Consider the following 54,687-nt stretch of genomic DNA (forward strand, 5'->3'; position numbering starts at 1 on the left):
AAACATGGCGGGGCGGGCGGGCGGCGCGCGGCCCGGCCCTGGGCCCCCGCGGGGGGCCCCCGCCCCGGGGGGGTTTTTTCTACCCCCCCGCGCCGGCGGGGGGCCCCCGCCGCGCGACGGCCGCCCCGCGGTCACCGGACGGGTCACTTCACGCCGAGCAGCTGCTCCAGTGGATCGATCGCGAAGTACACCACGAAGAGCGCCGACACCGCCCACAGCAGCCAGTGCACCTGCCTGGCCTTGCCCAGCACGGTCTTCAGCACGACGTACGCGATGAAGCCGGCACCGATGCCATTGGTGATCGAGTACGTGAACGGCATCACGGCGATCGTCAGGAAGGCGGGGAGGGCGACCTCGAAGTTGTCCCACCCGATGTTCTTGACCTGCGTCATCATCAGGAAGCCGACCGCCACCAGCGCGGGCGCCGCCGCCTGGAGCGGCACGATGGTCAGCAGCGGGCTGAGGAAGAGTGCCACCGCGAACAGCCCGCCGGTGACGAGGTTGGCGAAGCCCGTGCGCGCGCCTTCGCCGACACCGGCCGCCGACTCGATGTAGGCGGTGTTGGAGGACGCGGAGGCCGCGCCGCCCGCGACCGCCGCGGCGCCGTCGATCAGCAGCACCCGGCCCAGGTTGGGGACCCTGCCCTCCTCGTCCAGCAGGCCGGCCTCGGCGGTGATGCCGACGACCGTGCCCATGGTGTCGAAGAAGTCCGACAGGATGAGGGTGAAGACCAGCAGCACGGCCGTGATCACGCTGATCTCGCCGAAGGCCCCGAAGAGACTGAAATGCCCGAGCAGCCCGAAGTCCGGCGCCGCGAAGACGTCGTCCGGCACCTTGGGTGTGGTCAGGCCCCAGCTCTTGATGTCGGCCACCGCGTCGACGACGATCGCGACCACCGTCATCGTCACGATGCTGATGAGGATGGCGCCCTTCACCTTGCGCGCCAGCAGTGCGACCGTCAGCAGCACACCGAGGCAGAAGACCAGCACAGGCCAGCCCGACAGCGCGCCGCTGCCGCCCAGTTGGACCGGGACGGTGGTGTTGGCGGCGTCCGGGATGCGGCTGACGAAACCGGCGTCGACGAAGCCGATGAAGGCGATGAACAGGCCGATGCCGACGCTGATCGCCTGTTTCAGCGGCTGGGGTATCGCGTGCATCACCGCCTCCCGCAGCCCGGTGACCACCAGGACGCAGATCAGCAGGCCCTCCAGGACGACCAGGCCCATCGCGTCGTCCCAGCTCATCAGGGGTGCGATCTGGAAGGCGACCACCGCGTTGAGGCCGAGGCCGGCCGCGATCGCCAGCGGGAGGTTGCCGCCGACACCCATGATCACGGTCATGACGGCGGCCACCAGCGCGGTGGCGGTGACCAGTTGACCCGTTGACAGGACGTGCCCGAACTTGTCCTTCGCGCTTCCCAGGATGATCGGGTTGAGCACGAGGATGTAGGCCATCGTGAAGAAGGTGGCGAAGCCACCGCGGATCTCCCTGCCGAAGGTCGACCCGCGCTCCCCGATGCGGAAGTAGCGGTCAAGTGGGTTGCCTGGCGCGGGCGGTGAGCCCTTCGCCACGTCGGTGGCCTGCGCGGACATGCTGCTCCTCGGGGTGCGGCGATCGGTCGGCCTGCTGGTTGGGGGGATTGTGTACGCCCGGCGGACGGTTCGGGTTTTGGAAGTGTTTCCTTGCGCTAACGAATGTGTACCGCTCAACCGGCACGGCGACGAGGGGCGTTGAGGGCGGCCGCTCGCACGGTTCCCCCCCGCCGTGCCGGTCTGCCGGGTGCCCGGAAGAATGGGAGGCGTGGGAGACGACACCGCCGCCGCAGCGGTCTTCGAGGAGCACCGTCCCGTCCTGACGGGCGTGGCCTACCGCATGCTCGGCCGCTTCGCCGACGCCGAGGACGTCGTGCAGGAGGCGTGGCTGCGCTGGGCCGCCGCCGACCGGGACGCGGTGCGCGAACCGCGCGGCTACCTGGTGACCGTCACCACGCGGCTCGCCATCGACCGCCTGCGGCAGGCGCAGTCGCGGCGTGAGGCGTACGTCGGCCCGTGGCTGCCCGAGCCCGTCGCCACCGACTTCGCGCACACCGTGCCCGACACCGCCGACCGCGTCGTCCTCGCGGAGTCCGTCTCCCTCGCGGTCCTCGTTCTGCTGGAGTCGCTGTCGCCGCTGGAGCGCGCCGTTTTTGTGCTGCGCGAGGCCTTCGACTACCCGTACGCCCGGATCGCAGCCGTCCTCGACCGCGCCGAGCCCGCCGTGCGGCAACTGGCCGGACGGGCCCGCCGCCACGTCGAGGAGAAGCGCGCCCGCTACGACGCCGACCCGGCCGCGACCGCCGAGATCACCGAGCGGTTCCTCGCCGCCGCCCTCGGCGGCGACATGGACGGCCTGCTCGCGCTGCTCGCCCCGGACGTGCGGCTGGTCGGCGACGGCGGCGGCGTGCAGAAGGCCCCGCGGCGTGTCATCGAGACCGCGGCCAAGGTCGCCCGCTTCCTCCACGCGATCGCGCCCACCCCGGTGCCCGACCCCGCGTTCACCCTCCGCGAGGTCAACGGCGTCCCCTCCCTCGTCCTCACCTCCCGGGGCCTGCCCCACACCGTCGTCTCCCTCGAACTCACCGACGGCCTGGTCACGACCGTCTACGTGCTCACCAACCCCGGCAAGCTGACCGGCCTCGCGTCATCGGCTCCCGCCCTGTGACAGGTGGGGCGGAAGCGCTCGGTTAGGGTGCCGGAGTCGGCGCAGGGGTGAGGTGGGGAGCTGCCATGGCTGATCGGTCCGAAGAGCGTGGGGACGCCGGGCGGCTGGAGGCCGAGGGGGAGGTCGCGACCGCCCGGATCGCCTTGGCGGACGGCGATCTGACCCACGCGGCACGCCACTTGGAGGACGCGCTCGCCCGGGATCCCGGTCTGCCGGAGACACACGAGGCACTGGCCGAGTTCGCCGCCCGCGCCGGAGGCGCCGAGAAGGCCCTGGACTGGTTCGAGCCGGAGAAGCGGGCGTACATCGGGACGGTCGCCGCACGCGGGCACCTGTGCGCGGTCGCCGGGCGGTGGGACGAGGCACTGGGCCTGCTCGCCCAGTGCGCGGGCCACGAGCCGGACCGGCCGTGGCTGGACGTCGCCTGGCTGCGCCGCCCGGACATCGCGGAGCTCGTCGACCCGGACACCGTCGCCGGCGCCGCCGCCGGCGTGGCCCCCCGCCTGCCCGACCCGGTGGAAGAGGAGCACCGCGCGCCCCTGGTACCGCTGCTCGACCTGCTCCGCGCGAGCGTCGCCCGCCATCCCGACCACACCATGCTCCTGTGGTGCGGCTCCACGCTCGCCCGCCGCATGGGCCGCGCCGAGGACGCCGTCGCCTGGGCCGGGCGCTCGTACGCCCTGGAGCCCTGCCACCCCGCCGCCGTGATGCTCGGCTACGCGCTGCGCAGCGCGGGCCGCCCCGAGGAGGCACTCGACGTGTGGCGCCGCGAGGCGCTGCGCGACCCCTCCGACCTCGATCTGTGCATCGACATCGCCGAGTTGCTCCAAGCCCTCGGCCGTCCGGCCGAGGGCCTGGAATGGGCGGAACGCGCCGCCGCGGCCGACCCCGCCCACCCCAAGGCGGCCCCGGCCGCGCACGCCCTGCGCCACGCGCTCGACGGCGGCACGCGGCACCTCGTCGCGCTCGCCGACCACCTGCGCGACGCCCCGGACCACGCGTACGCCGGCGAACTCCTCACCCGCCTCGGCCGCGGCCGCCCCTGGCTGAACTGGATTCCCGGCGGCAACGAGGCGATCGTCAGCCTGCTCCACCAGGCCCTGGAGCAGGGGGTCGCCGCCGACGCCGAACTGGGGCTCACCGTCTCCGCCCTGGAGCCCCCGAGCGCGCTGCTCGCCCTGCGCACGGCCTTCCCGCGTGCCGCCCTCGCCGTCCAGGACGTGCCCGAGCCGGACTTGCGGGTGCCGCCCCGCCCGGTGGCCACACCGCTGTGGGCGTACGAGGGCACCACCGCGCACCCCGCCGTGCAGCCCCCGTCGCCCGAGGCCGCCGAGGCGGTGCGCCGCGTCGCGTGGCACGGCTGGCCGCATCTGCCCGCCGCCTACGACGACGCGGTGGTGCTGTCGGCCCTCGACCCGGAGGACCTGCTGGGCGTCCTGGTCCACCCGCCCGCCCCGCGCGACGACGAACTCGGCCGGGCGCTCGCGGCGCAGGCCCCCGACCTGTGGATCCGCGCCGTGCAGGTCTGGGCGTGCCTGGGGCTCGCCCACCACCGCACCGACGAGCCGTGGGCGGGGTCCCGGCGCCGTGCGCTCCTGGCCGACGTGCTGGGCAACGCCGAGGACTGGGTGTGCGAGGCGGCCGCACTCGCGATCGTCGCCACCGCCTGGGTCGATCCCGCGGCCCGCGAGGACGCCGCCCAGTTGGTCTCCTACCGTCTCATGGACGCCCTGGAGGCCCGCGAGACCCGTGTGGTGACGCTCACTTGGTCGCTGTGCCACCTCGCGCTCGCCGCCCCGGGTGTCATCCCGGCGGTCGCGGCGCTGGCGGAGGACGTGGTCCGCGCGATCGAGAGCGAGGATCCCGCGCGCGCCGACGACGACGAGGCACCGGCGGGCGCGTGACCCCTGCGGCTACAGCCCGCCCGAGACCCGCAGCACCGCGCCGGTGGTGTACGACGCCTCCGGCGACATCAGCCACGCCACCGCGCCGGCCACCTCCTCCGGCTCCCCGGGCCGCCGCATGGGCACCCGGTCCCGGTTCCGCCACGGCCGCTCCGCGTCGCCCATGGCCGCGTGGATGCCGGTCACGATCATGCCGGGCTGCACCGAGTTGACCCGCACGCCGTCCGGGGCGAGCTCCTTGGCGAGGCCGAGCGTGAGGGCGTCCACGGCGGCCTTGCTGGCCGCGTAGTGCACGTACTCCCCGGGGCTGCCCAGAGTCGCGGCGCCCGACGAGATGTTGACGATGGCGCCGCCTCCGCCCCCGTGCCGCGTGGACATCTCCAGCGCGGCCCGGCGCGCGCACAGGATCGCGCCCATCACGTTGACGTCGACGACCCGGCGCATCTCCTCGACCGGCGTCTCGGTGAAGCGGCCGAGCGGCCCGGTCACGCCCGCGTTGTTGACCAGCCCGGTGATCGCGCCCAGCCGCTCCCGCACGGTGTCGAAGAGCCGCTCCACCTGCTCCCCGTCACTGGTGTCGCCCTGCACCGCGACGCACTCGGCGCCCGCCTCGCGCACCTTCCGGGCGACCTCCTCGGCCTCCTCGCGCGCGTGCTGGTAGCCGATGCCCACGGCGTGCCCGTCGCGCGCGAGCCGCAGCGCCACCGCCGCCCCGATGCCGCGCCCGCCTCCGGTGACCACCGTGACCGCCGCCATGACCGTGCTCCCTCGCCGTCGGTGTATCCGCCACGTGCCGGTGGCGGCGGCGAACGCTACCAGGGTGCGAACGGCCTGTGACGGGCGCGAACACCATGTGAACGCTGCACGGCGGGCGCGGCCGGATCCGCCCGGGGCGGCGAGCATTGGTCTTGACCAAGCCGCAGGGCGGCCCTATCGTCCCCTAGTAGTGCAAGAACCTTTAATAAAGAGCCGTTCGGAAACAAGGCTGAACAAACCCCCGGTGGGGCCAGGCCGATTGCGGAGGATCAGGGTGGGGACCACGCAGCTCGAGAATGTGCCGGAGCCCAAGTACTGGCACCTCAAGACCGTGCTCGTCGACGCCCTCGACTCGGAGTTCGCGGTGGGGGAGATCCTGCCGAACGAGCGCGACCTCGCCGCCCGGTTCGGCGTCGCCAGGGCCACGCTGCGCCAGGCACTGGAGCAGTTGGAGCTGGAAGGACGCCTGCAGCGCCGCCGCGGCGTCGGCACCACCGTCGCCCCGCCCCGCGTCGGCGTCTCCGTCGGTCCCTCCCAGGGCACCTGGCCGGGCGCCGCGGGTGACGCGTGGCGCACCGTGGGCTGCGCCGAGGCCGCCGCTCCCGCCGCGGTCGCCGCCGCTCTGGGCACCGGCGCCGAGGAGCCGGTGCACACCGTCCGCCGGGTGCGCGCGATGGGCGGCCAGCCCGTCGCCACCGAGCTGCTCTACGTGCCGCGGTCCTCGGTTCCCGGCCTCGGCGACGACCTGACGCCCGCCGGCCACGCCCCGGCAGTGCTGCGCGCACTGCACGCCCTCGAACTCGACGGCGACGACCGCGCGGTGGAGCTGGGCTCGGCCCGCGCCGAGGACGCCAAGCAGCTCGACCGGCTGCCCGGCGCCCCCGTCCTCGTCGTCACCACCCGCTACTTCAGCGGCGGCCGTGCCGCCGCCGTGGCCGTCGCCACCTACCGGGCCGACACCTGCCGGCTCACCTTCGGCGACAGCGGTGCCATGGAGATCACCCACCACGACGGCGATCGGCACGCGGCGGCCTCCTGAGGCACCCGCCGGGGCGCGCCCCCGGGCCGCCGGGTCAGTAGTAGCGGCCCGTGTTGGCGTCCTTCGCGCCCTGCGCGCCCGACGGCACGGGCACCGGGTGCCCGGCGCAGCGCACGTCCCCGTCGCCGACGCTGCCCGAGGTCAGGTAGCGGTCGACACGTGAGACCAGGCACTGGTTCCAGATGCTGACCAGGCCGTGCGAACCGCGCCCCACCTCGGTGATGAGCCGGGAGCCCGGCAGCCTGCGGTGCAGTTCCAGCGCGCCCTCGTACGGTGTGGCGGCGTCCCGTTCGGACTGCGTCAGGAGCACCGGCGGCAGCTCGGCGGCCAGGGCGCCGACGTCGACCGCTTCCCCGGCCGGTGCGGGCCAGGTGGCGCACGGCAGGTTCATCCAGGCGTTGGGCCAGGTCTCGAAGGGGTGCCGGAGCGCGAGGCGCGAGTTGTCGCGGTCCCAGGTGGCCCAGTCGCGCGGCCAGGCGGCGTCCGAGCACTGCACGGCCAGGTACACCGCGTCGCCGTTCTCCGCGTCCTTCGCCCCGGACCGGTCGGGGGTGGCCGCGGCCACCAGGGGCTTGTCGTCGCCGTGCAGATAGCGCGAGAGCTGGTACGCGAAGACCACCCAGCGCTGGTCGTAGTAGGCGGCGTTCTCGGCGGTCGCGTGCAGCTCGCCGGGACCGACGGAGCCGCCGGCGGGCTTCTTGGCCAGCTTGCGCATCGCGAGGTCGAAGGAGGCCTGCACGCGGCTCGGCGTGGAGCCGAGCTTGTAGACGGAGTCGTAACGGGCCACCCAGGCGCGCCAGTCGGCCCAGCGGCCCTCGAACGCCACGTCCTGGCTGAGGTTGGTGCCGTACCAGACGCCTTGCGGGTCCGGGTCGACGACGCTGTCCAGCACCATGCGGCGCACATGGCGGGGGAAGAGCGTGGCGTACACCGCGCCCAGGTAGGTGCCGTACGAGACGCCGTAGTAGTTCATGCGGCTCTCGTGCAGGGCGGCGCGGATGACATCCATGTCGCGTGCCATGTCGGCGCTCGTCATGTGGGCGAGCAGGGCCCCCGAGCGGCGGCCGCAGCCGTCCGCGCGGGTCCTGGCCTCGGCGCGCTCCCGGTTCTTGACGGCCGTGGTGGCGGTCCGCGGGTCGGGTGAGGGCGTGTGGAAGTAGTTCTCGGGGCGTACGCAGGAGATGGGTGCCGAGTGGCCGACCCCGCGCGCGTCGAAGCCGATCAGGTCGTACGTCCTGGCGGCCGTCGCCCACACCTTGCGGGTCACCGGGCCGGCGCTCTTCAGGCCGACGGCGGGGAACCACAGCCCGGGGGCGCCCGGGCCGCCCGGGTTGAACAGCAGCGCGCCCTGCCGGCCCGAGGCCGGACCGGTGGCGCGCAGACGGCTCACCAGCAGTTCGATCCGCCGGCCGTTCGGCTGGGCGTAGTCCACCGGCACCGCGACCTTGCCGCACTGCACCGGCGCGGCCATGCCGCTGTCCTTGGGGCAGGGGCCGAAGGCGATGCCCGCGCCCGCGGCCGCGTCGGCGGCCAGCGCGACACCAGCCGCCCGCAAGGGGTCGTCCACAGGATCGGGCATGAAGGCCGAGGCGGGTGCCGCGGTGAGCGCCCCCGCCGCCAGGACCACGGACACACCCAGGATCACAGCTCGCCGCACGCGGGACGCCCTTCCACCGGCCGCGCCACCGCGGCGCGGCGTCAACTGCCGATGACAGGGATCGTCGGCTGGTCGGACAAACCGGCAAAACAGGCAGGCCGATGAGTCGTGAGATTTCCCCCGAATTGCTCTCGAAACGCCCCGGCTCCGGAGGTCGCTCAGCGGTTGAGCAGGGACGTGCGCGCCACCGCGAAGAGCTGCTCCTCAACGTGGTCCAGGGCCAGCCGGAGCGCGCCGGTGGCCACCGCCTCCTGCCCCAGCGCCGACAGCGTCACCTCCGGCGGCCGCAGGCAGTAACGGGCCAACTCGGCGCGCAGCGGCTCCAGGACACCGTCCAGTCCGGCCGCCCAGCCCCCGATCACCACGAGTTCGGGGTCGATGGCCAGCACGAGCGCCGCCACATCGTGCACCAGGCGGTGCAGGAAGCGCTCGACGGCCTCACGGGCCTGCGCGTCGCCCGCCCTCGCCAGCGCGAAGACCTCGGCCACCGCGGGCTCGTCCAGCGGGTGCAGCGGTGTGCCGGTCGTCGACAGCAGGCGTTCCGGGGTCGCCTCGCGGCCGAGCAGGTGCAGGGCGCCGATCTCGCCCGCCGCCCCGCCGAACCCCCGGTGCAGCCGGCCGCCGATCAGCGAGCCCGCGCCCGGGCTGAGCCCGGCCAGCACGAAGACGACGTCGTCGGTGCCGACGGCCGCGCCCTTCCAGTGCTCCGCCACGGCCGCCGCGTTCGCGTCGTTCTCCACCAGTACCGGGCAGCGGAACGACCGGCGCAGCCGTTCGCCCAGCGGCAGGCCCGTCCACCCCGGAAGGGCCGTGCTCAGCCGCACCGCGCCGTCCGTCTCCACGATCCCCGGGCTGCCGACGCCGACCGCCCACAAGGTGCTGCGCGCCACTCCCGCCTTGCGCAGCAGCTCGGCGACGGTGCCCCGCACCCGTTCGAGCCGTTCCTCCGCGGGAGTCGCGTCGGCCACGTCGTGCGCCAGCGAACCGAGGACCCGGCCGCTCAGGTCCGACAGCAGCGCCCGCACCTGGCGGGCCCCGATCTCGATGCCCAGCAGATGCCCCGCCTCGGCATGGAAGCGGAACCGGCGCGCCGGCCGCCCCTGTTTGCGCGCGTCCCCCGGCTCCTGCGGCGCCTCGACCACCAGGCCCGACTCCATCAGGCCCTCGATCACGCCCTCGACGGTCGGCCGCGACAGCCCGGTGCTGTGCACCAGTTCGGTCAGGCTCGGCCCGGGGGCACCACGCAGCGCGTGCAGCACCACAGCGGAATTGATCCGCCGGAGCAGGGACGGATCCCCGCCGGTGAGCCCCGCCAAAGTACGTCCTCCCAGCGTGCGCGCGTGTTGGCCGGATCGTACCCGTCCGGGCCGCCCGCGGCGAGTGGCCCGGCGGTCCCTTCCGTGACGGGACGTCAAGTGTCGGACCCGGGAGGTTTACTGTTCCCATGGATCTCGTACGTCACCTCGCCGCCGTGGAGGCGCTGCGCGCCCGCCTCGACGCGGCCGGCGGCGACCCCGGATTCCACCTCGCGGACCTCGCCGCCGGGGACGGCTGCCGCGATGCCGACGAAGGGCTGCTCCCGCAGTGGGAGGACGACGTGGGGGCCGCCTGCGAGTCCCTCGTGTCGGCCCTGACCGGCCGCTACGGCGGACCGGCCACGATGGTCGACCTCCGGCCGTACCTGGAGCGTTCGGCGCTGGGCGAGGCCGTGCCGGCGCCGCTGGCGGTCCTGAGCGGCCACGCCGACGAGGCCTTCACCTGGCGCGTCGGCCGGCACTGGATAGCGATAGCCGACGCCGCACCCCATCTGCTCGCCGCCGTCGCCGACACGGACCTCATCCCTTAGGGCGGCTTCCCGCCCGTAGTGCTCGACGGTGGCGCGACCGGGCGCCTACGCTGCGTACGGAACAGCTTGACGCGACATCATGCGCGGCGGCACGAGCCCGGACAGGCCCCGAAGTCCGCCCGGCGGACCGAACGCCCCGGCGGACGGACGGCCGGACGCCCACCGGATCCGCGCCGCGTCGCGCCATCCAGGGGGAACCGCCCATGCCGCACCCGCGCCGTACCGTTCACCAACCGCCCCTCCGCGCCTTCCGGCGTCGCCTGCGGCGCCTGCCGGCCGCCGTGTTCTCGGCCGTCCTGGCCGTCGTCAGCGCCCTGGTGCTCGCACCGGCCGCCGCCGCCGAACCCGCCACGAGCACCGGCTATCCGGCCGGGGCCACCGCGACCCGCTACTCCGGGCTCGCCTTCGACGCCTGCACCGCCCCGCCGCTGACCACCATCCAGGCGTGGAACGCCTCGCCGTACCGCGCGCTCGGCGTGTACATCAGCGGCGTCAACCGCACCTGCGCCCAGCCCGAACTGACGGCCGCCTGGGTCACCTCCGTCTCCCGGCTGAAGTGGCGCCTGCTGCCGATCCACAAAGGCCTCCAGCCGCCGTGCGGCGGCCGCCCCACCGACGCGAAGATCAGCCGCACCGCGGCGACCGCCCGCACCCAGGGCACCACCGCGGCCCGGGACGCCATCGCCGCGGCCAAGGCGCTCGGCATGCGGCCCGGCAGCGCCTTCTACAACGACATCGAGAACTACACGCAGTCCGACACCGGCTGCCGCACCGCCGTGCTCAGCTATCTGTCCGCCTGGACCAAGGAGTTGCACCGCCTCGGCTACGTCTCGGGCGTCTACATGAACCTCAACCTCGGGGCCGGGCAGCTCGCCGACGTCTTCACCTCGGCGTCCTACGCCCGCCCCGACGCCCTGTGGATCGCGCGCTACGACGGCGCCGACACCCTCAAGGGCTGGACGGGCGTGCCGGACGCCAAGTGGGCCGTCCACCAGCGGGCCAAGCAGTACCGCGGCAGCCACGACGAGACCTACGGGGGCGTCACGGTCAACATCGACAACGACCGCCTCGACGCCCCCGTCGCCACCGTCGCGTACGCCTACACGGTGACGAGTCCCGGCGTCCTCAACGCCCGCTCCGGGCCGTCCGACAGCTACCCCGTCGTGCGGACCCACGCGTCCCGCTCCACACTCCAGGTCCTCTGCCAGACACCCGGCCCGAAGGTCGGCACCACGGCCGTCTGGGACAAGCTGAGCGACGGCACCTACGTCACCGACCACTACGTCAGCACGCCCTCGACCACCGGCTACAGCTCACCCGTCCCGCGCTGCGTCTACCCGTACCAGATCACCGCGAGCGGCGGACTGACCCAGCGGAGCGGCCCCGGCACCTCGTACGCCGCCCAGGGCAAGGCACCGAACGGCGGGCTGGCGTGGGTGGTGTGCCAGCGGAGCGGTACCAAGGTGGGCACCACCAAGATCTGGGACCGGCTCGACAGCGGCCGCTACGTCTCGGACCACTACGTGGCCTCGCCGAGCGGCACCACGTACAGCAAGCCGGTGCCGCGCTGCTGAGGCCGGGACTCAGTCACCGGCCGCGGCCCGCAGCCGCCCGAACTCCTCCACCATCGCCGCCGTCGTCCATCCGGCGTTGAGGCCGCTGGGGTTGGGCAGTGCCCAGACCCGCGTGTCGCCGATCGTCCGCTCCTGCGGACCGATCGCGGCACGCGGATCGGCGAACGCCACCCGGTAGGCGGTGACACCCACGACCGCCAGCCAGCGCGGCCGGTGCCGGAGCACCCGCTCCGTCAACAGCGCGCCGCCCGCGACGAGTTCGGCCCTGCTGAGCTCGTCCGCGCGGGCGGAGGCGCGCGCCGCCACATTGGTGATCCCGAGCCCGTACGACAGCAACTCCTGCTGCTCGGACGGGTCCAGCCGCCGCGGCGTGAACCCGGAGCCGTGCAGCACCGGCCAGAACCTGTTGCCGGGACGGGCGAAGTGGTGGCCGGTGGCGGCGGACATCAGACCGGGGTTGATGCCGCAGAAGAGCACGCGCAGACCGTCCGCGATCACATCGGGGACGGTGCGCTCGCGGGCGGCCTCCAGCTCGTCCTGCGTGGGCCTGCCGGTCGTCAGAGGATGGCCCCGGGCCGGTACGAGGCCGCCAGCGGATGCCGCGACGTGACCTCCTCGACGCGCCGGACGACCTCCGCGACCTGCGCGGACGCCGCGCCGGTGAAGGAGAGCCGGTCCGCCATGAGGGCGTCGAGCTGCGCGCGGTCCAGCGGGATGCGCTCGTCCTCGGCGAGCCGGTCCAGCAGCTCGTTGCGGTCGGCGCCCTTCTCGCGCATCGAGAGCGCGGAGGCCACCGCGTGCTCCTTGATGACCTCGTGCGCGACCTCGCGGCCGACCCCGGCGCGAACGGAGGCCATGAGCACCTTCGTGGTCGCCAGGAACGGCAGGTAGCGGTCGAGTTCGCGGGCGATGACGGCCGGGAAGGCACCGAACTCGTCGAGCACCGTCAGGAAGGTCTCCATCAGGCCGTCCAGCGCGAAGAACGCGTCCGGCAGCGCCACACGCCGCACCACCGAGCAGGAGACGTCGCCCTCGTTCCACTGGTCGCCCGCCAGCTCGCCGACCATCGAGGCGTAGCCCCGCAGGACGACGGCCAGGCCGTTGACGCGCTCGCAGGAGCGGGTGTTCATCTTGTGCGGCATGGCCGAGGAGCCGACCTGGCCGGGCTGGAAGCCCTCGGTGACCAGTTCGTTGCCGGCCATCAGCCGGATCGTCTTGGCCAGCGACGAGGGCGCGGCGGCCAGCTGCACCAGCGCGGTGACGGCGTCGTAGTCCAGCGAGCGCGGGTAGACCTGGCCCACCGAGGTGAACTCGCGCGAGAAGCCCAGGTGCTGTGCGACCCGCCGCTCCAGCTCCGCGAGCCTGGCCTCGCCCTCGGCCCCGCCGCCCAGCAGGTCCAGCATGTCCTGCGCGGTGCCGACCGGGCCCTTGATGCCGCGCAGCGGATAGCGGCCGAGGAGGTCCTCGACGCGGGCGAAGGCGACCAGCAGCTCGTCGGCGGCGGTCGCGAACCGCTTGCCGAGCGTGGTGGCCTGGGCGGCGACGTTGTGGGAGCGCCCGGCCATGACCAGCTCGCCGTACTCGGCGGCCAGCCGGCCCAGGCGGGCGAGCACGGCCACGCTGCGGTCGCGCACGAGCTCCAGCGACAGCCGGATCTGCAGCTGCTCGACGTTCTCCGTGAGGTCGCGCGAGGTCATGCCCTTGTGGACCTGCTCGTGGCCCGCGAGCGCGTTGAACTCCTCGATACGGGCCTTGACGTCGTGCCGCGTGACCTTCTCGCGCTCCGCGATGGACGCGAGGTCCACCTGCTCCAGCACCCGCTCGTAGTCCGCGATCGCCTCGTCCGGCACCTCGATCCCGAGGTCCTTCTGCGCCCGCAGCACCGCCAGCCACAGACGGCGCTCCAGCACCACCTTCTGCTCGGGGGACCACAGGGTGGCGAGCTCCACGGATGCGTAGCGGCCGGCCAGGACGTCGGGGATGCGGGGCTTGGAAGTCACGTAGCGAGAGTTTACCCGGCGTCCATGGTTGCCGCCCACGCCCATGGGGGAGTGGAAAGGCCAGGTCAGAAACGCTCAGCCGTCGACTTGGTGGTGCGTCCGCGCGAGGTCGGTGCGGTGTTCCGAGACGGGTCGGCTTCGCACATCAGGCGGCGGACGTCGCTGTGGTGTCAGAGGGGGCTGCGATCGTCGGCCCATGGACGAGTGGGTCGAACAGGTCGATGAACGCGATCTCGTGGTGGCTGTGGTGCGCCGCGCCGAGGCTGTCCGCCGGGGTTGGCTGCACCGGATCGCCGTGACGATGTGTCGCGATCGAGAGGGACGGTTCCTCGTCCACCGGCGTTCCGGGCAGGTGTCCCGCTTCCCGGGGCACTACGAGGTCGCGGTCGGCGGTGCCGTCGCCGTGGGCGAGTCGTACAAAGCTGCGGCAGCCCGCGAGCTGGGGGAGGAGCTGGGGGTCCAGGTGCCGGTTCGCCTCGTGGTCAAGTTCCTGAGCCTTGGCGGCCTGAGCCCTCACTGGCTCGCGATCCACGAGGCCGTTGTCCTCGGCCGGGTCAGGCCCGACGGGGACGAGGTCGTTTGGCACGACTGGATGACCAGGAGCGAACTGTCGGGCTTCATGCGACGGCAGGTCTTCACTCCGGACAGCCAAGAGGTACTGAGCCGGTACGTCGCCGCGGACCGGCCGGTGCCCCCGGAGGAGTGGTGAGGGCCCCGCCCCGGGCCGCCGCTCAGGCCTCGGCGGACGGGAGGGGGAGCAGTTCCGCGCGCTTGGGGGCCAGGCCGTCGCCGGAGGAGCGGCCGGTGAGGCGGCGGCCGATCCACGGCACCAGGTGCTGCCGGGTGAAGCGCAGGTCGGCCGTCCGGCGGGCCGTCCAGGGAGGCTTGATCCCGACGGGCAGGGCCTCGGTCCAGTCGAAGCGCGGGGTGTGGCCGAGGGTCTGCCAGACCGCCTCGGCGACCCGGCGGTGGCCCTCCTCGTCCAGGTGCAGCCGGTCGTCCGCCCACAGGCGGGGGTCGCCCAGCACGTCCGCGCCGTACAGGTCGACGACGAGGGCGCCGTGCCGGGCGGCCAGCTGGTCGATGAAGGCGAACAGCTCCTCCATACGCGGCTGGAAACGCGCCGCGACCGGGCCACGGCGGGCGGGGCTGCGCATCAGGACGAGCTGCCCGCAGCTCGGCGCCAGCCGCTCGACGGCCTCCTCCAGCAGCGCGCACACCCGCGGGACGTCGCACTTGGGCCGCAGCACGTCGTTCAGACCGCCGACCAGCGTCACCAGGTCCGCGCCCATCGAGGCCGCGGTCTCGACCTGCTCGTCGACGATCTGCTGGATGAGCTTGCCCCGCACGGCCAGATTGGCGTAGCGGAAGTCGGGGCTGTGGGCGGCGAGCCGGCCCGCGAGCAGGTCGGCCCAGCCGCGGTAGGTGCCGTTCGGCAGGGCGTCCGACATGCCTTCGGTGAAGGAGTCGCCGAGCGCGACGAAGCTGGTGTGGGTGGCGGTCATCTCCATGGCGGCCGTGATCCTACCGGGCCGCTCCGAGGCTGCTTCAGGGGGCCGGTGCGTGCCCCATCAGCTGCTTGAGCACGTCCTCCATCGTCACCAGGCCCATGCCCCGCCCCTGGTCGTCGACCACCGCCGCCAGGTGCGCGCCGCTGGCCCGCATCGCGGCCAGGACGTCGTCCAGCGGCGTCGCCGCGCCCACGCGGGTGATGCGCCGGATCGCGGCGCGCGGGAACGGCAGGTCGCGGCGGGCCGGACCGCAGGCGAGGGCGTCCTTGACATGCAGGTAGCCCAGGACGCGGCCGGACTCCTCGGTGACCGGGAAGCGGGAGAACCCCGAGCGCGCACTCAGCCGCTCCAGCCCCTCCGGGCTGATGTCCGAGCGCGCCACCACCACCCGGTCGGCAGGCACCACGACCTCGCCCACCGGCCGGCGGCCCAGTTCGAGGGCGTCCTGCAGCCGGATCGCGGCCCGCTCGTCCAGCAGTCCCGCGGCCCCGGCATCGGTGACCATCCGGGCCAGCTCGTCGTCGGAGAACACGGCCGCGACCTCGTCCTTCGGCTCCACCCGCAACAGCTTCAGCAGCCCGTTGGCGAACGCGTTGATCGTGAAGATCACCGGGCGCAGCGCCCGTGCCAGCGTCACCAGCGGCGGCCCGAGCGCCAGCGCGGTGCGCTCGGGCTCGGCGAGCGCGATGTTCTTCGGCACCATCTCGCCCAGCAGCATGTGCGCGTACGTGGCGAGCGTCAGCGCGATCGCGAACGACGCGACATGGACCGCGTTCTCCGGCACGTGCAGCGCCTGGAACAGCGGGGACAGCAGGTGTTCGATGGCGGGCTCGGCCACGATGCCCAGCACCAGGGTGCACAGCGTGATGCCCAGCTGCGCGGCGGCCAGCAGCGGCGACAGGTGCTGGAGTCCCCACAGGACGTGTCGCGCGCCGCGTTCCCCGGCCTCCGCGCGGGGCTCGATCTGGCTGCGCCGCACGGAGATCATGGCGAACTCGGCGCCGACGAAGAACGCGTTCACCACCAGCGTCAGCAGGCCGACGAGGATCTGCAGGAAGGTCATCGCACCCCCGCCGCGCCGTCGCCGGTCCCGTCCCCCGGCGCCGCCGCATCCCCGCCGGCAGGTGCGCCCTCGCCCGGCGGCGGGGAGATCAGCCGCACCTGGGCGGCCCGGCGCCCGGTGTCGTCGGTGACCTCCAGCACCCACCCGGCGGCCTCGGCGACGTCCCCGGTGACGGGGATCCGGCCGAGCCGCTCCGCGATCAGCCCGGCCAGCGTCTCGTACGGACCCTCGGGCGCCCGCAGGCCGATCCGGGCCAGCTGGTCGGTGCGCGTGGCGCCGTCGGCGTCGTAGACCCGGCGGCCGGTGCGGTCCCGGTGGACGAAGGCGAGGTCGGGCGTCTCCTGCGGGTCGTGCTCGTCCCGCACCTCGCCGACGACCTCCTCGACGATGTCCTCCAGGGTGACGACCCCGGCCGTGCCCCCGTACTCGTCGATGACCACCGCCATGCCCGTGTCCCCGGCGAGCCGGTCCAGCAGCCGGTCCACGGTCAGCGACTCGGGCACCAGCAGCGGCTCGCGCAGCAGCGGCGTCAGCGGATGGCCCGGCCGGCGCTCGGCCGGCACGGCCAGCACGTCCTTGATGTGGACGATGCCGATGACGTCGTCCAAGCCGCCCCGGTGCACGGGGAAGCGGGACAGGCCGGTCGCCCGGGTCGCGTCGGCGACGTCCTGGCAGCTCGCGCGCTCGTCCAGGGAGGCGACCTGGACGCGGGGGGTCATGACGTTCTCGGCGGTCAGCTCCGCCAGGCCCAGGGTGCGGACGAACAGTTCGGCGGTGTCGGCCTCCAGGGCCCCGGCCCGCGCCGAGTGCCGGGCCAGCGCGACCAGCTCCTCCGGGCTGCGGGCCGACGCGAGCTCCTCCGCGGGCTCCATGCCCAGGCGCCGCAGGATGCGGTTGGCCGAGTTGTTGAGGTGCCGGATGAGCGGGCCGAAGGCGGTGGTGAACGCCCGCTGCGCGGGGGCGACGGCCCTGGCGACCGGCAACGGGCGGGAGATCGCCCAGTTCTTCGGGACCAGTTCGCCGACCACCATCAGCACGACCGTCGAGACCGCCGTGCCCAGGACCAGCGCCAGCGACGACGCCGCCGACCGCGGCATCCCGAGCGCACGCAGGGGCCCGGCCAGCAGCTTCGCGATGGAGCCCTCGGCCAGCATGCCGATCACCAGGCCCGTGACGGTGATGCCGAGCTGGGCCCCGGACAACTGCAGCGTCAGGGTGCGCACGGCACGCAGCGCCGCGGACGCGCCCCGCTCACCGGCCCGCGCAGCGCGCTCCAGATCGGCGCGCTCGACGGTGGTCAGCGAGAACTCCGCGGCGACGAAGACCGCACACGCCAGGGTGAGCAGCAGCGCGACGGCCAGCAGGAGCACTTCGGTCATCGGGACACCTCGACCCCATGATCGGTCAGCGGACGGTGGCGCGCGCGATTTTGCTGCCGTCGGGGGAGGCGGCGCGAGCCCGCGCGGTCCGGGCGCGCTACCCGGCGGCAGGCGGGCCGGGCGGGCGCACGCCGACCAGCGGCTTGGTCCAGCGCCGCCACTCCTCGTTCGGCAGGTAGCCCGCCGACCGCCAGGCATGGTGGGCCCGCTCGTTGCGCACCAGCACCATCGCGTCCCCGCGGCGGCCGCCGAACGCGGTGAAACGTGCCTCGGCCGCGGCCAGCAGCGCGGTCGCGACGCCCTGCCGGCGCCGTTGCGGGTGCACGGCCAGGCGGTACAGGTGGCAGCGCCAGCCGTCGAAGCCGGCGATCACGGTGCCGACGAGTTCCCCGTCGCGTTCGGCGAGGAGCAGTGCCTCGGGGTCGCGCGCGATGAGCCCGCGCACCCCGGCCAGGTCGTCGCTGACGGTGGTGCCCTCCGCGGCGTCCTTCCAGAAGGCCAGCACCCTTTCGGCGTCGGCAGGTGCCGCGCCGCGTATCCGCAGATCGTTCACGCCCCCACCCAAGCAGGCCGTCCCGGCGCCGGTCGAGGGTTTTACGTGCCGTTCCGGCGCGGTTCCGCGATCACGCGGGCGAAGTCCTCGGCCGTGGGCTCCCGGAAGCCCCGGCGCGGCGCTGCTCCTTGCGGATCGGTCAGCCGCACGGCGATCTGCCGGTCGGGGGCCTCGAACGTGCGCCGCGGCGACCCGTTCGTCCCTCGCGGGGGCGGGCAGCAGGTGCGGAGCGCCGTCGTCCGCGCCGGGAGCGGGCTGCGCCTCGGTGAACGCGACGACACCCGCGGATGCCGAACTCCTCGCGTACGCAGCCCGCGCCAAGGCCCGGTTCCGGCCGTTCGTCCAGAAGGGCGGGCGGCGTTGAGCGCGAAGGTGCCGAGCCTGCCCTGCTGGGCGGTGTCCGACGCCCCGCCCCGGACACCGCACGGCGCACGCCGTCACTCGTGCGCGATGGCCGCCAGCACGTTCATCCGCGAGGCGCGCAGCGCCGGGAGCAGGGCGGCCACCAGGCCGACGAGCACCGAGCCGGCCATGACCGCGCCGACGGTCGTCCAGGGGACCGTGAGCGCCCGGATGCCCTTCAGGGCCAGCACCTCGTGGGTCACCACTCCCCACACCAGGCCGAGCCCGAGGCCCAGGACCGCGCCGAACACGGCGATCACCACCGACTCCAGGCGGATCATGCGCCGGAGCTGGAGGCGGGACAGGCCGATGGCCCGCAGCAGCCCGATCTCGCGCGTGCGCTCGACCACGGACAGGGCGAGGGTGTTGACGACGCCGAGGACCGCGATGAGGATCGCCAGCCCCAGCAGCGCGTAGACGAGGGTGAGCAGCACGGAGATCTGGGTGCGGACGAGCTTCTTGTAGTCCGCCTGGTCGCGGACCTCGACCTGCGGATAGGGCGTCAGCGCCTTCTCCAGTTGGGCCCGGAGCGCCGGTTTCGACGTGCCGGGCGCGGCGTTGACGTACAGGGCGGCGTCCTGGCTGCGCGGCAGATGGCGCTCGGCGGTGGCGAGTCCCATGGTCAAGGTGGCGTCGTCGCCGAACACGGTGCCCTGGCTGGTGGTCAGCGCCCTCAGGGTGAACGTGGCCCTGCGCCCGTCGGCGAACCGCACCGGCAGCCTGCTGCCGATCCGCAGTCCGTGCCGGGCCGCGTACTCCTGGGAGAGCGAGACGCTGTCCGGGGCCAGTGCCCGGGCGGTGTCGCCGCGGGCGTAGTCGAGATGGAGCACGTCGTCGGCGCCCGGGCCGATGGCGGCGCCGGTGAGCCGGGCGGTGCGGCCGCCGGGCAGGGTGACGAGGAGCGGCACATAGCGCATCGGGACGACCTGGCCGGCGCCCGGCACCGCGCGCACCGCTTGGGTGACGGCGGGGGAGAAGGGCGCGAAGTGGTCGCCCTGGACGACGAAGTCGGCGCCGAGCGCCTTGTCGATCTCGCGGTCGAAGGAGGTGGCCATCGAGGTCCCCGCCATCGACATGCCGGTCACCAGCGCGAGCCCGATCATGAGCGCCGAGGCCGTCGCGCCGGTGCGCCGCGGATTGCGCAGCGCGTTGCGCTGGCTCATCCGCCCCACGGGCCCGAACAACCGCGGCAGCCCGCCGCCCACCACGCGGATGACGGGGCGCACGAGCAGCGGGCCCGCCACCACCGCGGCGATGAGCGAGAGCCCGATGCCCAGGCCGAGGAAGGACGCGGCGGCACCGATCGTCCGGGCGGCGGCCGCGCCCGCGAGTGCGGCCGCCGCCGGCAGGGCGAGGAGCCCGCCGGCGATCGCCCGCCCCCGCAGCGACCGGTCGCCGTCGGTGACCTCGACGTCGGCCAGCGCGGCCATGGGGGAGACCCGCGAGGCCCGGCGGGCCGGCAGATAGGCCGCGACGAGCGTCACCACCAGCCCGATCGCGTACGCCGCCGCGGGCACCAGGGGGCGCAGCACCATGTGCGAGGCGCCGGCGTTCATCCCGAACGCCCCCAGCAGCCGGATCAGCCCGGACGCCAGCCCGACCCCGCACAGCAGTCCGAGGGTGGACCCCGCCAGGCCGAGGAGCGCCGCCTCCACCAGTACCGAGCGCCGCACCTGCCGCCGGTCCGCGCCCAGCGCCCGCAGCAGCCCGAGTTCGCGCGTGCGCTGCGCGACGAGCATGGAGAAGGTGTTGACGATCAGGAAGACGCCGACGAGGACCGCGATCCCGGCGAAGCCCAGCATCACGTACTTGATCACGTCGAGGAACGTCGCCAGGGACTCGGCGGCCGACTTCGCCTGCTCGGCCTGCGTCGTGTATGTCCAGCCGGGGCCCAGAGCGGTGGCGATCCGCCGCTTCAGCGTCGCGTCGGACACGCCGGGCGCGGAGTCGGCGGCCACCGAGGTCGCGGTTCCGGCCCGGCCGATCAGACGGGTCTGCGCGGTGGGCGTGTCCACGAACAGCAGGGCCGCGCCCGGGTTGGTGGTGGTGAACGTGGCGATGCCGACGAGCCGTACGGGGAAGGCGCCCGGCTGCGCGAGCACGCGCAGGGTGTCCCCGATCCGCAGCCCGCGGTTGGCCGCGGTGTCGGCGTCGATCAGCGCCTCGCGGTCGCCGTGCGGCGCGTGGCCGCTGGTCAGCCGGACCGGACTGCGCGGATTGCCGGACCAGTTGGTGGCCAGGGTGGGCGCCCCGGTCGTCGGGCCGACGGGGCGGTTCCGCGCGTCGACGACGGTGATGTTCTGGACGGTGACGTCGATGCGCGCGTCGGCGACGCCCGGCACGGCCCTGACCTTGGACAGCAGCGACGCGGGGAGGGTGGCCACCTGGCCCGACGCGTAGTTCTGTTTCTCGGCGAACGCCTCGGGCGGACCCACCGTCACATCGGCCGCGGTCGAGGCGAAGAGCCGGTCGAAGGTGCGGTTGACGGTGTCGGAGAAGATCATGCTGCCGGTGACGAACGCCACCGACAGCAGGACGGCGAGCGCGGACAGCAGCAGCCGGCCCTTGTGGGCCAGGAAGCTGCGGAGCGTCGCCCGGAGCACGGGAGGGTCCTAGCCCTGCTTCCGCAGCGCGTCGAAGCGCTTGAGCCGCTCCAGCACGCCGTCGGCCGAGGGCCGGGCCAGGTCGTCGACGATGCGCCCGTCGTTGAGGAAGAGCACCAGGTCGGAGTGGGCGGCCGCGGTGGGGTCGTGGGTCACCATCACCACGGTCTGGCCCAGCCGGTCCACGGCCTCCCGCAGGAAGCGCAGCACCTCCGCGCCCGACTGGGAGTCAAGGTTGCCGGTGGGCTCGTCGGCGAAGATCAGCTGCGGGCGGGAGGCGAGCGCGCGGGCGCACGCGACGCGCTGCTGCTGTCCGCCGGACAGCTGCGCCGGGCGGTGCCGGAGCCGGTCGCGCAGGCCCAGGGTGTCGATGACGCGGTCCAGCCACTCCTGGTCGGGCCTGCGGCCGGCGATGTCCATGGGCAGCGTGATGTTCTCCGCGGCGGTCAGCGTCGGCAGCAGGTTGAAGGCCTGGAAGACGAAGCCGACCTGGTCCCGGCGCAGACGCGTCAGCTGCCGTTCGCCCAGGCGCGTGATCTCGGTGCCGCCGATCCACACCTGCCCGGAGGTGACCGAGTCCAGCCCCGCCAGGCAGTGCATCAGCGTGGACTTTCCGGAGCCCGACGGCCCCATGACGGCGGTGAACCGGCCCCGCTGGATGTCCACGTCCACCGCGTCCAGTGCCACCACGCGGGTCTCGCCCGTTCCGTACGCCTTGGTCAGTGCCACGGCCCGGGCGGCCGGCCCGGCGCCCGTCACGGTGTCCTCTGTGCCGGTTGTCGGCGGTGTTGCCGGTGTCGACACGCTTGTCCCCCATCATGCCGATGTGCGTGCTGTCGTATGGGGCGAGAGTAGGTCGTCGCGGGCGCGTGTGCATCGTCCGGCGGTCGCGCTCCGGATCGTCCGTGTAAGGGGCACTTGTCACTGCTAGCACCTCGGCGCTAGCCTGTTGGTATGGCCAAGACCCAGTTGAACGTGCGGGTCGACGAGACCACCGCCGCGACCGCCCGGGAACGGGCCGCGCAGCGGGGGATCAGTGTGAACCGCTACATCGAGGAACTCGTCCAGCAGGACGCGGGCGAGAACGGGCGGACCTTCGTCGAGGCGGCCGCCGACTTCATGAAGCAGTACGAGTCCGTCTTCGCCGAGGAGTTCGGCGCGGAGCACGAAGGCCGCCGTTGACCCTGCGGATCGATCTCGCCTGGCTGCTCATGGTCGCCGAGCACAACACACCCGGCGACCCCCAGGTCGCCGACTGGGGCGCGCTCGTCGCCGCGGTCAGCCGGCACGAGGCCGAGATATTCGGCGTGCCCGTGTACGGCGACCCCCATGAGTGCGCCGCGGCCCTCATGCAGTTGCTGGTGCACGTCCCCGCCCTGGAGCGGTCCAACGTCATGTTCGCCTCGGCCGTGGCGTACGCCTACCTGGTCGCGAGCGGGCTGAAGGTCGTCACCTCGCCGGAGCGAGTGCGGGAACTGGCCCGGCTGGTCAAGAGCGGCACCGCCGATGTGCTGGAGATCGCCGAGGTACTGCGCGGCTGGAGCGCCTGAACGGCGGCGGCGCGCGTCAGTCCCGCGGCCACCGGCTGCCGACGGGCAGGTCCCGCCAGTGCGGCGCAGACAGGTGCAGGAGCGCGTAGCGGTCCGGGTCGTCGCCCGCCACCGCGTCCTCCCACAGGGTGAGCTGGACGATCTCCCAGTGCCGGGGGTCGACCGCGAGCAGCGCCGCGTGGACACCGGGGGCGGTGCAGCGCTCCTCCCAGCGCCGCAGCGCACGGGCCACCGGTTCGCGCGGGTCGGCGCCCTCGGGCAGGCGCTCGCGCAGGCGGCTCGCCGCCCGGGGCGCGGAGCCGTGCGCCGGGCCGGGCCGGAACGCGGCGCCGGTCCAGTGGTGCACGCCGGGGCGGCCGAAGTCGCCGACGATGCCCCCGAAGCCGCCGCCGCCCCACAGGAAGCGGTTCATCCCGGCGGTGTCACCCCACAGGTAGAAGGGCGCGTACTGGTTGACCGGCGAGCCGTCGGTGCCGCGCTCCCGCACCAGGTAGGCCTTGAAGCCCAGGCCCTCGTACGCGTCGGTGAGGCGGCCGCGACCGGCCACGCGGTCCCGGATGATGCCCATGTCGTAGTCGGCGGGCAGGGTGATCTCGTACTGCATCGCGTACACGGCGCGGGGCTCCCTAGGAGTGGTGGGACAGCAGCGCCAGCACTCCGCTGACGGCCTGGTCGAAGGGCGCCGCCGAGCCGGCCGCGCGGGCGAGCACGTAGCCGCCCTGGAGGACGGCGACCACGGTCGCGGCGATGTCGTCGGCGTCGAGCCCGGGGGCGAGTTCGCCGTGCGCCTGGCCGTCGGCGAGGACGTCGGCGATCCGGCCGCGCAGCCACTCGAAGGTCTCGTCCACCGGGGCGCGCAGCCGCGGGCTGGAGACGATCTCCGGGTCCTGGGTGAGCCCTCCCACGGGGCAGCCGCGCAGCACCTCGCGTTCGCGCCGCAGGTAGCGGGTGATCCGCTCGACGGCCGTGCCGGGCCCGCCCAGTTGCTCCTCGACCAGCGCCCGCATCTCCGCGGCGGTGCGCCGCACGGCGGCGAGCGCGAGGTCGGGCTTTCCGGAGAAGTGGTGGTACATGCTGCCCTGGCCGACACCCGAGCGCTGCTGGATGGCCTTGGGACTGGTGCCGACGTAGCCGCGTTCCCACAGCAGTTCGCGGGTGCTCTCGATCAACCGGTCCGGGGTGTCCACGCGGATGACTGTACATACCAGTAGGTACAGCGGGCAAGATCAGCCCGGACGGCGTGCCGTGGCCAGGACGTGCGGCGAGCTCGGCACCGGCAGCCCGCGCTCCGGAATGCGCAAACGGCGCAGCTCCAGCAGTTCGAAGCCGCTCGCCCGCACGGCCGCGGGAGTGTCGCGCCCCGTCCGGCAGCCCCCGAACAGCAGCGGCCAGAACGTGTGGTCCGCCGCCCACTGCGCCGCCGCCGCCCCGCGGCCCGTCGCGCGGCAGTGCTCCAGCAGCCGCAGTTCACCGCCCGGCCGCAGGACGCGCAGCAACTCGCCGAGCGCCCGCGCATGGTCCCGCACGGAGCACATCACCAGCGAGGAGACCGCCGCGTCAAAACCCTCGGTCTTGACCGGCAGGGCCTCCGCGACACCCGGCACCACATCCACCGGCACCTGCGCCCGCCGTGCCTCATCGGCGGCGAGCCGGCGAAGATGCCGTTCGGGTTCGATGGCCACGACCTCCGCGACCGTGCGCGGATATTGACATCCTCCCCGTCCTAAGGGACGGGGATTCCTGGCTCACGTGGGCTGGGGACCAGCGGTCCGTCAGCTCTTACACGATCGGCACCAGCCGGGTTGAGACCAGCCCGGACCAGCATCACGCGGGCGGAGTTCTTGTCCCTGGGGGACACGGTTCCGCACGGGGTGCAGGTGTAGGTACGTTCTGAAAGAGGAAGTGCGTGCTTGGTTCTCGCTCCGCACGATGCGCAGTCCATGGTGGTGTGCGCGGGATGTACGAGTCGGACGTCCCGCCCGTGCTTGCGGCCCATCTCGATCAGCGCCGCCTTCGTGGCCCCGATCGCCGCGTCCGCCGCCTTACGGGCCATGCTGGACTTCGCCAAGAACTTCGGCCGGAAGTCCTCGACCGCAATCGCGTCATGGTCACGGACGACCTGCTTGGCCCACTTACGACCCGTGTCCTGCCGTTGGCGCGCGATCTTCTTCGACACCTTTGCCGCGGCCCGGCGAGCCCTGCGGTAACCGCCGCTGTCGGGCTCGCCCTTCGGGGTGCGGCGCCGGGCCATCATCTTCTGATAGCGGGCGAGCTTCGCCGCGGCACTCTTGCCGTGCTGGGCGTGGGGCAGGTCGTGGAGATCGCTGGTCGTGGTCGCGGTCTCGCGCACCCCCCAGTCGATACCGATCACCGCTCCCGTGGCGGGCAGCGGCTGCACCTGGACGGCGACGACGAAACTGGCGTACCAGTGGCCGAGGCTGTCCTGGTGGACGCGGACCGACGTCGGGGCGGCGGGCAGGTCGCGGGACCACACCACCGTCAGCACGATGCCGCCCGCAAGGTGCAGGCGCCTGTCCTTGAGCCGGAATCCGCGGGTGGTGTAGTTCAGCGTCGGGTCGGCCTGGCGCTTGCGCTTGATGCGGGGCATCCCGGCTCGCTGTCGCATCGGAAGCCGCGCCGTGATGTCCTTCAACGCCTTGGCGCGGGACTTGGCGAAGTCCCGGATCGTCTGCTGCTGCGCAACGGAACTGCCGTTCCGCAGCCACGCTGTCGACCCTCTCGCCTCGGTCAGCATTTTGTCGAGCTGCGCCGGGCCGCACGTGGTTTTCTGCGTGGAGGTCCGGTTCAGGGCGTGGATCTTGCGGGACACGGCCACGCACTCGTTCCACACCCACCGGCACCGCGCCCACTCCGCCTCCAGACCGGCACGCGCCGTGGACGACACGCGCAGCCGGAAGGTGTATCGGGCATGTCCGAACCCCCGCCCGGCTACCTCCGCAGTCGTCATGCCACGGAACGTAACAGTCCCCACTGACAACGAAAGAGAGTGCAGGTCAGGACAGATGCGCCAACAACTCCGCCGCTTCGCGGCTCCGACCCATGCACCCCTTCCCCCTGGCCTGAAGGCCGGGGCCTCCTGGGAGAAGACAGGTGACGGAAGTTCAGCCCCGGGCCGGCACCGATCTCGATCACCCGGCCGGACAGTCCGGCCAGCAGTTCCCCCCGCAGCTCCGCCAGGCCCATACGGGTCTCGGCGCCCCGGGCGCAGCGGGCGTAGAAGCGGGCGAACAGCGGGTGGTGGACGGGCTCGTGCATCGCGCCGGAACGGATGGGCATGGCAGGTCCCCTTTGCCTCGTCGTGCCCCCCTCTTCCGGATTGTGCCGCCGGAGCGGGGCCGCCATGCCTCCTCGCGCGCGGTTCCTTCCGAGGGGCGGGAGCGCGAGCGCGCCCCGCCCCGGAACCGACGTGCCGTCAGATGATGGAGCTCCAGACGGCGGTGAACGCGTCCACGTCCCACAGACCGCCGATGCGGGGGGCGATCCAGCCCGGCGCGGCCTGCTGGAATGCCTCCGGCGTGAGCTCGGCGGCCCCGGCGGGGACGGCGCCGACCAGCGGGGCGCCGGTGCAGACCGGGAGGTCGGCGAGGTTGCTGCGCGCCGCCAGGTCCGGGTCGCCGGGCCAGCTGCCGATCACGAAGCCGGCGCACGCCAGCGCGCGGGCCCGCAGCGCCTCCGCGGTGAGGGCGGCCGTGTTGAGCGTGCCCAGCCCGGCCGGGGCGACGACGAGAACCGGTGCGCCCAGCATCTTCGCCGCGTCCGCCAGCGTGGAGCCCTCCTCGTCGAACCGCACCAGGAGCCCGCCCGCGCCCTCGACCAGCACGATGTCGTGGACGGCCGCCAGCTTCGCGGCCGCCTCGGCGATCTCACCGGGTCCCACGGACGGCTGGCCGGCCCGCCGGGCCGCCGTGGCCGGGGCCAGGGGGTCCGGGTAGCGGGCGAGTTCGACTCCGGTGAGCTCGTACCCCGCCAGCCGCGTCACCTCGGCGGCGTCCCCCGGCTCGTCGGGACCGAGGCCGGTCTGCGCGGGCTTGAGGTAGGCGACGCTGGCGCCCACTGCGAGCGAGGTCGCCGCGATGGCCGCCGAGACCACCGTCTTGCCGATCTCCGTGCCCGTACCGGTCACGAACAACACCGTCATGCCGCCTCCGCCGCCGCGCACACCGCCGCGCAGATGCGCGCGACGTCCTCGTTCCCCGTCACGTACGGGGGCATCGTGTAGATCAAGTCCCGGAACGGGCGCAACCATACCCCCCCGCGGACGGCGGCCCGCGTGACGGTCGCCATGGCAGCCGCATCGAGGGCCTTGTCGAGCTGGACGACCCCGATCGCGCCCAGCACCCGTACGTCCCGCACCCCGGGGAGTGCGGCCGCGGGCGCGAGCCCGTCCCGTAGTCCGGCCTCGATGCGCTTGATCTCCTGCGCCCAGTCCTGCCCGAGCAGCAGGTCGACGGAGGCGCAGGCGACGGCCGCCGCCAGCGGGTTGCCCATGAAGGTGGGGCCGTGGGCGAGGACGGGGACCTCGCCCCGGGAGATCCCGTCGGCGACGCGCGCGGTGCACAGCGTCGCGGCCATCGTGAGGTACCCGCCCGTCAGGGCCTTGCCGACGCACATGACGTCGGGGGAGACGCCCGCCTGCTCGGCGGCGAAGAGCGTGCCCGTCCGCCCGAATCCGGTGGCGATCTCGTCGAACACCAGCAGCACGTCGTGCTCGTCGCACGCCTCGCGCAGCACTCGCAGATACGCGGGGGAGTGGAAGGTCATACCGCCCGCGCCCTGCACCACGGGCTCCACGACGACCGCGGCGAGCTCGTGCGCGTGCCGGGCGACGGTCTCCCGCAGGTGGTCGGCGTACGCCTCCTCGTACGCGGCCGGCGGGGCGTCGGCGAAGACCTGGCGGGGCAGCACCCCCGACCACAGCCCGTGCATGCCGCCCTCGGGGTCGCACACGGACATCGGCTGCCAGGTGTCGCCGTGGTAGCCGCCGCGCCAGGTCATCAGGCGCTGCTTGGCGGGCCGCCCGAGGGAGCGCCAGTACTGGAGGCACATCTTGACGGCGACCTCGACCGACACCGAGCCGGAGTCGGCGAGGAAGACATGCCGCAACGGTTCGGGGGTGATCTCCACCAGACGGGCGGCGAGCCGGACGGCGGGCTCGTGCGTGAGCCCGCCGAACATGACGTGGCTCATGCGGTCCAGCTGGCCGCGGGCCGCCTCGTTGAGCACCGGGTGGTTGTACCCGTGGATCGCCGACCACCAGGAGGACATGCCGTCGACGAGCTCGGTCACGCCCTCGACCGGTTCGGCCAGCCGCAGCCGGACCCCGGCCGCGGAGGCGACGACGAGCGGTTCCTGGCGGCCCGGCATCGGTCCGTACGGATGCCAGACGTGCTCCCGGTCCAGGGCCAGGAGCTCGCCGGCGGTGAGCGGTTCAGGCATTGGGCGGCAGGTCCGTTCCGGTGCCGCGGCGGCGGACCGCCACCAGGTCGGTGCGCGCGGCACCCGCCGGTACCGGGGCGCTTTCCGCGCGGCCGCCGCAGGGCCCGCAACCGCCGCCGTCCGAGGCGCCGTGCGAGCCGCAGCCGGCGGCCGCCACCGCGCCCGCGGCATCGGCGCGGTGACCGGGGAGGGTGACCGTACCGGCGCCCTCCACCTCGAAGCCGGCGTCCGCGATCATGTCGAGATCGGCCTGGCCGGCCTGGCCCTCACTGGTGAGGTAGTCGCCCAGGAAGATCGAGTTGGCCAGGTGCAGCGCCAGCGGCTGCATGGTGCGCAGATGCACCTCGCGGCCTCCGGCGATGCGGACCTCCACGTCGGGGCAGACGAAGCGCACCATCGCGAGGATGCGCAGGCAGCGCTGCGGGGTGAGGTTCCACTCCTTGGCCAGCGGCGTGCCCTCGAAGGGGATGAGGAAGTTGACGGGCACCGAGTCCGGGTCCAGTTCCCGCAGCGCGAACACGACGTCGACCAGGTCCTCGTCGCTCTCGCCCATGCCCGCGATCAGGCCGGAGCAGGCGGACAGCCCCGCCGCCTGGGCCTGTTGCACGGTGTCGACGCGGTCGGCGTAGGTGTGCGTGGTGGTGATGTCGCCGTAGACCGACTCGGAGGTGTTCAGGTTGTGGTTGTACGCGTCGGCGCCCGCGCCGCGCAGCCGGCCGGCCTGTCCCTCGGAGAGCAGGCCGAGGCAGGCGCAGACCTCCACGCCCTCGTTCTCACCCTTGATGGCCTCGATGGTCTTCGAGACCCGGTCCACGTCGCGGTCGGTCGGCCCGCGTCCGCTGGCCACCAGGCACACCCGCTTGGCGCCGCCGGCGACCCCCGCCGCCGCGGCGGCCGCCGCCTCCTCGGGCTTCAGCCAGGTGTACTTGAGCACGCCGGCCTCGGAGCCCAGCCGCTGCGAGCAGTACGAGCAGTCCTCGGGGCAGAGCCCCGACTTGAGATTCACCAGGTAGTTCAGCTTCACGCGCCGGCCGAACCAGGCGCGGCGCACCTTGCCGGCCGCGGCCACCACGTCGAGCAGTTCGTCGTCGGAGCCGGCCAGCACGGCGAGAGCCTCCTCGCGCGTGGGCAGCTCGCGGCGCAGCCCCTTCTCCACCAACCCATTGAGCAGATCCATGCCGCGATCCTGGCGCACGCGGCGACCATCGGCCAATGAGGCACCCCACAAGACCACTCGCGCAGGGTGTGTGGATCACCACACCGTGCAAACCGGCAGGGCAGACTACGGTGCTGGAGACATCGCACACCGACCCCGGGGACGACCATGGCCCGCGACCCGTTCGACTGGATCGACGCGCACGCCGAACGGCGCGGCGCGGCGGGGCTGGTGCGCACCCTGCGGCCCCGGCCGGCCCGGTCGCCGCTGCTCGACCTCGCCTCCAACGACTACCTGGGCCTGGCCCGGCACCCGGAGGTCACCCGCGCGGGTGCCGACGCGTGCCTGCGCTGGGGCGCCGGGTCCACCGGCTCACGGCTGGTGACCGGCAGCACCGAGCTGCACGCCGAGCTGGAGGCCGAACTCGCTGCCTTCTGCGGCTTCGAGGCGGCCCTGGTGCTGGCCTCGGGCTACGCGGCCAACCTCGCCGCGGTGACCGCGCTGACCAGTGAGCCGGGCACCCTGATCGTGTCCGACGCGGGCAACCACGCCTCGCTCATCGACGGCTGCCGGCTCTCCCGGGCCACCACCGAGGTCGTCCCGCACGCCGATCCCGCCGCGGTGCGCAAGGCGCTGTCCGGCCATGACGGGCCCGCCGTGACCGTCACCGACTCCGTCTTCTCCGTCGACGGCGACGCGGCCCCGCTCGGCGAACTGGCCGCGGCCTGCGCGGAGGCGGGAGCGGCCCTGCTGGTCGACGACGCGCACGGGCTCGGCGTCCTCGGTGACGGCGGGCGTGGGGCGGCGGCCGCCGCCGGGCTCGCCGGTGCCCCCGGGCTGGTGTGCACGGCCACCTTGTCCAAGTCGCTGGGCAGCCAGGGCGGCGTGGTGCTGGGCCCGGCCCGGGTCATCGGGCATCTGGTCAACGCGGCGCGGACGTTCATCTTCGACACCGGTCTGGCGCCGGCGGCCACGGGTGCCGCCCTGGGGGCGCTGCGGCTGCTGCGCCGGGAGCCGGACCGCGCCGCGCGGGTGCGTGAGGTGGCCCGGGAACTGCACAAGAGGCTCGCCGCCGCGGGACTGGAGGCCACCGCGCCGGACGCGTGTGTGGTGTCGGTGCGGGCGCCCTCGCCGGAGGCGGCCGTCCAGTGGGCCGCGGACTGCCGGGAGGCGGGGCTCGCTGTGGGGTGCTTCCGGCCCCCGTCGGTGCCGGACGGGATCTCCCGTCTGCGGCTCACCGCGCGCGCCGACCTGACGGACCGGGAGATCGGCGACGCCGTCGGGACGATCGTCCGTACGGCGCCGCCACGCCGCTGAGCTCAGGGGCGCCCGGTCAGGGTTCCCGTGCGCACGGCGTCCAGGAACGCGTTCCACTCGGTGGGGGTGAAGAGCAGGGCCGGGCCGCGCACATCCTTGGAGTCGCGGACGGCGAGCTGTCCCGAGAGCGGCCCCGAGGGGACGAGGGCCGTCTCGACGCAGTTGTTCGCCGCCGTGCTGTAGCTGCTGCGTCGCCAATTCATTCCGAACAGGGACGCACTGGAGGAAACGTACTGAGGCAGTGCGCTGGACATGGGGGTGTGCCTCCTTACGCGCCTTTGCCGATGCCGCTGACGAAGGTCAGCGACTGTTCGCTCGACAGGGCGTGGGAGCGCAGCCGGTTGAAAGCGGCACCGTACGCCCTGATGTCCTCTTCCTGATCCAGATAGAGACTACTCGTCAACTGGTCGAGAACGACAACATCCAGATCAGCAATGCGCGGAAACGAGAAGATGACGAAAGGCCCCGTGACGCCGATATGACCACCGGCGGAGAAAGGCAGCACCTGCAGATGCACATGGGGCAGGGAACCGAGCTCCACAAGATGGCTCAATTGCGCCGCCATCACTTCCGGTCCCCCCACCCGGCGCCGCAGCACCGCCTCGTCGAGCACCGCCCACAGCTCCAGCGGCGGTGAGGCGCGCAGCACCGCCTGCCGCGCGATACGCACGTCGACCAGTGTCGCGATCTGCCGCGGGCCCAGGTGGGGCAGCACCGAACGGGTCAGCTCGCGGGCGTAGTCGGGGGTCTGCAGCAGTCCCGGCACCACGGTGGTCTCCAGCGTGCGGGCCCGGCAGGCGTCGGACTCCAGGGAGATGAAGTCGCGGTAGGCGTCCGGGAGTTCCTCGCGGTACTCGTGCCACCAGCCACGCCGGGCGCCCTCGCCCCCGGCCAGCGCCGCGAGCATGTCGCGCAGCCGCTGGTCGCGGACGCCGTACGCGTCCAGGAGCGCGGTCACGTCCTCCGGGCGCACGCCGCTGCGGCCGGTCTCGATGCGGCTCACCTTGGACTGATGCCAGCCCACCCGGAGGGCGACCTCGCCGCTCGTCAGGCCGGCCGTGTCCCTGAGACGGCGCAATTCGGAGCCGATCTTGCGGCGGCGGACCGCCGGCACCTGCTGCATGACTGTGTACCTCCTGGTTCCCGGCATGCCCCGCCGGTCCCCGGGCGAAGTCTGCCGCGCAAATACGTTCTCTCGTAGCAGAGTTCACCGCTTTGGGCGACAGATATATGCATATAGCTGTGGTGGCACCGGTTTGACGGCACGATAGGTGGCACTCTGGCGCGTGGAAGCCGGTGGGCACCGTACGGAAAGTACGGCCCCCGGCGGCCCGGGCGTGCGGCCCGGACAGGCGCGTGCCGGAGTCCCGGTCACGGCGGGAAAGGGACAGCGTCGCCATGGCAGACCATCAGGAAGTATCCGTCACCCTGCCGAGCGACCCTGCCTCGGTACCCGCGGCCCGTCGATACGTGTGCGACCTGCTGGTGGAGTGGGGGATGGCGGACGACTCGTCGCATGCCGACGCCGTGCGGCTCATCGTCTCCGAACTCGCCACCAACGCCGTCCTGCACACCCTCGGCCAGTCGCCGACCTTCACCCTCGACATCCGGCTCGACCGCGACGAGCAGCTGCGGATCGGTGTCACCGACAGCCATCCTCGCTGGCCCCAGCGCCTGCCGGCCGCCGTCCAGCAGGACAACGGCCGCGGCATGGTGATCATCCGGCATCTCACCGCCGAGGCCGGGGGCCGGCTCCATGTCACCCCCACCGACGAGGGCGGCAAGACCGTCTGGATCACCCTGCCGTGGGTGGCGGCGCCCGCACCGGTGGAGTGAACGCGCGACGGGGCCGCCCGCCGCTCAGCCGTGGCCGGGTACGAGCAGCGCCTCCGCGCCGACGGGGGTGAAGCCGGCTGCCAGCAGCGCCCGTACGCTCGCCGCGTTGCCCGGCGCGATCTGGGCCCAGAGCGTCCCGCCGTCCGGGACCAGCCGGCGCGCCTCCAGTGCCAGCCGGCGGCCGAGACCGGTGCCGCGCGCCGCGGGCTCGACCTCCACGGCCATCTCCCAGCGGCCGGCCACCCCGCGCCCGATGACGACGGTGCCGCCGGGCACCGTCCAGACCCGCACCTCGTCCCGGTGCGACAGCGCCCGCGCGGCACGGGGATGCTCGCGGGCGGCGGTCTCCCGCAGGGCGAGCGGGGGGCCGGGCGGCGGACCGGGGAGGGCGGTGGCCGTCGTCAGCAGGTCGATGTTGTTCACCCGGCGCCCCAGCAGCCCGCACAGGGCCGTCAGGAACGGCGGGTTGAGCGGCGCCGACAGGTCACCGGGCGGCAGCAGATCCCGGACCAGGGCGGGGTCGGCGTCGGCGAAGACCACGCTGTGCGCCGTGAAGGCGATGACGCCGGCGTCGCGTGCCGAGGGCTGGGGCACGATCGTCACCGATCCGTCGGCGGGCGGGAAGACGCCCCGGGCGGCGTCGGCGAGCAGGCGCGGCAACGTCATGGGCGCCACGCTACGGCCTGCCGTGACCTGCCCCCGGCTACCGCGGGGAGAGGCCCCGGTTCGCGGGGCCCGGGAGGGCGGGCCCGGGCCCCGCGGCGGGCGGTCACCTCACACGGCCGTACCAGACGCTGCGGGTCCAGATCTTCTCCAGGCGCACCCGGCCGCCCGGCTTGGGGGAGTGCCAGATTCTCCCGTGGCCCGCGTATATCCCGACGTGGTAGATGCTGCTCCCGTAGTGGAAGAACACCAGGTCCCCGCGGGTGCGGTCGGAACTGTGCAGGTGCCGTGTGCTGTTGTACTGCGCGGCGGCGGTGCGGGGCAGTTTCCTGCCCACCTTCTTGAACGAGTAGAGCGTCAGGCCCGAGCAGTCGAAGCTGCGCGGGCCGGTGGCACCGTACCGGTAGGGAGCGCCCTTCTTCGAGGCCGCGACCTTCAGAGCCTCCGCCCGGATCGTGGCGGCGTCGGCGTGCTGGGCCATGTCCGGCAGGACCGCCGGACCGGCGACGGCGGCCGCCGTGAGGGCGGAGACCGCCCCGAACCGGGAGAGAACCGCGGACATGGCTGATGGCGCGATCATGCGCAAACCCTTCGTCGTCCGCCTGCGAAGGATGACCTGTCGGGTTCGGGCAGGCGAAGATGCCCGGCCGCTGACGCGGCTTCACCCCAAGGAATCGGCCCGTGGGCCGGTCCCGTCGTACTCGGGTCCTCCGCTCCTGCCGTTGCGTTCTGTGTCGACCTGGCGTCCGCGACGGCGGCAGGACTCGGCGTCCGCGCGGACCGCCCCGCCGGATGACGGGGGCTTGTCGTCGAAGGGATGGTCACCCACAGAACCGGTCAGGACATAACTCATCCGGTCGAATGTGAGTCTCTTCACGACTCACCTATTCGGGTGGACTCCGGGCTCAGGAGCCTCACCTGACGACTCGAAACCAGTCGAACACCTGCGATGGAGCGGCAGATTCCGGATGTGTGCGGCCGAGGCGCGCAAGTCGGGACCGATCGCGTGTCGACGCGACGTACAACGATCGGGCGAGTCCATTCGGTGTGACTTCGTGTCGCGCCGGTGCCGGCGTCCGACGGGCCGCCGGAGAGGCCGATCTGATCGTCACTCAAGGTGATGGAGCATCAATCACGCTGCGCGGGAGGCAGGGTGACCAGCCGCGTTCTCCGCTCCCCGTCGAGCACGCGCAGGGCGCGCTCGATCGTCGTGGTGTGCAGCTCGTGCTCCCCCCGCAGATGCATCGTGGTCAGCGCGTCGCGCAGTTCCGTCGCACGCCCCGCCAGGGCCTGGGCGGCCCGCAGCGCGCCGTAGGTGTCCCTGACGCGGGCGGGATTGATCCTCCCCAGCAGATCCACGACCTCCAGGTAGGTGTCGATGAGCTCACCCTCGGCGCGGGTGAGCGCGGGCAGCGGCGGCAGTTCGGGCACCACGGCCGGTCACCGCACGGCGCGCGGGCCGGTCCCGCCGTCGCCCTTGCGGCTGACGGTGAGCCGGTCCACCAGTCCGTACGCGAGCGCGGACGGGGCGTCGAAGACGGTGTCGCGCTCGATGTCGGCCCGGATCCGCTCCGGGTCCCGGCCGGTGTGCCGTACCAGCAGTTCCTCCAACTGGTCGCGGCTGCGCAGCAGTTCCCTGGCCTGGATCTCGAGGTCGGCGGTGGTGCCCTGGACGACCTCCGTGAAGGAGGGCTGATGGATCAGTACACGTGAACGGGGAGTCGCCAGCCGCTTGCCCGGCGCCCCGGCCGCCAGCAGCACGGCCGCGGCCGAAGCGGCCTGGCCGACGCACACGGTCGAGACGTCGCAGCTGACGAACTGCATGGTGTCGTAGATCGCGGTCATCGCGGTGAGCGACCCGCCGGGGGAGTTGATGTAGAGCGAGATGTCCTGCTCCGGGGCGGCGGCCTCCAGGTGGATCAACTGCGCCATGACGTCGTTGGCGGACGTGTCGTCGATGGGTGTGCCGAGCAGCACGATCCGCTCCCGCAGCAGCTTGGAGTACGGATCCATGGAGTGCACCCCTTCGCTGGTGCGCTCGGTGAACTCGGGCAGGACGTAGCGGGCGGTCGGTCGAAGCACGGCGGCACCTCCGTGGGGGCGCAGGGCCCCCGTCCATGTAAAAAATGTACAGGACGTACATCCCGTTATGATGGGGAGCATGGCCCACGAAGTCCCCGTGACACAAGCGCGAGCGGAACTCGCCGAGCTCGTCAACCGCGTCGTCTACGGCGGTGAGCGGGTGGTCCTGACGCGCCACGGCAAGCCGCTCGTCGCGCTCGTTTCCGCCGCTGACCTGCAACGACTCCAGGAACTCGACGAGGCGGCGGACGACGCCGTGGTCAGTACGGTCTCCTCGGTGCACCCCCCGGTGTCCGCCACGGGCGAACGGCGCCGCTTCGGCATCGCCGCCGAGCACCGCGGCACGACCGACGCCCGCCACGACGGAACCTGAGCGCTCGGCCGCCCGAGCCGTGCCCGCGCGCCCGGCCGACCGGGCCTGCCCGTGTCGTACCCGGCGGACCTGCGCCGTCGTGGCATGCTGCCCGGGATGCCCTGCCGGAACGGGCCGCCCGCACCCCGGTCCCGGAGCGGGGAGTTAACGCGGACGAAACGCCGCCGAACTAGCCTGCGGCTTCCGGCTGTCGGAGAGCGGCATCGCGGCCCGGGTACGGACCGCGGACCCGCTCACCCGGGACGACTGCGAGGTGTGGCCGTGCAACTGACCCCTCATGAGCAGGAACGCCTGCTCATCCATGTCGCCGCCGACGTGGCGGAGAAGAGGCGGGCCCGGGGCCTGCGGCTGAACCACCCCGAGGCGATCGCCCTGATCACCTCGCACATCCTGGAGGGCGCCCGCGACGGCCGGTCCGTCGCCGACCTCATGGCCTCCGGGCGCAAGGTGCTCACCCGCGACGAGGTCATGGAGGGTGTGCCCGAGATGATCCACGACGTCCAGGTCGAGGCCACCTTCCCGGACGGCACCAAGCTCGTGACCGTCCACGACCCGATCGCCCAGGGGCCCGCGTGATCCCCGGGGAGATCCTCCACGGCGACGGACCGGTCGAGCTCAACGCGGGCCGGCCGGTCACCCGGCTGGTCGTGCTCAACGCCGCGGACCGCCCGGTCCAGGTCGGCTCCCACTACCACTTCGCCGAGGCCAACCCGGGCCTGCGCTTCGACCGCGCCGCCGCCCGCGGCAAGCGCCTGGCCGTCGCGGCCGGCACCGCGGTCCGCTTCGAGCCGGGCCTTCCCGTCGAGGTGGAGCTCGTGCCGATCGGCGGCGCCCGCGTGGTCGAGGGGCTGCGCGGGGAGACCGGAGGTGCCCTCGATGGCTGAGCTGTCCCGCGCCGTCTACGCGGACCTGTTCGGGCCGACCACCGGTGACCGGATACGGCTCGCCGACACCGACCTGCTCGTCGAGGTGGAGAGGGACCTGTCGGGCGGGCCGGGCAGGTCGGGGGACGAGGTCGTCTTCGGCGGCGGCAAGGTGATCCGCGAGTCGATGGGGCAGTCCCGGGCGACCCGCGCCGAGGGCACCCCCGACACCGTCGTCACCGGGGCGGTGATCCTCGACCACTGGGGCGTGGTGAAGGCCGACATCGGCATCCGGGACGGCCGTATCGCCGCGATCGGCAAGGCCGGCAACCCCGAGACCATGGACGGGGTGCATCCGGACCTGGTCATCGGGCCGGAGACCGAGGTCATCGCGGGGAACGGCAGGATCCTGACCGCCGGCGCCATCGACGCGCACGTCCACTTCGTCTCGCCGACGATCGCCGACGAGGCCCTCGCGTCCGGCATCACCACCCTCGTCGGCGGGGGCACCGGCCCCGCCGAGGGCACCAAGGCCACCACCATCACCCCGGGATCCTGGCACCTGGCCCGGATGTTCGCCGCGCTGGAGCACTACCCGGTCAACATCGGCCTGCTGGGCAAGGGCAACACCGTCTCGCACGAGGCGATGCACGCGCAGCTGCGCGGCGGAGCGCTCGGCTTCAAGATCCACGAGGACTGGGGCGCCACCCCGGCCGCGATCGACGCCTGCCTCACCGTGTGCGAGGCCACCGGCGCCCAGCTCGCGCTCCACACCGACACGCTGAACGAGGCCGGATTCGTCGAGGACACCCTCGCGGCGATCGCCGGGCGCGGCGTCCACGCGTACCACACCGAGGGAGCGGGCGGCGGCCACGCTCCGGACATCATGACGGTGGTCGCGCACCCCAACGTCCTGCCCTCGTCCACGAACCCGACCCGGCCGCACACCGTCAACACCGTCGAGGAGCACCTCGACATGCTGATGGTCTGCCATCACCTCAACCCCGCCGTGCCGGAGGACCTCGCCTTCGCCGAGTCCCGGATCCGCCCCGGCACGATCGCGGCCGAGGACGTCCTGCACGACCTCGGCGCGATCTCGATCATCTCCTCGGACTCGCAGGCGATGGGCCGGGTCGGCGAGGTGGTGCTGCGCACCTGGCAGACCGCGCACGTGATGAAGAAGCGCCGCGGCGCGCTGCCCGGGGACGGACGGGCCGACAACCTCCGGGCACGTCGCTACGTCGCCAAATACACGATCAACCCGGCGGTCGCCCAGGGCCTCGACGGCGAGATCGGCTCCGTGGAACCCGGCAAGCTCGCCGACCTCGTCCTGTGGGACCCCGCGTTCTTCGGCGTCAAGCCCCAACTGGTCATCAAGGGCGGCCAGATCGCCTACGCGCAGATGGGCGACGCCAACGCGTCCATCCCGACGCCCCAACCGGTCCTGCCCCGGCCGATGTTCGGGGCGCTCGGCCGCGCACCGGGCCTGAACTCCGTCAACTTCGTCACCGGCGCCGCGCTCGACGACGGCCTGCCGGAACGGCTGGGCCTCGCCAAGGAGTTCGTCGCCATCCGCAACACACGCCGGGTCACCAAGGCCGACATGCGCGAGAACGACGCCATGCCGCGGGTCGAGGTCGACCCCGACACCTTCACCGTCCGCATCGACGGCGATGTCGTCGAACCCGCCCCCGCCACGGAACTTCCCATGGCCCAGCGCTACTTCCTCTTCTGAGCACGGCCATGACCACGACGACGCAGACAGCGGGCGGGGCCGTCCCGGCCGCGACACGGGCCGCGCTGCTGGTGCTGGCCGACGGCCGCTTCCCCGCGGGCGGCCACGCGCACTCCGGCGGCGCGGAGGCGGCGGTGAAGGCCGGCCGCATCCGCTGCCCCGCCACCCTGGAGTCCTTCTGCCGGGGCCGGCTGCACACCACCGGACTGGTCGCGGCGGCACTGGCCGCCGCCGCGGCCGCCGGCCTCGACCCGCTCGCGCTGGACGACGCCGCCGACGCCCGCACCCCCTCACCCGCGCTGCGCGCGACCGCCCGCCGGCTCGGCCGGCAACTCCTCAGGGCCGCCCGCGCGGCCTGGCCGTCCGACGCCCTCGACGCGCTCGCCGCCGCCCGCCCCCGCGGCGCCCACCAGCCCGTGGTCCTCGGGCTGACCGCCCGCGCCGCGGGCCTCGCGCCGCCGGACGCCGCCCACGTGGCGGGCTACGAGTCCGTGACCGGTCCGGCCACCGCCGCCGTACGCCTGCTGAGCCTGGACCCGTTCGCCGTGACCGCCGTGCTCGCCCGGCTCGCCCCCGACCTGGACGAGGTCGCGCGGCAGGCCGGCACCGCGGCACGGCGCGCCCTGACCGAGGGCACCGGCGCGCTGCCCGCCGCGTCCGCGCCCCTGCTCGACGTGTACGCCGAGCAGCACGCCACCTGGCCCGTACGCCTCTTCGCCTCCTAGGACGCCGCCATGCATCTCGACCACGACCACGTGCTGCCCGAGCGCTCCGGACAGGCCGTGCCCGCTCCGAGCGCCGTCCGCCCCGGCGGCGGCCGCCGCGCACTGCGCGTCGGGCTCGGCGGCCCCGTCGGCTCCGGCAAGACCGCCACGGTGGCCGCACTGTGCCGCGCGCTGCGCGACCGGCTGTCCCTCGCCGTCGTCACCAACGACATCTACACCCGCGAGGACGCCGACTTCCTGCTCCGCACCGCCGTCCTGCCGCCCGAGCGGATCACCGCCGTGGAGACCGGCGCCTGCCCGCACACGGCGATCCGCGACGACATCTCCGCCAACCTCGAAGCCGTCGAGGAGCTGGAGGAACGCCTCGGCCCGCTCGACCTCGTGCTCGTCGAGTCCGGCGGCGACAACCTCACCGCGACCTTCTCCAAGGGCCTGGTCGACGCGCAGATCTTTGTCATCGACGTGGCCGGCGGCGACGACATCCCACGCAAGGGCGGACCGGGTGTGACCACCGCCGACCTGCTCGTGGTCAACAAGACCGACCTCGCGCCCTACGTGGGCTCCGACCTGGACCGGATGGCCCGCGACGCGAAGGCGCAACGCGGCGACCTGCCGGTCGTTTTCACCTCGCTCGTCGCCGAGGACGGCGTCGCCCCCGTGGCCGAGTGGATCCGCGCCCGCATCGCCGACTGGACCGCGGTCCCCGCATGACCGGTGTCCGCGCCACCGCACGGATCACCGCCGCCCCCGACGGCCGCGGCGGCACCGCGCTGCCGGAGCTCGTCGGCGACGGCCCGATCGCGCTGCGCCGCACCCGGTCGTCCGAGGGCGGCACCGCCCGGGTCACCGTCGTCGGCGCCATGAGCGCGCCGCTCGGCGGCGACCGGCTCGCGATCCACGCGCGCGTGCTGCCCGGCGCCGCGCTGCGCGTGGACGCCGCGGCGGCGACGGTCTCCCTGCCCGGCCGGTCGGGGGAGCCCGCCCATTACGAGGTGCGGCTGACCGTCGGCGCGGACGCCGTACTGCACTGGCTGCCCGAGCCCGTCATCGCGGCCGGGGGCAGCGACCTGCGCATGACCACCACGGCCGAACTCGCCCCCGGCGCACGGCTCGTGCTGCGCGAGGAGCAGATCCTCGGCCGGGCGGGCGAGGAGCCGGGACGGCTCGTCTCCCGGCTGGTCGTCACGCTCGGCGGGCGCCCGCTGCTCGACCAGGCCCTGTCCTTCGGCCCCGGCGTGCCCGGCTGGTCGGGGTCCGCCGTACTGCACACGCACCGGGCGGCGGGCCAACTGCTGCTCGTGGACCCGGCGTTCGAGGAGAAGCCGGTCAGCCCGCGCCTCCTCGGCGAGGACCCGGAGCGGGGTGAGGCCGTGCTCACCCCGCTGGCGGGGCCGGCCGCCCTAGTCACGGCCGCCGCGGCGGACGGGCTGTCCCTGCGGGGCCTGTTGTCGGCTAGCGTGGGTCCGTGAGTTCGATAGACACCGATGACACCGAGAGCCCGGGCCGCTACGGCCCCGGCGCGACCACCGAGGCCGAGCCCGAGCAGGTCGGTCCCGTCCGCACCGAGTACTCCCCGGACCACGACGGAGACCCCGACCCCGGGGAAATCGTCTGGACCTGGGTCCCGTTCGAGGAGAACGACGGCCGCGGCAAGGACCGCCCGGTCCTGGTCGTGGCCCGCGAACCGGCCGGAACGCTGCTCGCCGTCCAGCTCTCCAGCAAGGAGCACAACGACGACCGGGAGTGGGTGCCCATCGGCTCCGGCCCCTGGGACAAGTCGGGCCGTGCCTCCTGGGTGAACGTCGACCGCGTGCTGCGCGTGCACGACGAGGGCATGCGGCGCGAGGCGTGCGCGCTGGACCGCGGCCGTTTCAACATCGTCGTGAACCGGCTCAAGGAGCTCTACCGCTGGCGCTGAGCCCCGGCCGACGTGACGGCCGGGCCGTGTCGTCACATGAGCCCCCCGGCTGCCGCCGGGGGGCTCCCGCCGCGTTGCCCCGTGGTTCGCGTGGCCGGGCTGCTCGGACCGTAGCCGGGGTGAGGCTGCCCGACAGCACGGCCGAGGCCCCCGGGCGGTGCGCCGCCCTGGTCACTCCGCCATGACGGAGTACTGCGAGGAGTCGTGCTCCAGCACGCACTTGCGCATGCCGGCGCGGCGGGCCGTGAACTCCTCGCTCGCGACGAACGCGAGGTACTGCTCCATGGACGCCCATTCGCTGGTCACGATCCAGCAGTCGGGGTCCTTCACGGATTTGCACAGCTGCGAGCTGATGAACCCGTCGGCCTTGGCGATGTCGCTGTGCACGAGGTGGTACGCCGCCGCATACTGGTCGCCCATCCCCTCGTGCAGCTGGATGCGCAGGACGACGCGTGTTTTCGTGGGTGAAGTCGTCGGTGAAGTGCTCATGACCCTCGACCTCCCGTGGGACAACGAGGACGCTGTTGCTTCGCCGGATGCTCACTCTGCGGGGCCGCCAGGCCACGGTGCGGGACGGCGGCGGGTCCGGCGGGCCGGGACCGCGAGGCGCGGCTCCCCGGCGGGTCGGTGACGTGACGGGAGGGTGTCCTTCCCCGCGTTTCCCATGAGCGGACTCCCATGGGGCGCGGGCACCCCGAATGCCGCCGTTCCACGACTGTGGCCCCCTCACCCGGGCGGCGCATTACCGATGAGCCGAACGGGTGAGGGGGCCCTTGGGGCGTCAGGCCGCGGGCTGCGGCACCCCGTCCCCGGTGAGCAGCGCGGCCAGGGCCCCGGCGGCTTCCCCGGGACCGCCGCGGCGGTGGAGGAGCTCGGTGCGGTGGACCAGTCGCGGCGCGGCCGGCGGCACCGCCGCCGACGGGCGGGGCAGCAGTACGGGGCCGAGTCCGGCCCGCACCAGGTCGAGCACGCCGCGCATGCTCGCCCGGGCGGCGCATTACCGATGAGCCGAACGGGTGAGGGAGCCCTTGGGGCGTCAGGCCGCGGGCTGCGGCACCCCGTCCCCGGTGAGCAGCGCGGCCAGGGCCCCGGCGGCTTCCCCGGGACCGCCGCGGCGGTGCAGGAGCTCGGTGCGGTGGACCAGCCGCGGCGCGGCCAGCGGCACCGCCGCCACGCCCTGCCGGCCCGCCACCGCCGAGCGGGGCAGCAGTACGGGACCGAGCCCGGCCCGCACCAGGTCGAGCACGCCGCGCACGTCCGGCCCCTCGTAGCGCACACCGGTGCGGAAGTCCTCGCCGGACGCTGCCGGGTGGAGCCCGGCGACCGGCACGGCAGCGGCGGGCGCGTCCACCCACAGGGCGTCGGCGAGGTCGGCCAGCCGCAGCCCGGACCGGCAGGCCAGCGGGTGGTCCGCGGCCAGGGCGACGACCAGTTCCTCCTCGGCGCACCGCACGGCACGCAGCGCACCCGCACCGGGCACCCCCAGCGGATCGCTCGGCGCGGCGGCGCCGTCCACGAGGCCGAGGTCCAGGTCCCCGGCCGTGACACCGGCGACCACCGCGGCCCGGTCCAGGACGCGCAAGGTCACCGCCGTGCGCGGCCGTTCCGCCCGCAGCCTGGCCACCGCGAGGGCGACCCGGCCCCCCATGGCCGGTGCCGAGAGCCCGGCCGTGATCCGTGCCGCCGGGGCTCCCGCCGTGCGGGTGACCTCGGCGCGGGCCGCCGCCAGGCGCAGCAGCAGCGGCTCCGCGTGCTCCAGCAGGCGCCTGCCCGCCTCCGTCGGCGCCACGGGCCGGCGCCGGAGCAGTTCCACGCCGAGATCGGCCTCCAGGGCGGCGATGTGCTGGGAGACCGCGGACTGGGTGTAACCGAGCCCCCGTGCGGCCGCGGAGAAGGAGGAGTGCCGGACCACTTCGGTGAAGGTGCGCAGCAGATGAGGGTCCACGGCGGATCAGTATCGCTTATCCGCCGTGCGGGAATCATCGTTGGACGTGATGCCGGCGGCGCCCCGAGGATGATGCGCATGACGTCGACCGCCGCGCCCGCTCGTGCCACCGCCCGCCTCGCCCTCGTCGGCGACCGCTCCGCATCCGTGCGGTCCCACCGCCGCGTACCCCGCCTGCTCGAAGCGCTCCGGGTACGGGACGGTCTGCTCCTGGACGCCTACTGGATCCCGACCGAGGAGGCCGAGGCGGCCGGGGAGACCGGAGGGGTCGAGGGCTTCGACGCGGTGTGGACGGTCCCCGGCAGTCCGTACCGCAGCGAGGCCGGCGCCCTGGCCGCCATCCGCACCGCCCGTGAACGGGGCATCCCCTTCCTCGGGACCTGCGCCGGTTTCCAGCACGCGCTGCTGGAGTTCGCGCGGAACGTGTGCGGCGCGACCGGCGCCGCACACGGCGAGAACGAACCCGGCGCGGGGGACGACGCGTTGATCGTGCCGCTCGCCTGCTCGCTGGTGGGGCACGAGGGGCCGCTGCTGATCACGCCCGGCTCGCGGACCGCGGCACTGCTCGGCGCCACCCGGACCGTCGAGCGGTACCACTGCGCCTTCGGCCTCAACCGCGAGCGCCTCGGTGAACTCGGCGGCCGGGGGCTGGTCTTCACCGGGCACGACCCGGACGGCGAGCCGCGGATCGCCGAACTCCCGGGCCACGCCTTCTACGTGGCGACCCTCTTCCAGCCGGAGCTGGCGGGGGACGGCTCGGTGCCGCACCCCCTGATCCGTGGCTTCGCCGCTGCGGCCGTCGCCCGCGCCGCCAACCGACTTGTCATGCATACGGCTTGGTAAAGATACGCCTGTGCGATCTTCTCCTGACGGCCATGCGGGCGAAATGATCCCTCTGAAGTTCTGTGCTCGCGCCGCCACAAGCGGCTCAACCGCAGGGGGACGTCATCGTGAGACGCACAGCCGTGCTCGGGCTCACCGGAGCCCTGATAGCCGGCACCGTCGTCGCCGCCGTACCGCAGACCGCGGTCGCGGGGGGCACCGCCCACGGACGCGAACACCATGTGAACGCGGAGGACATCGGCGTGCGGATCGCCGCCGCGCGCGCCGCCGATGCGGGCATCGACTGGGCGGCCTGCCCCGCGGACTGGGGCATCGCCGCCCCCGTCCAGTGCGGCTGGGTCACCGTGCCGGTCGACTACGCCAAGCCGTACGGCGCGAAGATCCGGATCGCCGTGGACCGCATCGGCAGCACGGGCACCGCCGCCGAGCGCCAGGGCGCCCTGATCTACAACCCCGGAGGCCCCGGCGGGTCCGGGATGCGCTTCCCGCTCCGCGTCACCACCAAGAACCCCATCTGGGCGGCGACCGCCAAGGCGTACGACTTCGTGGGCTTCGACCCGCGCGGCGTCGGCCACTCCGCGCCCATCTCCTGCGCCGACCCGCAGGAGTTCGTGAAGGCGCCCAAGGCCGACCCGGTCCCGGACAACGAGGCCGACAAGCGCGCGGAGCGCAAGCTCGCCGCGGAGTACGCCGAGGGATGCAAGGAGCGCACCGGCGCCGCGATGCTCGCCCAGATGACCACGCCCAACACGGCGCGGGACCTCGACGTCGTCCGTGCCGCGCTCGGTGAGCGCAAGCTCAACTACCTGGGCGTCTCCTACGGCACCTACCTCGGCGCCGTGTACGCGACGCTCTTCCCGGGTCACGTGCGCCGCATGGTCGTCGACAGCGTCGTCAACCCGGCCCGCGACCAGATCTGGTACCAGAACAACCTCGACCAGGACGTGGCCTTCCAGGGCCGCTGGGACGACTGGAAGGCGTGGGTCGCGAAGTACGACTCCGTCTACCACATCGGCAGCACCCCGGCGAAGGTCCAGGCGCAGTGGGAGCGGCTGCGCGCGACCGCCAAGGCGCACCCGATCGGCGGGCTCGTCGGCCCGGCCGAACTCCTCGGGCTCTTCCAGTCCGCCCCGTACTACGACTCGTCGTGGGCGACCGTGGCCGGGGTCTGGAGCAAGTACCTCGCCGGCGACACCCAGGCCCTGGTGGACGCGGCGGCCCCGGACCTGTCGGACACCGCGGGCAACATCGCCTCGGAGAACGGCAACGCGGTCTACACGGCGGTGGAGTGCACCGACTCCCCGTGGCCCCGCGACTGGCGCACCTGGGACCGGGACAACTCCCGGCTGCACGCCAAGTACCCCTTCCTGACCTGGGCCAACGCCTGGCTGAACCTGCCCTGCGCCACGTGGGGCGTCCCGCAGCGGAAGCCGGTGGATGTGCGGACCGGCAACGGCCTGCCGCGCGTCATGATCGTCCAGAGCACCCGTGACGCGGCGACCCCGTACTCCGGAGCCGTCGAGCTGCACCGGCGGTTCAAGGGCTCGCTCATGATCACGGAGAAGGACGCCGGCTCGCACGGCGTCACCGGCCTGGTCAACCCCTGCATCAACGACCGGGTCACCGGCTACCTCGTGACCGGCTCCCTGGACCGCCACGACGTCACGTGCACCCCGCACGCGGCGCCGGTGCCCCCCACGAGCTGACGTCCGCACCACCCCGCGCGAACGGTCCCGGCCCCCGGTCGAGGGGGCCGGGACCGTTCTCCTCCGGCGCCGGGAGCGGGACCGTCAGCTCAGGCGCACACCCGTCGTGCCCTCATTGCCGTCGCCGGTGTTGACCGTGCCGCGGGGCTCGAACATCAGGATGCGGGTGCCCTCCTCGGCACGCGGCCGGTGCCGGACACCCCTGGGCACCGTGAACACCTCGTGCGGGCCGAGGCTCACCGTGCGATCCGGCAGGTCCAGGTGCAGCCGGCCGGCCAGGACCAGGAAGAACTCGTCGGTGCCGGCATGGCTGTGCTCGGCGAATTCGCCCTCGATGTTGGCGACCTTGACGTCGTAGTCGTTGACCTCGGCCATGACGTGCGGGAGCCACTTCTCCTGCACGGCGTCCATGACGGTGTCGATGTTGCGTTTGTCCATGCTCTGTTCCTACTCCTTACTCGGGAACGCGGTGGCGAAGGCCGCGCGGGTGGGCGCGTCCCGCTGCCGGTCCAGAACAGCGAAGACGACCCGGTCGAAGCGCTCCGCGAAGCGGCCGCCGGGGGCCAGCAGTCCACGGAAGGCGGCGGCGACGCGCGCCGGGTCGTTGCGGAACACCCCGCAGCCCCACGCGCCCAGCACCAGCGCCCGGTATCCCCCCGCGGCCGCGACCTCCAGCACCCGGCCGGCCCGCGCGTCGATCGCGGCGGGCAGCCGGACGGCGGCCGACGGGTCTTGGCGCTCGACGACCCCCGCATTGGGCGCGGCGCAGGTGAGGAAGCCCACCGCGAACGGTTCCTCCAGCAACTTTCCGCGCGGGTCGCGGAACACCGGTACGCCAGGGGAGTGGACGACACGGTCGCTGTAGAAGGGGCTGCCGTCGGCGCGGTGCCACGCGTAGAAGTCCCGGGCGGCGAGCAGGGTCGTGTACAGCGCCGAGGAGCGGCACAGCGCCTCCTCCTGCGCCTGCGCGCCGTTGACGTAGCCGCCGCCGGGATTGCGGGCCGAGGCGAAGTTGAGGACCGCGACCGGGGCCGCGCCCTCGTGCACGAGCCGGCCGGCCGCCGCCAGGCTGTCCTCGCCGGTCACCTCGAAGGCGGTCGGCGCCGTCAGGGCCGGGGCCGCTCCGGGCTCGACGGGCTCCGGCCCGAGGATCCGGGTCCCCGCGACGGCCCGTTCCACCGCCGCGCCGATCGACACCTCGGTCCCGCGCGCCGTGCGGTAACCGCCCGCGGCGACAACGGACTCCGTCTCGCGGGCGATCGCCCGCAGCCGGGCACTCATGCCTGATCCTTTCGCACGCCGGAAGGCTAGTGGGGGCTCCTCCGGGGAGCGAGGGGTTTTTCCGCGGCCAGCCAGCGGTCCTCCGCCGCGTAGTCGAAGAGGTCGCCGAAGCGGTCGTACGTCGTGGCCAGCACCGGGAACGCGGCACGCCAGTCGTGTTCGCCGAGCCGTGCCACGAGCTCGTCCACGGTCTCCGGCAGCGATTCCACCCAGGTCGTCATGGCGCGGTAGCCCAACTCGCGTTCGGCGGCCGCCATGTCGAGCACGAAGGGGTGCGCCGCGCTCCAGGGGGTGTCGCCGACGTTCGGGGCGGGCGGCGGCCCGTCCACCAGGACGGTCTCGGCGTCATGGCCCAGGAGTGCGCCGATGGCGGTGGCCATCTCCGCGACCGTCGGGGCGTACGGGTCGCCGGCGTTGAGGACCCGCGAGCCGGGGCGGCGGGCGGCGAGCCGCACGAGCTCGGCCAGATTGGCGGTGTGGACCGGGTGGAAGCGGCTCTCGCCGTTGTGGGCGAGGATCAGGACCGGCCGCTTGTCCAGGGCACGCTTGACGAAGTACAGCTCGCGCGGACGCAGGCTGTGCGGCCCGTGGATCGCGCCCGCCCTCAGCAGTGTGGTCGGCAACCGGTCGCCCGCCGCCAGGAGTTCACGCTCCAGGGCGACCTTGCGGGTGGCGTAGTCGTCCGGTCCGGCCGGCACGAGCGACTGGGTCTCGGGGACGGGGACCGGCAGGACCGGGGCGCCGCCGGGTTCCCCCTGGGTCTGCAGGCTGCGGCCCCGGTCGTCCTGGTAGACCGAGCAGCTGGAGACGACGACGGCCGAGCCGATCCGGCCCGACAGGTCCAGCAACTGGCGTGCGTGTTCCGGCCCGTACGCCACGCAGTCCAGCAGCACGTCGCAGCCGTCGCCGAGGGCCGCGGCCAGCGCCGCGGTGTCCTCGCGGTCCACCAAGACCGGCCGCACCCCTTCGGGCCAGGGCACATGGCCGCCGCCCCCGCGGGAGGCCGCGCGCACCTCCCAGCCGTCCGCCGCGAGCGCACGCACCGCCGCCCGCCCGATCTGCCCCGTCGCCCCGATCACGAATGCCGTTCCCGTCGTCATGCGGCGACGCTAGGCGGCCGCGCGGGGTCCCGGCCAGGCGGGTTCGCCCTGCGCGGATCCGCTGACGGCGCAAAGGGGCGGGACGCGGCGGGGGCGGCGCGATTCAGGCGCCGCGCCGCAGCCGGGAGCCGGCTCCGCGTCCCGTTCCCCGGCCCTGCTCCTCGGCCTTCACGTCCGCGGCGTACCGGTCGACGTACTCCTGGCCGGACAGCTCCAGGATGGCGTACATGATCTCGTCGGTCACCGAGCGCACCACGAAGCGCTCGTGGTCCATGCCCTCGAAGCGCGAGAACTCAAGCGGTTCGCCGAAGCGGATGGTCACCGGCTTGATGCGCGGCAGCCGGCGGCCGGTGGGCTGGATCTCGTACGTGCCGATCATCGCGCAGGGGATCACCTTGACGCCGGCACGCAGGGCCATCGTCGCCACGCCCACCTTGCCCTTGTACAGCCGACCGTCGTGCGAGCGGGTGCCCTCGGGGTAGACGCCGAGCAACTCGTCGGCGGCCAGCACCTTCAGCCCTTCACGGATCGCCGACTCGCCCGCCTTGCCGCCGGAGCGGTCGACCGGGATCTGCCCCGCGCTGCGGAAGAAGGCCGCGGTCAGACGGCCCTTGAGGCCCGGGCCGGTGAAGTACTCCGCCTTCGCCAGGAACGTGATGCGGCGCGGCAGGATCGCCGGCATCAGGAAGTGGTCGGAGAACGACAGGTGGTTCCCGGCGACGATCGCCGCCCCCTTCTCGGGGATGTTCTCCATGCCCTCGATCCTCGGGCGGAACAGCAGCCTGAGGAGCGGGCCGAGGAGCACGTACTTGAGCACGTAGTAGAACACGGGCGACTCCCAACCGTCCGGCTCGGCCTCGGGGCAGTGTTCTGCCACGTCGGAAGGCGTGTCGGGGACGGCCAGTGTAGGTCCCCGCCTCGCTGTCCGTCACCGGTCGCGGGCGGCCGGCGTACCGACGTGGCGCGAAGTCGGTACGGAGAGGAGCAGCCGACCGCACCCGGGCCCGAGGTCACGCCGTCAGTGCCCCGTCGCGCCCTCTCGGGCATGACGGGGCATCAGGAACGCCGCCGCCAGCGCCGCGACGAAGGCGCCCGCCGCCATGAGGGCCGTCCACTGGGCGGCGTCCACGGTGTCCGCCCCGGCCGCGTACGAGAAGAAGGCCGTGCCGAGCACCGCGACGCCCACCGAACCGCCGAACTGCTGAACCGCGTTCAGGACGCCGGAGGCCGATCCGTTCTCGTGCTCCTCGACGTCGGCGAGCGCGATGTCGAAGAACGGCGCCATCACCAGGCCCATGGCGAAGCCGTTCAGCAGCAGTGCGGGCAGCAACTGCCAGGTGGTCGCCGCGTGGCCCGCGAAGTGCACCGTGAGGGCGAGCGCGGCGACTCCGACGGCGGACAGCGCGAAGCCCGCCTGGATGGTGAGCCGTCCGTACTTCGGGCCGAGGACCGCCCCGGAGAGGACCGCGCCGATCACGGTGCCCGCGGACCAGGGGATCATCGAGGCACCGGCGTGCAGGGCGCTGTAGCCGAGGCCCACCTGAAGGTGCAGCGTGAGCACGAGCATCAGCCCGCTGATCGCCGCGAAGAAGACGACGCCCACGACGAGCGCGGCGCTGAAGCCTCGGTGCCGGAAGAGCCCGGGCTCGACCAGCGGTGATCCTCCGCGGGCCACCAGCCGCCGCTGGTACCGGGCGAAGAGCCAGAACACCGGGACCGCGCCCGCCATCGACAGGTACGTCCACAGCGGCCAGCCCAGGTCGCGGCCCTGCACCAGCGGGTAGACCAGCATGAGCACGCCGACGCTGACCAGCGCCGACCCGGGGAGGTCGAGCCGCGGCGCGTGCGGCGCCCTGCCCTCGGGGAGGATGCGCAGCGCCGCCAGGAAGGCCACGGCACCGATCGGGACGTTGATCAGGAAGACCGCGCGCCAGCCGGAGCCGAACAGGTCCGCGTCGGTGAGGAAGCCGCCCAGCACCGGGCCGGCGACCGCGGCCAGTCCCATGACCGGCCCGAAGGCGCCGAAGGCCGCGCCCTGTTCCTGCGGCGGGAACATCTGGCGCAGGATGCCGAGGCCCTGCGGGACCAGCATCGCGGCGAACACCCCCTGGGCGGCCCGCCCGCCGATCAGCATCCCGGCCGAGCCCGCGGCCGCGCACAGCGCGGAGCAGACCGTGAACCCGGCGAGCCCGATCAGGAACATCCGGCGGCGGCCGACGATGTCGCCGAGCCGCGCCCCGGTGATCATCAGCACGGAGAAGGTGAGGGTGTAGGCGGCGGTGATCCACTGGATCTGCGTGGAGCTGCCGCCGAAGTCGGCGCGGATCGACGGCGAGGCGACGCCGACGATCGTGGCGTCGAGCAGGTCCATGATCTCGACGGCCAGGACCACGGCGAGCCCGAGCTTGCGCAGGGGGTGGCCGGTGGGGGAGGCGGCCGCGGGTGTCGGCGGGGAGAGGGCTGCTTCGGTGCTCATGGGGTCCTCCGGGGCGGGCGTGGTGGACGAACGGCGTTCGTATCGAACGAACAGTGTTCTAGAAGACGAACGACGTTCGTGTCAAGTACGCTGTTCGTGTTCCGCTCCCGGAGGTACGCAGCCCGTGACATCGCTCCCCGCACCGCCCTGGCGCCCCGAGCGCAAGAAGGCCCCCCGCCGCACGCTCAACCAGGAGGTGGTCGTCACCGCCGCCCTGCGGATCGTGGACGCCGAGGGTCTCGACGCGCTGAGCATGCGCCGGGTCGCCCAGGAGCTGGACACCGGTGCCGCCTCGCTCTACGCGCACGTGGCCAACAAGGAGGAGCTGCTGGAACTCCTCCTGGACCGCATCCAGGCCGATGTGGCGCGCCCCGAGCCGGACCCCGAACGGTGGCAGGACCAGGTCAAGGAGATGGCCCGCGAGGGCCGACGGGTCCTGGTCGCCCACCGCGACCTGTCCCGGGCCGCCCTGGGCCAGGGCATCCCCTCCGGCCCCAACGCCCTGCTCAACGCCGAGGCCATGCTCGCGATCCTCAAGGCCGGCGGCCTGTCCGACCGGGTCTGCTCCTACGGGGTGGACGCCCTGGCCCTCTTCATCACCGCGACCGCAGTGGAGGATTCGCAGCGCGCACAGGGCTTCGGCGCGCCCGAGGTGAGCCTGGAGGAACAAGTGGCCCGCGCCCGCGAGTACTTCGCCTCACTCCCGCCGGACCGGTTCCCCCACATCACCGGCATGGTCGACGCGCTCACCCGCAGCGAGGGCGACGAGCGCTTCGAGTTCGGCCTCGACCTCCTCGTCTCCGGCCTGGCCCGCGTCACGGCCTGACGGCCGCGTTCCGGGGTGGCCTGGGTCCCGGCTGCGCCGAGCGGGGACGGCCGGGCCGTCGATGTACGTCCGGGTCCGGGGGAAGGACGGCCGCCCTGTTCGTCGCCGGGGCCCGTGCCGCGGTCCCCGCGCAGGGGCGGGGCATCAACCTCGGCACTGTGCGGTCCGGCTGCGCCGGATGACGTGCCGGGCGTTGCCGCGGGGCCGACGGCCGGGCCGCCGACACCTGTTCGGGGCCCGGGTGGGCGGCGCGCGGCCTGCGCGTGTTCGGACACGTCCGGCACGTCATCGCCTGATGCCTGTATGTCTGCGCCGAACGGGAAAGCCTGCGCCTCTTCGGGCGCCTCCGGCGCGTCGCGACCGTCCGTCGAGAGGGCGTTTCCACCGGGGCGCGGGCTGGCGCGCGCCCGCGTGGAAGGCGCTCATGCCACGGTCCCGTCGGCGCGGGTCTCCTCGGGCGTCCATGGCCCCCGGAGGGCCGTCAGCGGGGCGTGCGGATCGCGAAGACGCCGATCGTCGCGAGGCCGAGCACGACCCAGGCGAACCAGAGCCAGCCGTTCGGCCCGAGGGCCACCGTGTACGCGGTCACGGCGACCAGGCAGGCCACCGTGAGCGCGATCATCGCCTTCGCAGGTACGGGCATCGTCGCCCTCCTCCCCGGGCGGCGCACGGCGGCGGCCCGGAGACCATGGTCGCCCCGACGGGCCCCGGTGCGCTACCAGTCGCCGTCCGTGACCGTGCCCTCGTCCTTGAGCTGCTGCACCTGTCCCGGCACCGGGGGCACCCATGGGGACTCGTCCTCGCCCAGCCAGTCGCCGACCGGCTTCACCTGGCCGAGGGTCTCCGGGGCCGCAAGGTCCTCCGCGTCGGCGTCGTAGTAGTCGAACCACGGCAGCCCGGCCGCCGTGTACGCCGCGCGGTTCACCGGGGACGGCGGCGGCGCCTCGCCGGTGATACGCCGCCACTCGGGAGCCGTCGTGAGGTGGACGAAGATCCGGCCCGACGGCTCGTCCCGCCAGTGCGAGGGCTTGCGGTCGTCGCGGTAGACCTCCTGCCGCATCCGCCCGCCGGCGCCCAGCCCCATCGCGGGGGCGGACCGCGCGGACCGCGCGGGCCCGCGGGTCCGCGCGGACGGTGCCGCGCCCGGAGCGGGGGCTGCCATCGGTGCCATCGGCATCGGCGCGGCGCCCGCGGGGCCGCCGTACCCGCCGAAGGCCGGCCGGGGCACACCGGACCCGCGCCGCTGCTCGGCCTGCCAGGCCGCCAGCCGCTCCTCGCGGAGTTCGAAGACCTGGAGCTGCACCCCGCCCCAGACCTCCTCGCCGGTGACCTGGCCCTCGACGGTCGCACCCAGGCCCAGCGGCACGGCGACGAACTGCCGGATCGTGCCGGAGCCGGAGTTGATGCCGTCGAGCCAGGGCTGGCGCGGCAGCACCACATAGTTCTGCGGGTTCTGCGTGAGCCGGTCGCTCCACGGCGCGCCCGAGACCGCGCAGACCTTGCCGACGCCCACCTGGAGCGCGGCGGGCGCGGCGGCCGAGAAGCTCAGCCACATCGCCTCGCGCTGGTAGACCGGCAGCATGACGCCGCCGCGCGCGAGCCACTGCTCGGGCGCACGGTCGGGGAAGTCCGCGACGCGGCGCAGCGGGAAGGTGCCGAGTCCTGGTGGCAGGGGGTGCGTGCCCGTCTCGGGCAGCCGCAGCGTGCGCATGAAGCGCACCGTCACACCGCCCGGCAGCAGCAGCGCGTCGCCCGAGATCCGTACCTGGTCGCCCATCGAGGGCCTCCCTTCGCGGCGGGTGGCCCCGGTCAGCCCCGACCCCGCGCCTCCAAGGATGCCAAGTAGGCGTTGTAGGCGGCCAGTTCCGCGTCACCGTCGCGGTCCGCCGCGCGGTCCTTGCGGCGGGCGTGCCGCTGTTCCGAGGTGTACCACTGGATCAGCAGCGCCACCAGGACCAGCACCGAGGGGATCTCGCTGAACGCCCAGGCGATGCCGCCCGCGGCGGTCTGGTCGTCGAGGGCGTCGATCCCCAGCGAGGCCGCCGGGTGCTGGAAGGTGCGGATCATCGGCTCGGAGGCCATCATTAGCGCGATGCCGAAGAACGCGTGGAAGGGCATGCCCGCGAACAGCTCCAGCATCCGCATCACGTACCCGGGCCGGTGCGGTCCGGGGTCGACGCCCATGATCGGCCAGAAGAAGACCAGGCCCACGCCGAGGAAGTGCACCATCATCGCGATGTGCCCGGCCCGGCTGCCCATCAGGGTGTCGAACAGCGGGGTGAAGTAGAGCCCGTACAGGCTCGCGACGAACAGCGGGATGGTGAACGCCGGATGCGTGACCACCCGCATGTAGCGGCTGTGCAGCAGCGCGACGAGCAGCTCCCGCGGCCCCTTGCTGCCGCGCGCCGCGGCGGGCAGCGCGCGCAGCGCCAGCGTCACCGGGGCGCCGAGCAGCAGCAGGATCGGGGCGACCATGGACAGCACCATGTGCTGCACCATGTGGACGCTGAACATGACCATGCCGTAGTCGTTCAACTTGGTGCACATCGCCAGCCCGATGGACAGCACACCGAGGGCGAAGGCGACGACGCGCCCGGCCGGCCAGCGGTCGCCGCGGCCGCGCAGCCGTACGACGGCGGCGCCGTACAGGGCCAGCGCGAGGACGCAGCCGACGAGGAACACCGGGTCCCCGCTGAAGGCGAGCCCCCGGCCGAGGGTGAACGGCGGGAGCTCCGTCATCATGCCGTGTCCGCCGTGGTCCATCCGTCACTCTCCTGTCGTGCCGTCCGCGCGCACCGCGCCGTCGGCAATGTGCCGGTTGGGGCGGGTGCGCCCGCACCAGACTAGAACCGCCCCCGGCCGCGGGTGCGGCCGGGGGCGGTTCCAGGAGGGGTGATCGGCGTGTCAGAGCACGCACTCCGCCTCGACGTAGCGCTCGGCGGGGACCGTCTTGAGGTGCTCGACGGCCTCGGCCAGCGGGACCAGGGTGATGTCGGTGCCGCGCAGCGCCGTCATCATGCCGAAGTCGCCGTTGTGCGCGGCCTCGACCGCGTGCCAGCCGAAGCGGGTGGCCAGCACCCGATCGTAGGCGGTCGGGGTGCCACCGCGCTGCACGTGGCCGAGGATCACCGGGCGGGCCTCCTTGCCCAGCCGCTCCTCCAGCTCGATCGAGAGCCGGGTGGCGATGCCGGTGAAGCGCTCGTGGCCGTACGCGTCCTTGACGCCGGCCTCGAACGGCATGGTGCCCTCGCGCGGCTTGGCGCCCTCGGAGACCACCACGATGGCGAACTTCTTGCCCGCCGAGAAGCGCTCGCCGACCCGCCGGGTCAGCTCCTCGATGTCGAAGGGACGCTCCGGCACCACGATCGCGTGCGCGCCGGCGGCCATGCCGGAGTGCAGCGCGATCCAGCCCGTGTGCCGCCCCATGACCTCGACGATCAGCACCCGCTGGTGCGACTCGGCGGTGGTCTTGAGGCGGTCCAGCGCCTCGGTGGCGACGGTGACGGCGGTGTCGAAGCCGAAGGTGACGTCGGTAGAGGCGATGTCGTTGTCGATGGTCTTGGGCACGCCCACGATGGGCAGCCCGTTGTCCGACAGCAGGCGGGCGGCCTTCAGGGTGCCCTCACCGCCGATCGGGATGATCGCGTCGAGACCCAGGTCGGCGACGTGGCCCTTGGCCCGCTCCACGCCGTCCCGCAGGTGCTCGGGGCGGACCCGGGAGGACCCGAGGATCGTGCCGCCGCGGGCCAGGATGCCGCCCACCGCGTCGAGGTCGAGCTTGCGGTAGTCGCATTCGAGGAGGCCCTTCCACCCGTCGTGGAAGCCTATGACCTCGTCCCCGTGGTCGA

At 73.5% G+C, this 54,687-nt stretch carries 57 protein-coding genes, 2 pseudogenes and 1 riboswitch (1 of these 60 cut by a window edge); of the genes and pseudogenes, 21 read left to right on the plus strand and 38 right to left on the minus strand.

Annotated elements, in window-relative coordinates; all coding sequences use genetic code 11:
* Positions 1-143: 143 nt before the first annotated feature.
* A complete protein-coding gene (locus ACIP9H_RS24860) occupies positions 144-1,592 on the minus strand; it encodes an NCS2 family permease (protein ID WP_401960906.1) in 1,449 nt (482 codons plus the stop codon).
* A 199-nt stretch (positions 1,593-1,791) separates the two neighbouring features.
* Between ACIP9H_RS24860 and sigJ the strand changes: the two genes are divergently transcribed.
* Positions 1,792-2,700: an RNA polymerase sigma factor SigJ gene (gene sigJ, locus ACIP9H_RS24865; protein WP_401589813.1), complete on the plus strand. Its 909-nt coding sequence runs from the start codon at positions 1,792-1,794 to the stop codon at positions 2,698-2,700.
* A 65-nt stretch (positions 2,701-2,765) separates the two neighbouring features.
* The gene (locus tag ACIP9H_RS24870; protein WP_401589810.1) at positions 2,766-4,604 is read left to right on the plus strand and encodes a hypothetical protein; all 1,839 of its coding nucleotides are present in this window, start codon (positions 2,766-2,768) and stop codon (positions 4,602-4,604) included.
* 9 nt (positions 4,605-4,613) lie between these two features.
* On the opposite strand, the gene ACIP9H_RS24875 is transcribed toward ACIP9H_RS24870, so the two are convergent.
* The gene (locus tag ACIP9H_RS24875; protein ID WP_401589808.1) at positions 4,614-5,360 is read right to left on the minus strand and encodes an SDR family oxidoreductase; all 747 of its coding nucleotides are present in this window, start codon (positions 5,358-5,360) and stop codon (positions 4,614-4,616) included.
* A 274-nt stretch (positions 5,361-5,634) separates the two neighbouring features.
* On the opposite strand from ACIP9H_RS24875, the gene ACIP9H_RS24880 reads away from it, so the two are divergent.
* Positions 5,635-6,399, plus strand: a complete 765-nt coding sequence (locus ACIP9H_RS24880) for a GntR family transcriptional regulator (RefSeq protein WP_401589805.1) — start codon at positions 5,635-5,637, stop codon at positions 6,397-6,399.
* 34 nt (positions 6,400-6,433) lie between these two features.
* Here the strand turns inward: ACIP9H_RS24880 and ACIP9H_RS24885 are convergent, their stop codons facing one another.
* Together ACIP9H_RS24885 and ACIP9H_RS24890 are read right to left on the minus strand one after the other, a co-directional pair.
* A complete protein-coding gene (locus ACIP9H_RS24885; RefSeq protein WP_401960911.1) occupies positions 6,434-8,056 on the minus strand; it encodes an alpha/beta hydrolase in 1,623 nt (540 codons plus the stop codon).
* A 158-nt stretch (positions 8,057-8,214) separates the two neighbouring features.
* The gene (locus ACIP9H_RS24890; RefSeq protein ID WP_401589799.1) at positions 8,215-9,372 is read right to left on the minus strand and encodes an ROK family transcriptional regulator; all 1,158 of its coding nucleotides are present in this window, start codon (positions 9,370-9,372) and stop codon (positions 8,215-8,217) included.
* Between the two features lie 128 nt (positions 9,373-9,500).
* Between ACIP9H_RS24890 and ACIP9H_RS24895 the strand changes: the two genes are divergently transcribed.
* Complete coding sequence (locus ACIP9H_RS24895) at positions 9,501-9,902, plus strand: hypothetical protein (RefSeq protein WP_401960914.1); 402 nt, start codon at positions 9,501-9,503, stop codon at positions 9,900-9,902.
* 203 nt (positions 9,903-10,105) lie between these two features.
* Positions 10,106-11,476 carry a glycoside hydrolase domain-containing protein gene (locus tag ACIP9H_RS24900; protein WP_401960916.1) on the plus strand — a complete coding sequence of 457 codons (1,371 nt, stop codon included), beginning with the start codon at positions 10,106-10,108 and terminating at the stop codon, positions 11,474-11,476.
* A gap of 9 nt (positions 11,477-11,485) precedes the next feature.
* Here ACIP9H_RS24900 and mug read toward each other — a convergent pair whose 3' ends face one another.
* Positions 11,486-11,974, minus strand: a complete 489-nt coding sequence (mug, locus tag ACIP9H_RS24905; protein ID WP_401589792.1) for a G/U mismatch-specific DNA glycosylase — start codon at positions 11,972-11,974, stop codon at positions 11,486-11,488.
* A gap of 59 nt (positions 11,975-12,033) precedes the next feature.
* The gene (gene purB, locus ACIP9H_RS24910) at positions 12,034-13,521 is read right to left on the minus strand and encodes an adenylosuccinate lyase (RefSeq protein WP_401589789.1); all 1,488 of its coding nucleotides are present in this window, start codon (positions 13,519-13,521) and stop codon (positions 12,034-12,036) included.
* A 151-nt stretch (positions 13,522-13,672) separates the two neighbouring features.
* On the opposite strand from purB, the gene ACIP9H_RS24915 reads away from it, so the two are divergent.
* Positions 13,673-14,185 (plus strand): NUDIX domain-containing protein, encoded by a 513-nt coding sequence (locus ACIP9H_RS24915; protein WP_401960919.1) that lies wholly within the window; start codon positions 13,673-13,675, stop codon positions 14,183-14,185.
* 22 nt (positions 14,186-14,207) lie between these two features.
* Here the strand turns inward: ACIP9H_RS24915 and ACIP9H_RS24920 are convergent, their stop codons facing one another.
* From ACIP9H_RS24920 to ACIP9H_RS24945, 6 genes are all read right to left on the minus strand, one after another.
* Positions 14,208-14,987, minus strand: coding sequence for an SGNH/GDSL hydrolase family protein (locus ACIP9H_RS24920; protein ID WP_401960922.1), 780 nt, complete (start codon positions 14,985-14,987; stop codon positions 14,208-14,210).
* Between the two features lie 37 nt (positions 14,988-15,024).
* Positions 15,025-16,050 (minus strand): hemolysin family protein, encoded by a 1,026-nt coding sequence (locus tag ACIP9H_RS24925; protein ID WP_401589781.1) that lies wholly within the window; start codon positions 16,048-16,050, stop codon positions 15,025-15,027.
* A complete protein-coding gene (locus tag ACIP9H_RS24930; protein WP_401589778.1) occupies positions 16,047-17,429 on the minus strand; it encodes a hemolysin family protein in 1,383 nt (460 codons plus the stop codon). Before ACIP9H_RS24930 ends, ACIP9H_RS24925 begins: the two co-directional genes overlap by 4 nt.
* Before the next feature lie 97 nt (positions 17,430-17,526).
* Positions 17,527-17,982 (minus strand): GNAT family N-acetyltransferase, encoded by a 456-nt coding sequence (locus tag ACIP9H_RS24935; protein ID WP_401960925.1) that lies wholly within the window; start codon positions 17,980-17,982, stop codon positions 17,527-17,529.
* Positions 17,983-18,419: 437 nt separating this feature from the next.
* Complete coding sequence (locus ACIP9H_RS24940; RefSeq protein ID WP_401960927.1) at positions 18,420-20,987, minus strand: ABC transporter permease; 2,568 nt, start codon at positions 20,985-20,987, stop codon at positions 18,420-18,422.
* Positions 20,988-20,996: 9 nt separating this feature from the next.
* Complete coding sequence (locus ACIP9H_RS24945) at positions 20,997-21,746, minus strand: ABC transporter ATP-binding protein (RefSeq protein ID WP_401589770.1); 750 nt, start codon at positions 21,744-21,746, stop codon at positions 20,997-20,999.
* 195 nt (positions 21,747-21,941) lie between these two features.
* Between ACIP9H_RS24945 and ACIP9H_RS24950 the strand changes: the two genes are divergently transcribed.
* Positions 21,942-22,169 (plus strand): toxin-antitoxin system HicB family antitoxin, encoded by a 228-nt coding sequence (locus ACIP9H_RS24950; RefSeq protein ID WP_319660692.1) that lies wholly within the window; start codon positions 21,942-21,944, stop codon positions 22,167-22,169.
* Positions 22,166-22,537 (plus strand): fic family toxin-antitoxin system, toxin component, encoded by a 372-nt coding sequence (locus ACIP9H_RS24955; RefSeq protein WP_360913860.1) that lies wholly within the window; start codon positions 22,166-22,168, stop codon positions 22,535-22,537. The genes ACIP9H_RS24950 and ACIP9H_RS24955 overlap by 4 nt, the downstream gene beginning before the upstream one ends.
* Positions 22,538-22,553: 16 nt before the next feature.
* Here the strand turns inward: ACIP9H_RS24955 and ACIP9H_RS24960 are convergent, their stop codons facing one another.
* The 8 genes and pseudogenes from ACIP9H_RS24960 to bioB all read right to left on the minus strand — a co-directional run bounded on the left by ACIP9H_RS24960 (position 22,554) and on the right by bioB (position 29,171).
* Positions 22,554-23,150, minus strand: coding sequence for a DUF4865 family protein (locus ACIP9H_RS24960; RefSeq protein WP_401960930.1), 597 nt, complete (start codon positions 23,148-23,150; stop codon positions 22,554-22,556).
* A 13-nt stretch (positions 23,151-23,163) separates the two neighbouring features.
* A complete protein-coding gene (locus tag ACIP9H_RS24965; protein WP_401960932.1) occupies positions 23,164-23,724 on the minus strand; it encodes a TetR/AcrR family transcriptional regulator in 561 nt (186 codons plus the stop codon).
* 39 nt (positions 23,725-23,763) lie between these two features.
* A pseudogene (locus ACIP9H_RS24970) lies at positions 23,764-24,243 on the minus strand (class I SAM-dependent methyltransferase); the annotation flags it as partial.
* A gap of 17 nt (positions 24,244-24,260) precedes the next feature.
* Positions 24,261-25,505 carry an RNA-guided endonuclease InsQ/TnpB family protein gene (locus tag ACIP9H_RS24975; RefSeq protein WP_401960935.1) on the minus strand — a complete coding sequence of 415 codons (1,245 nt, stop codon included), beginning with the start codon at positions 25,503-25,505 and terminating at the stop codon, positions 24,261-24,263.
* A gap of 143 nt (positions 25,506-25,648) precedes the next feature.
* Positions 25,649-25,834: pseudogene (locus ACIP9H_RS24980) on the minus strand (SAM-dependent methyltransferase); the annotation flags it as partial.
* Between the two features lie 136 nt (positions 25,835-25,970).
* Positions 25,971-26,696 (minus strand): dethiobiotin synthase, encoded by a 726-nt coding sequence (bioD, locus tag ACIP9H_RS24985; RefSeq protein WP_401589760.1) that lies wholly within the window; start codon positions 26,694-26,696, stop codon positions 25,971-25,973.
* Entirely contained in the window at positions 26,693-27,994 is a 1,302-nt protein-coding gene (locus ACIP9H_RS24990; RefSeq protein ID WP_401960937.1) for an adenosylmethionine--8-amino-7-oxononanoate transaminase, read from the minus strand. Before ACIP9H_RS24990 ends, bioD begins: the two co-directional genes overlap by 4 nt.
* Positions 27,987-29,171: a biotin synthase BioB gene (gene bioB, locus ACIP9H_RS24995; protein ID WP_401960939.1), complete on the minus strand. Its 1,185-nt coding sequence runs from the start codon at positions 29,169-29,171 to the stop codon at positions 27,987-27,989. The genes ACIP9H_RS24990 and bioB overlap by 8 nt, the downstream gene beginning before the upstream one ends.
* A gap of 147 nt (positions 29,172-29,318) precedes the next feature.
* Between bioB and ACIP9H_RS25000 the strand changes: the two genes are divergently transcribed.
* A complete protein-coding gene (locus ACIP9H_RS25000; RefSeq protein WP_401589752.1) occupies positions 29,319-30,467 on the plus strand; it encodes an 8-amino-7-oxononanoate synthase in 1,149 nt (382 codons plus the stop codon).
* 2 nt (positions 30,468-30,469) lie between these two features.
* Here the strand turns inward: ACIP9H_RS25000 and ACIP9H_RS25005 are convergent, their stop codons facing one another.
* Together ACIP9H_RS25005 and ACIP9H_RS25010 are read right to left on the minus strand one after the other, a co-directional pair.
* A complete protein-coding gene (locus ACIP9H_RS25005) occupies positions 30,470-30,721 on the minus strand; it encodes a DUF397 domain-containing protein (protein ID WP_360913876.1) in 252 nt (83 codons plus the stop codon).
* A 14-nt stretch (positions 30,722-30,735) separates the two neighbouring features.
* The gene (locus ACIP9H_RS25010) at positions 30,736-31,590 is read right to left on the minus strand and encodes a helix-turn-helix domain-containing protein (RefSeq protein ID WP_401589749.1); all 855 of its coding nucleotides are present in this window, start codon (positions 31,588-31,590) and stop codon (positions 30,736-30,738) included.
* A gap of 275 nt (positions 31,591-31,865) precedes the next feature.
* Between ACIP9H_RS25010 and ACIP9H_RS25015 the strand changes: the two genes are divergently transcribed.
* Positions 31,866-32,303, plus strand: a complete 438-nt coding sequence (locus ACIP9H_RS25015; protein ID WP_401589746.1) for an ATP-binding protein — start codon at positions 31,866-31,868, stop codon at positions 32,301-32,303.
* A 24-nt stretch (positions 32,304-32,327) separates the two neighbouring features.
* Here ACIP9H_RS25015 and ACIP9H_RS25020 read toward each other — a convergent pair whose 3' ends face one another.
* The 4 genes from ACIP9H_RS25020 to ACIP9H_RS25035 form a co-directional block, all read right to left on the minus strand.
* The gene (locus tag ACIP9H_RS25020) at positions 32,328-32,969 is read right to left on the minus strand and encodes a GNAT family N-acetyltransferase (protein ID WP_401960942.1); all 642 of its coding nucleotides are present in this window, start codon (positions 32,967-32,969) and stop codon (positions 32,328-32,330) included.
* Between the two features lie 103 nt (positions 32,970-33,072).
* The gene (locus tag ACIP9H_RS25025; protein ID WP_401589740.1) at positions 33,073-33,546 is read right to left on the minus strand and encodes a C40 family peptidase; all 474 of its coding nucleotides are present in this window, start codon (positions 33,544-33,546) and stop codon (positions 33,073-33,075) included.
* 4 nt (positions 33,547-33,550) lie between these two features.
* Positions 33,551-33,721, minus strand: a riboswitch (cyclic di-AMP (ydaO/yuaA leader).
* A gap of 373 nt (positions 33,722-34,094) precedes the next feature.
* Positions 34,095-34,400, minus strand: coding sequence for a hypothetical protein (locus ACIP9H_RS25030; RefSeq protein ID WP_401589737.1), 306 nt, complete (start codon positions 34,398-34,400; stop codon positions 34,095-34,097).
* 6 nt (positions 34,401-34,406) lie between these two features.
* Positions 34,407-35,048: an ATP-dependent Clp protease proteolytic subunit gene (locus ACIP9H_RS25035; RefSeq protein ID WP_401589735.1), complete on the minus strand. Its 642-nt coding sequence runs from the start codon at positions 35,046-35,048 to the stop codon at positions 34,407-34,409.
* 79 nt (positions 35,049-35,127) lie between these two features.
* Between ACIP9H_RS25035 and ACIP9H_RS25040 the strand changes: the two genes are divergently transcribed.
* From ACIP9H_RS25040 to ACIP9H_RS25075, 8 genes are all read left to right on the plus strand, one after another.
* Positions 35,128-35,421 carry a type II toxin-antitoxin system Phd/YefM family antitoxin gene (locus ACIP9H_RS25040; protein ID WP_401589732.1) on the plus strand — a complete coding sequence of 98 codons (294 nt, stop codon included), beginning with the start codon at positions 35,128-35,130 and terminating at the stop codon, positions 35,419-35,421.
* 261 nt (positions 35,422-35,682) lie between these two features.
* The gene (locus ACIP9H_RS25045) at positions 35,683-35,997 is read left to right on the plus strand and encodes an urease subunit gamma (RefSeq protein ID WP_401589729.1); all 315 of its coding nucleotides are present in this window, start codon (positions 35,683-35,685) and stop codon (positions 35,995-35,997) included.
* On the plus strand, positions 35,994-36,305 hold the full coding sequence (locus tag ACIP9H_RS25050; RefSeq protein WP_360913894.1) for an urease subunit beta: 312 nt from the start codon (positions 35,994-35,996) through the stop codon (positions 36,303-36,305). Before ACIP9H_RS25045 ends, ACIP9H_RS25050 begins: the two co-directional genes overlap by 4 nt.
* Positions 36,298-38,019: an urease subunit alpha gene (locus tag ACIP9H_RS25055; RefSeq protein ID WP_401589725.1), complete on the plus strand. Its 1,722-nt coding sequence runs from the start codon at positions 36,298-36,300 to the stop codon at positions 38,017-38,019. The genes ACIP9H_RS25050 and ACIP9H_RS25055 overlap by 8 nt, the downstream gene beginning before the upstream one ends.
* An 8-nt stretch (positions 38,020-38,027) precedes the next feature.
* Positions 38,028-38,744, plus strand: a complete 717-nt coding sequence (locus ACIP9H_RS25060; protein WP_401589723.1) for an urease accessory protein UreF — start codon at positions 38,028-38,030, stop codon at positions 38,742-38,744.
* Positions 38,745-38,753: 9 nt separating this feature from the next.
* Positions 38,754-39,455: an urease accessory protein UreG gene (ureG, locus tag ACIP9H_RS25065; RefSeq protein ID WP_401589720.1), complete on the plus strand. Its 702-nt coding sequence runs from the start codon at positions 38,754-38,756 to the stop codon at positions 39,453-39,455.
* Positions 39,452-40,213 carry an urease accessory protein UreD gene (locus tag ACIP9H_RS25070; protein ID WP_401589718.1) on the plus strand — a complete coding sequence of 254 codons (762 nt, stop codon included), beginning with the start codon at positions 39,452-39,454 and terminating at the stop codon, positions 40,211-40,213. Before ureG ends, ACIP9H_RS25070 begins: the two co-directional genes overlap by 4 nt.
* 5 nt (positions 40,214-40,218) lie before the next feature.
* Positions 40,219-40,662, plus strand: coding sequence for a type II toxin-antitoxin system PemK/MazF family toxin (locus ACIP9H_RS25075; RefSeq protein WP_319660749.1), 444 nt, complete (start codon positions 40,219-40,221; stop codon positions 40,660-40,662).
* 171 nt (positions 40,663-40,833) lie between these two features.
* Here the strand turns inward: ACIP9H_RS25075 and ACIP9H_RS25080 are convergent, their stop codons facing one another.
* From ACIP9H_RS25080 to ACIP9H_RS25090, 3 genes are all read right to left on the minus strand, one after another.
* On the minus strand, positions 40,834-41,151 hold the full coding sequence (locus tag ACIP9H_RS25080; RefSeq protein ID WP_360913904.1) for an antibiotic biosynthesis monooxygenase family protein: 318 nt from the start codon (positions 41,149-41,151) through the stop codon (positions 40,834-40,836).
* A gap of 292 nt (positions 41,152-41,443) precedes the next feature.
* Entirely contained in the window at positions 41,444-41,632 is a 189-nt protein-coding gene (locus tag ACIP9H_RS25085) for a hypothetical protein (RefSeq protein ID WP_401589716.1), read from the minus strand.
* Positions 41,633-41,698: 66 nt separating this feature from the next.
* Positions 41,699-42,607 carry a LysR family transcriptional regulator gene (locus ACIP9H_RS25090; protein ID WP_401589714.1) on the minus strand — a complete coding sequence of 303 codons (909 nt, stop codon included), beginning with the start codon at positions 42,605-42,607 and terminating at the stop codon, positions 41,699-41,701.
* Between the two features lie 78 nt (positions 42,608-42,685).
* On the opposite strand from ACIP9H_RS25090, the gene ACIP9H_RS25095 reads away from it, so the two are divergent.
* Positions 42,686-43,450: a hypothetical protein gene (locus ACIP9H_RS25095; protein ID WP_401589711.1), complete on the plus strand. Its 765-nt coding sequence runs from the start codon at positions 42,686-42,688 to the stop codon at positions 43,448-43,450.
* 107 nt (positions 43,451-43,557) lie between these two features.
* On the plus strand, positions 43,558-45,156 hold the full coding sequence (locus ACIP9H_RS25100; protein WP_401960949.1) for an alpha/beta hydrolase: 1,599 nt from the start codon (positions 43,558-43,560) through the stop codon (positions 45,154-45,156).
* 84 nt (positions 45,157-45,240) lie between these two features.
* Here the strand turns inward: ACIP9H_RS25100 and ACIP9H_RS25105 are convergent, their stop codons facing one another.
* The 5 genes from ACIP9H_RS25105 to ACIP9H_RS25125 form a co-directional block, all read right to left on the minus strand.
* Positions 45,241-45,594, minus strand: a complete 354-nt coding sequence (locus ACIP9H_RS25105; protein WP_401589707.1) for a cupin domain-containing protein — start codon at positions 45,592-45,594, stop codon at positions 45,241-45,243.
* Between the two features lie 9 nt (positions 45,595-45,603).
* On the minus strand, positions 45,604-46,437 hold the full coding sequence (locus ACIP9H_RS25110; RefSeq protein WP_401589704.1) for a TIGR02452 family protein: 834 nt from the start codon (positions 46,435-46,437) through the stop codon (positions 45,604-45,606).
* A gap of 26 nt (positions 46,438-46,463) precedes the next feature.
* Entirely contained in the window at positions 46,464-47,537 is a 1,074-nt protein-coding gene (locus ACIP9H_RS25115) for an NAD-dependent epimerase/dehydratase family protein (protein WP_401960953.1), read from the minus strand.
* 103 nt (positions 47,538-47,640) lie between these two features.
* Positions 47,641-48,366 (minus strand): lysophospholipid acyltransferase family protein, encoded by a 726-nt coding sequence (locus tag ACIP9H_RS25120; protein ID WP_401961094.1) that lies wholly within the window; start codon positions 48,364-48,366, stop codon positions 47,641-47,643.
* Positions 48,367-48,555: 189 nt separating this feature from the next.
* A complete protein-coding gene (locus tag ACIP9H_RS25125) occupies positions 48,556-50,013 on the minus strand; it encodes an MFS transporter (protein WP_401960955.1) in 1,458 nt (485 codons plus the stop codon).
* 124 nt (positions 50,014-50,137) lie between these two features.
* Between ACIP9H_RS25125 and ACIP9H_RS25130 the strand changes: the two genes are divergently transcribed.
* Complete coding sequence (locus tag ACIP9H_RS25130) at positions 50,138-50,839, plus strand: TetR/AcrR family transcriptional regulator (protein WP_401589696.1); 702 nt, start codon at positions 50,138-50,140, stop codon at positions 50,837-50,839.
* Positions 50,840-51,320: 481 nt separating this feature from the next.
* On the opposite strand, the gene ACIP9H_RS25135 is transcribed toward ACIP9H_RS25130, so the two are convergent.
* The 4 genes from ACIP9H_RS25135 to ACIP9H_RS25150 all read right to left on the minus strand — a co-directional run.
* Positions 51,321-51,482 carry a hypothetical protein gene (locus ACIP9H_RS25135; protein WP_401589693.1) on the minus strand — a complete coding sequence of 54 codons (162 nt, stop codon included), beginning with the start codon at positions 51,480-51,482 and terminating at the stop codon, positions 51,321-51,323.
* 72 nt (positions 51,483-51,554) lie between these two features.
* The gene (locus ACIP9H_RS25140; RefSeq protein ID WP_401960959.1) at positions 51,555-52,616 is read right to left on the minus strand and encodes a hypothetical protein; all 1,062 of its coding nucleotides are present in this window, start codon (positions 52,614-52,616) and stop codon (positions 51,555-51,557) included.
* Positions 52,617-52,648: 32 nt separating this feature from the next.
* Complete coding sequence (locus tag ACIP9H_RS25145) at positions 52,649-53,602, minus strand: cytochrome c oxidase assembly protein (RefSeq protein WP_401960962.1); 954 nt, start codon at positions 53,600-53,602, stop codon at positions 52,649-52,651.
* Between the two features lie 141 nt (positions 53,603-53,743).
* Positions 53,744-54,687, minus strand: partial view of a 6-phosphofructokinase gene (locus tag ACIP9H_RS25150; protein WP_360913923.1) — the 3' portion only. 82 nt of this gene lie beyond the right edge of the window; the window shows 944 of its 1,026 coding nt (coding positions 83-1,026); its start codon lies off the right edge, out of view; it ends in the stop codon at positions 53,744-53,746.

Source organism: Streptomyces sp. NPDC088732 (assembly GCF_044751205.1).
Lineage (GTDB): Bacteria > Actinomycetota > Actinomycetes > Streptomycetales > Streptomycetaceae > Actinacidiphila.

Coding starts and splice junctions, on each gene's coding strand:
- ACIP9H_RS25055 (WP_401589725.1), top strand. CDS start 36,298: ATGGCTGAGCTGTCCCGCGCCGTCTACGCGGACCTGTTCGGGCCGACC.
- ACIP9H_RS24875 (WP_401589808.1), bottom strand. CDS start 5,360: ATGGCGGCGGTCACGGTGGTCACCGGAGGCGGGCGCGGCATCGGGGCG.
- ACIP9H_RS25145 (WP_401960962.1), bottom strand. CDS start 53,602: ATGGACCACGGCGGACACGGCATGATGACGGAGCTCCCGCCGTTCACC.
- ACIP9H_RS25115 (WP_401960953.1), bottom strand. CDS start 47,537: ATGACGACGGGAACGGCATTCGTGATCGGGGCGACGGGGCAGATCGGG.
- ACIP9H_RS25060 (WP_401589723.1), top strand. CDS start 38,028: ATGACCACGACGACGCAGACAGCGGGCGGGGCCGTCCCGGCCGCGACA.
- ACIP9H_RS24900 (WP_401960916.1), top strand. CDS start 10,106: ATGCCGCACCCGCGCCGTACCGTTCACCAACCGCCCCTCCGCGCCTTC.
- ACIP9H_RS24925 (WP_401589781.1), bottom strand. CDS start 16,050: ATGACCTTCCTGCAGATCCTCGTCGGCCTGCTGACGCTGGTGGTGAAC.
- ACIP9H_RS24930 (WP_401589778.1), bottom strand. CDS start 17,429: ATGACCGAAGTGCTCCTGCTGGCCGTCGCGCTGCTGCTCACCCTGGCG.
- ACIP9H_RS25095 (WP_401589711.1), top strand. CDS start 42,686: ATGACGTCGACCGCCGCGCCCGCTCGTGCCACCGCCCGCCTCGCCCTC.
- ACIP9H_RS24975 (WP_401960935.1), bottom strand. CDS start 25,505: ATGACGACTGCGGAGGTAGCCGGGCGGGGGTTCGGACATGCCCGATAC.
- ACIP9H_RS25105 (WP_401589707.1), bottom strand. CDS start 45,594: ATGGACAAACGCAACATCGACACCGTCATGGACGCCGTGCAGGAGAAG.
- ACIP9H_RS25110 (WP_401589704.1), bottom strand. CDS start 46,437: ATGAGTGCCCGGCTGCGGGCGATCGCCCGCGAGACGGAGTCCGTTGTC.
- ACIP9H_RS24915 (WP_401960919.1), top strand. CDS start 13,673: ATGGACGAGTGGGTCGAACAGGTCGATGAACGCGATCTCGTGGTGGCT.
- ACIP9H_RS25000 (WP_401589752.1), top strand. CDS start 29,319: ATGGCCCGCGACCCGTTCGACTGGATCGACGCGCACGCCGAACGGCGC.
- ACIP9H_RS25080 (WP_360913904.1), bottom strand. CDS start 41,151: ATGAGCACTTCACCGACGACTTCACCCACGAAAACACGCGTCGTCCTG.
- ACIP9H_RS25125 (WP_401960955.1), bottom strand. CDS start 50,013: ATGAGCACCGAAGCAGCCCTCTCCCCGCCGACACCCGCGGCCGCCTCC.
- ACIP9H_RS25070 (WP_401589718.1), top strand. CDS start 39,452: ATGACCGGTGTCCGCGCCACCGCACGGATCACCGCCGCCCCCGACGGC.
- ACIP9H_RS25135 (WP_401589693.1), bottom strand. CDS start 51,482: ATGCCCGTACCTGCGAAGGCGATGATCGCGCTCACGGTGGCCTGCCTG.
- bioB (WP_401960939.1), bottom strand. CDS start 29,171: ATGGATCTGCTCAATGGGTTGGTGGAGAAGGGGCTGCGCCGCGAGCTG.
- ACIP9H_RS24950 (WP_319660692.1), top strand. CDS start 21,942: ATGGCCAAGACCCAGTTGAACGTGCGGGTCGACGAGACCACCGCCGCG.
- ACIP9H_RS24920 (WP_401960922.1), bottom strand. CDS start 14,987: ATGGAGATGACCGCCACCCACACCAGCTTCGTCGCGCTCGGCGACTCC.
- ACIP9H_RS24860 (WP_401960906.1), bottom strand. CDS start 1,592: ATGTCCGCGCAGGCCACCGACGTGGCGAAGGGCTCACCGCCCGCGCCA.
- ACIP9H_RS24870 (WP_401589810.1), top strand. CDS start 2,766: ATGGCTGATCGGTCCGAAGAGCGTGGGGACGCCGGGCGGCTGGAGGCC.
- ACIP9H_RS25015 (WP_401589746.1), top strand. CDS start 31,866: ATGGCAGACCATCAGGAAGTATCCGTCACCCTGCCGAGCGACCCTGCC.
- sigJ (WP_401589813.1), top strand. CDS start 1,792: ATGGGAGGCGTGGGAGACGACACCGCCGCCGCAGCGGTCTTCGAGGAG.
- ACIP9H_RS25010 (WP_401589749.1), bottom strand. CDS start 31,590: ATGCAGCAGGTGCCGGCGGTCCGCCGCCGCAAGATCGGCTCCGAATTG.
- ACIP9H_RS25020 (WP_401960942.1), bottom strand. CDS start 32,969: ATGACGTTGCCGCGCCTGCTCGCCGACGCCGCCCGGGGCGTCTTCCCG.
- purB (WP_401589789.1), bottom strand. CDS start 13,521: ATGGGCGTGGGCGGCAACCATGGACGCCGGGTAAACTCTCGCTACGTG.
- ACIP9H_RS24895 (WP_401960914.1), top strand. CDS start 9,501: ATGGATCTCGTACGTCACCTCGCCGCCGTGGAGGCGCTGCGCGCCCGC.
- ACIP9H_RS25140 (WP_401960959.1), bottom strand. CDS start 52,616: ATGGGCGACCAGGTACGGATCTCGGGCGACGCGCTGCTGCTGCCGGGC.
- ACIP9H_RS25005 (WP_360913876.1), bottom strand. CDS start 30,721: ATGTCCAGCGCACTGCCTCAGTACGTTTCCTCCAGTGCGTCCCTGTTC.
- ureG (WP_401589720.1), top strand. CDS start 38,754: ATGCATCTCGACCACGACCACGTGCTGCCCGAGCGCTCCGGACAGGCC.
- ACIP9H_RS24990 (WP_401960937.1), bottom strand. CDS start 27,994: ATGCCTGAACCGCTCACCGCCGGCGAGCTCCTGGCCCTGGACCGGGAG.
- bioD (WP_401589760.1), bottom strand. CDS start 26,696: ATGACGGTGTTGTTCGTGACCGGTACGGGCACGGAGATCGGCAAGACG.
- ACIP9H_RS25025 (WP_401589740.1), bottom strand. CDS start 33,546: ATGATCGCGCCATCAGCCATGTCCGCGGTTCTCTCCCGGTTCGGGGCG.
- ACIP9H_RS25040 (WP_401589732.1), top strand. CDS start 35,128: ATGGCCCACGAAGTCCCCGTGACACAAGCGCGAGCGGAACTCGCCGAG.